This window comes from Roseibium aestuarii (assembly GCF_008477545.1).
Taxonomy (GTDB): Bacteria; Pseudomonadota; Alphaproteobacteria; order Rhizobiales; family Stappiaceae; genus Roseibium; species Roseibium aestuarii.
Genome location: NZ_VORA01000001.1, coordinates 627,727 through 685,397, shown reverse-complemented (window position 1 = coordinate 685,397; position 57,671 = coordinate 627,727). Strand labels below are relative to the sequence as shown.

The following is a 57,671-nucleotide window of genomic DNA, read 5'->3' as shown; positions in this document are numbered from 1 at the left end:
GCGTGCCGCCAATGCCGCCACCGATGACTGTCTCGGAGCCCACGATCTGATCGAAGGCCCCCGCAGGGCTCGCGATGACCAGGGCAGCCGCGGTGAGCAATGAGCGCTTCAGCGCGGCAGACGAGGAATGCTTGGTCTCGGCACAAACGATGACCGGGCGCGCGGTGCAATGGGAAGAACCGGAATGCGACGACACAAAAAGACCCATCAGAGAAAAACCCTGGACTCTCAAATCAAAAACAACGACGGCCCGCCTCCCGGATCTGATCCGCTCGGCATTCCGGAAAGTGAAGCGGGAAGGTCATCGGCTGCACGCGCGCTGGCTCGATCGCCATCCCGTACGGCACGAGCCGTGAGGTCACCGCCCGCGCGCAAGAGCCGTTCCCCCGCGCAACAGGATCGGCAGGAGGACACGTGCCGCGCGCAATGCCAGCTTCCCTCAGCATGCGCTGCGTCACTTTGCCCTGACTCGCCCGCAAAGACCACCGGGGAAATCTTCCGAAACACTCAAGATGCAAATATCATGGCGGGGCTGCGGTTGCTGCACGTCGCAGTGACGACAGGGAAACGGTGCCCCGCCTGAGGGATCCGGTCGAAGCCCGGTCCACCGGGTCGCCCCAGGTCCACTGCCAGAAATTTCGCTCCTGTCAGGTTTGGCAATAAACCATGCGCACAGTCTTTGTGCGCAGATGCGCGGAAACGCCACATTTTCCGTCGCATCGTCCATGGTGTCATGGTACGGCAATGGTCACTTGTTAGCAGGTGAACCAATGGGTCACACCTCACCACCTGCCTGAAAATTTGAACAGGATTGGACGTTTACATGCGCGTTGCAATGATTGGGACAGGCTATGTCGGACTTGTTTCCGGTGCCTGCTTTGCGGATTTCGGACACCAGGTCACCTGTATCGACAAGGATGCCTCCAAGATTGACGCCCTCAATGCGGGCAGCATTCCGATCTACGAACCGGGACTGCAGGAACTGGTGGCCAAGAACGTGGCCGAGCAGCGCCTGTCCTTCACCACCGATCCGCAGGACGCCATCCGCCAGGCGGATGCGGTCTTCATTGCCGTGGGCACCCCGACCCGTCGCGGCGATGGGCATGCGGATCTCTCCTATGTCTACGCGGCTGCCGAGGAAATCGCCGGCCTGATCGAAGGCTTCACCGTCGTCGTGACCAAGTCGACCGTTCCGGTCGGCACCGGCGACGAAGTGGAAGCGATCATCGCCCGCACGAACCCGGACGCCCAGTTCGCAGTGGTCTCCAATCCGGAGTTCCTGCGCGAAGGGGCCGCCATCAACGACTTCAAGCGCCCGGACCGGGTGGTCGTCGGCACCGAGGATGACCGCGCCGTTTCCGTCATGCGCGAGCTCTATCGCCCGCTCTATCTGAACGAGACGCCGATCATCGTCACCCGCCGCCGCACCTCCGAGCTGATCAAGTATGCGGCCAACGCCTTCCTGGCCGTGAAGATCACCTTCATCAACGAGATCGCCGATCTCTGCGAGAAGGTGGGCGCCAATGTGCAGGAAGTGTCGCGCGGCATCGGCCTCGACAACCGCATCGGCTCCAAGTTCCTCCATGCCGGCCCCGGCTATGGCGGTTCCTGCTTCCCGAAGGACACGCTGGCCCTGTCGAAGATCGGACATGACGCGGGCGCGACGCTGAAGATCGTCGACAGCGTCATCGAGGTGAATGCGGAGCGCAAGAAGAAGATGGCCGACAAGGTCATCGCGGCCATGGGGGGCTCCGTCAAGGGCAAGACCATTGCCCTGCTGGGACTTGCCTTCAAGCCCAACACCGATGACATGCGCGAGGCACCGGCCATCGACATCGTGGCCAAGCTGAAGGAGGCAGGCGCCAACCTGCGCGCCTATGATCCGGCCTCCATGCATGAAGCCAGCAAGATCATGCCGGATCTGATGTTCTGCGACGGCCCCTATCACGCCATCGAGAATGCGGATGCGGTGGTGATCATCACCGAGTGGGATCAGTTCCGTGCGCTGGATCTGGACCGGGTGAAGAGCCTGGTGAAGGCACCGAAGGTGATCGACCTGCGCAACATCTACAAGCCCGACTACATGTCCGAGCGCGGCTTCGACTATGTGAGCGTCGGCCGGGCCTACTGAGGCCGCCGCCCCGCTGTGGGGCACCGGCTCGCCGTAGCCACTGAAATGCGAAAAACCCGGGTCACTGGCCCGGGTTTTTTCATGCCATCAGGGCGGCTCCGGCGGCTGGGACGCGGGTTCCTAGACAGCGCCGCGCGGAGAGCCGAGCAAGGCGCGCAGGCGGTCGCCGTTGTGAAGGATGTCGCGCAGTGAAATGTTCCGCAGTTCTTCGAAGAAGGCATCGAGCGCCTTCTTCAGGGCGGGACGCAGCAGGCATTCCGCATAGAGGGAACACTGTCCGCTGCGGGAGGCCTGAAAACATTGGGCCAGACAGAGATCCGTCTCCATCAGGGTGACCACGGAACCCAGATCGATCTCCTCCGGCTCCCTCGCCAGCCAGATGCCGCCGGACCGTCCCGCAGAGCTTTCGATATAGCCCGCCTTGCGCAGCACCTGGACGGCCGCCACCACCTGCGACCGATGGGCCTTGCAGCGCTCGACGACGTCGTCGATGGCGCAGCGGGTGCCGCGATGAAGACCCAGGTACATCAAGATCCTGAAGGCAGTATCCGTCCTCTCCGTCAGGCGCATCTCTTCCTCTTTCATACTTGCGCCGGCGCAGGCAAATGCGCCCTGCCGCGGCGCAAACTTTCAGAATGAATATAATATAATCAATATGTTATATTTGAATATCGATATTGTTGCTAAGCCATGGAAACCGGAAACGCAAGAAGGAAACCGGCCCGTGATACGCAATGCAACCCTTGGTCTTGAAGTGTCTCTTGAACACCTGGAGATCGGACCCGTCGATCTTCTCAATGGGCGGGAAGCCTGGACCATTCTCGCGCCGGAGATGCGCCCGCTGCTGGAGGACTTCTATCGCACGAAGCCCCTCGTCCGCCTCTTCACGATGCACCGGGACTTCGATCTGAACCGGCTGATCGATCGGCAGATCGACCATTGGCACGAACTCTTCGTCAAAGGGCCGGACAAGCAATATCTGGAGGGCGTGCGGCGTCTGGGGCTGATGCACCACAGGCTGGAAATCAGCATGCGCGACTTCCTGCTGGCCTATGGCTGGCTGGCCGACCGGTTCACCACGCTGATTTGCGCATCGAACCTGCCGGCAGGCCAGACGGAAAGGCTCACGCGCTCCGTTACCCGCCTCGTCCACCTGGACATGGCTCTCGCCGCCAGCGCCTATTACCTCGTCTACGTGGACTGACGGGCACCTGCCCGGCCTTTCCGGCCCAGGCCGCCTAGCTGGCGGCCACCTTCTGCAGGAAGCTCGCGGAGACCTCCTGCAGGCGACGGGCCTGACCGGACAGTCCTGACATTCCCTCGCGCACCTTGCCGGCTTCCGCAAAGGTCCGCCTTGCGCCCTCGCCAATCGCCAGGATTGCCGAAGATGCCTCTCCTGCTCCGTTGGCAGCCAGCTGGATGTTCGAGCTGATTTCGCGCGTCGCCGCACCCTGCTGGTCGACCGCGTCGTTGATCACGGCCGCGATCTCGTTGAGGCGGCGAATGGTCGCATGCACCTCTTCCAAGGCGGTCGCGGAGGAGGCCGTGACGGTCTGGATCTCTTCCACCTGGGCGGCGATTTCCGCCGTGGCGCGGGCGGTCTGATCCGCCAGATCCTTCACCTCGGTGGCGACAACCGCGAAACCTCGCCCGGCCTCGCCGGCACGTGCGGCCTCGATCGTCGCATTCAGCGCCAGCAGGTTGGTCTTTGCCGCAATGTCGTTGATCAGGCTGATGATCTCGCCCACACGCCCGGCCGCCTGTGTCAGCTGGCTCATGGTCTCGATGGCCTGAGTGCTGGTGGAGGTCGCCTCCTCGGCGATGGCATAGGACTGCTGAACCTGACGGCCGATTTCGCCCACGGAACTGGTCAGCTCTTCGGAGGCAACCGCAACGGTGTTGATGTTCTCCGCCGTGGCATTTGAACCGCGCTCCGCCAGCCCAAGCCCCTGTTCGGTGCTGCTCGACACGTCGATGAGACACTCGGCAGAGTTCGTCAGCCCGCGCGCCATGGTTTCCAGCTCGTCAGAGACCGCGCCGATGGATTGACGGAAGAGATCACCGAGCTCCGCAAGCGCGCGCGTTCGATCCTTCTGGCCGGCCTCGGTGTAGACGGCAATCACCTGGCTCATGTCGAACACGGCGAGCGCGATCAGGCGTTCCAGCGCCTGCGCCGTTGCTGCCTGCTTGCGCCGGGTGAAGAAGCGTCGCGACCCCGGGGCGGACAGGTCCTTCACCAACCGGCTGAGGATAAAGCCATAGGCCTCGAGATAGAGGGACGTGTCGAGCCCGAGGCGATTATGCACTTCACCGATGCGGCGGGCGGAAGCGAAATAGTCCTCGTCGAGACGCCCTTCGAGAAGCAGGGTCCAGTGACGGATCTGCATCTCCGCCGCGTGGTCCATCACCGAAGCATCGGAAAAGAAGCGCCGCGCCTCTGGCGTCACGCGCACATGATCGTAGAAGGCGGTCAGGACGATCCGCAGCCGTTCAAGCGCCTGCTTGCGGAACTCTGGCGAAAACCCCGCGTCCTTCCCCGTTCCCATCCAGGTCCAGACGGATGATGTTCCGCCAGCAACTTCCTTACCGCCTGCGCCCTGCGCCCCAATCTTCCCGGATTTCATGAGAATAACCCCTTTGGATTTTTCTCATTGTATTAATTAACCATATTAATGGATATTTAATCCAGATTACTTGTATGAATTCGCAGGTTTGACGCTCTGAATATAGAGAAATTACTTATACCACAGAACGCGATACTGATACCCCGTACACGCGAACCGCAAGCGGGGGCTTTCGATCTTGCGTCTGGAAAGGCTGGACAGCGTGGCCGCCTTGCTGGCAAGACTGGCAACCGGATTGGAGACCGCCCCCGGATGCCCTCGCCTGACCCTTCGCCCATGTCCACCGGACGTTCCCCGCAGATGGGGGCCCCTGTCGTCCCCTCGCCGGGGTTGCGCGGGATGCGGGTGCTTGATGTGGCGCTCTCGCTTGCCGCACTGACCCTTCTGGCGCCGCTCTTTGCGATTGTCGCCCTGGGGATCAAGGCCAACAGCGTCGGTCCGGTCTTCTGGCGCCAGCCCAGACTGAGCCGCGACCAGCGGCCGTTCGACCTCTATTCGTTCCGCACCACCCATGTTGAGCTGCTCCCGGAAATGGAGCTGGACGAGGCGGAGGAGGCCCATACGGCACGGCCCGGCACCGTGACCGGTTTCGGCACTTTTCTGCGGCGGGCGGGATTTCACCGGTTGCCGCATCTGGTCAATATCCTGAAGGGGGATCTCTCGCTCGTGGGGCCGCGGCCCCATGCGCCGGGCGAGCGGGTCTCGGGCATCCTGTGGGCCGACATCGACCCGCGTTACGAGGCGCGCTTTGCGGTACGTCCCGGGCTGATCGGCGTCGGACGGCTGCGCAGCCGCTCGGGCCGGCCGGCCTCTCTGGACGAGGCCCGCGCCTGTCTGGAAACGGAACTCGCCTTCATCCGGACCGGAACGCTCGGCGACGTGATCGCCTATATGGCAGACCGGATGAAGGTCTGGCTGTTTTCGCCGCGTTAGGCGGCGCCCACCAGATGCATCACGCGGCGCAGGGCCAGCTCGTAACCCTGGATGCCGCACCCGGCAATCACCCCGTCTGCCCGCAGGGAGACATAGGAGTGATGGCGGAAGCTCTCGCGCTTGTGCACGTTGGAGATATGCACCTCGAAGACGGGAAACTCGCAGGTGTTCAGCGCGTCGAGAATCGCGACCGAGGTGTGGGTGTAGGCGGCCGGGTTGATCACCAGAGCGCAGGCCGTGGTGCGGGCCTCATGGATCCAGTCGATCAGCTGATACTCGGCATTGCTCTGATGGAAGCGCAGTTCATAGCCTTCCGGTTCGACCAGGGCACGGCAGTTGGCCTCCACGTCGGCGAGGGTCTCGCGGCCGTAGATTTCCGGCTGGCGAGCGCCAAGGAGATTGAGGTTCGGGCCGTTGAGAACGAAAATGGTCTTCACGATCAATCCTGTATCTGAGGCTGCGCGCATTTCGCGCTGGCCGGCCGACGCTGCGAGGGTTATCGGACGGGCACGCAGTGCTGTCAATTCCTGCGAGACAGCTGGCACTGAAGAAGCAAAGGGAAGCAGCCTGAAAACCGCCAGCCGGACCGGATCAGCCGACGGCCGTCGTCGCGTTCGGATCGCCTTCGCCACCCGGAGAGCCCTGCCAGATCTTCTGGCGGTTGCGGATTTCCCGCGGGGCCGGGCCGAAATAGCTGGAGGTCTTGATGAAGTCGCGCGGGTGCAGGATCACGCTGGAAATGCGCTGGTAGAGCGCCTTGGCGGAGATCGGCTTGGACAGGAGTTCATGCACGCCCAGACGCCGGGCTTCCACGATCCGGCTGCGCTCCGTATGAGCGGTGACCATGATGATCGGGATATAGGCGAAGGGATTGTTGGGGGTGCGGATCATGCGCACCATGTCGGCGCCGTCGAGGATCGGCATCACCCAGTCGAGGATGAGAATGTCCGGATTGGCACGGTCCATCGCCTCGAGGCCGGAGGCCCCGTCTTCCGCTTCCACAATCCGTCGCGCACCGAAGCCCTGAAGCATCGTGCGGATGATCGTCCGCATATAGGCACTGTCCTCGACCAGCAGGAAGGTCAGGGAAGCAAGGTCCAGACTCACACCAAAATCTCCAATGTCGTCAGACAGTCGTGCCAGAAAATCCTGAAGAGAGCGTTAGTGGCTGCCCTTCAGGTCCGGCCGGACCGGCTGCGCCTCGCTGTCCCCTGCCCTGCCAGAGCGGAAGGGCTTGCAAGCCTGCCATGCGGCGGGATGACAACAAATAAGTTCAGAAAGGCTCTAAACTGCGATATTAATTCAGTGCGTTTGCGATTGGTCAATCCGCAGGCGGTGACACTGCCATATGATGGCTGACATGTCGGCACTCCCGGACAGGACGGACGCGAGGGAGGCCGGATGACCCTGTGGGGCTGGCTGGAGGGAGCTGCCCGCACCGTGACCCGGTGCCTTTTGGTCCTTCCCGCGTCAAATTGCCCTTCGACTTTGCCCGAGCGGTTCCCTAGGCTCCGCCGGAAAACGCCAGGACAACAAGGTTCAAGCAATGAACTATCAAGAGACCTTCGAAAACGCGATTGAAGCCCTGCGGGACGAAAAGCGTTATCGGGTTTTTGCCGACCTCGAGCGTATCGCCGGTTCCTTTCCCAAGGCCATCTGGCGCGCCGAGAACGGCCTGGAGCGCGAGATCACGGTCTGGTGTTCGAACGACTATCTCGGCATGGGCCAGAACAAGTCGGTGATTTCGGCACTGACCAGCACGGCCGAAGCCATGGGTGCGGGTGCGGGGGGCACGCGCAACATCTCCGGAACGAACCATCCGCTGGTTCAGCTGGAGCGGGAGCTGGCCGACCTTCACCAGAAGGAAGCCGCCCTCGTCTTTACCTCGGGCTTCGTCTCCAACGAGGCGGCCATCTCCACCATCGCCAAGCTGCTGCCGGACTGCCTGATCCTGTCCGACCAGCTGAACCATGCCTCGATGATCGCCGGCGTGCGCGGATCGGGCGTTGCCAAGCAGGTCTGGCGGCACAATGATCTGGAGCATCTGGAAGACCTTCTCAAGGCCGCCGGCAACGAGCGCGCCAAGCTGATCGTCTTCGAGAGCGTCTATTCCATGGACGGTGACGTGGCACCGATCGAGCAGATCGCCGATCTCGCCGACAAGTACAATGCCATGACCTACATCGACGAAGTTCATGCGGTGGGCATGTACGGCGAACGCGGCGCAGGGATCTGCGAACGCGACGGTGTGATGGACCGGATCGATGTGATCGAAGGCACGATGGCCAAAGCCTTCGGCGTCATGGGCGGTTACATCACCTCCAGCCAGGCCATCGTGGACGCTGTGCGCTCCTATGCGCCGGGCTTCATCTTCACCACCGCCCTTCCGCCCAGCCTCGCGGCTGCCGCCTGCACCTCGATCCGTCATCTCAAGACGTCGCAGATCGAGCGTGACATGCAGCAGCGTCAGGCGCAGCAGACCAAGGAAAAGCTGGCAGCTGCCGGTCTTCCGGTCATGCCGTCGCAGACCCACATCGTGCCGGTGCTGGTGGCCGATCCGGACCTTTGCAAGAAGGCCTCGGACATGCTGCTGGAAAAGCATGGCATCTACATCCAGCCGATCAACTATCCGACCGTTCCCCGCGGCACCGAGCGCCTGCGCATCACGCCGACCCCGCTGCATGACGACGGGCTGATCGACGGGCTCTGCGACGCTCTGGTGGATGTCTGGGAAACCCTGGGCCTGACCAAGGGGACAGTCGATGCCAACTGCCGGATCGTTGCCGAAGAAGGCCGTCCGCAGGCGGCGCTCTATCCGGCAGCAGGCGGCTGATAATCATCTGACTTATAAGTGCTTTTACGGGCTGGGGGCGTTTTCGCCCCCGGCTTTTTTCATGCCCGTGTCAACTTGTTTCGACCGGATATCCCTGCATTCCGTTGCGTCATCCGTTACCGCCCGCTTTCACCGGTCCGGTTAACCTGCTCTTCAGGGCTGCCTGCGCTTATGGATCCACCGCAAGCGTCGTCCCAACCGACGCGGTGCCAGAGTGGCCGCGGCGCGAGGTTGGCCGAAGCGAGAGAGCGTCATGTCCGTGCAATTCATGCCTGAACCGCAAGACGAGACCCCTGTGCCCCCGGCATGCCGCTGGTCGCCGACCCAGGGTCAGGCAGAAACCGCCACCGTTCCCCCTTCCCGCACGCTGCGCGACAATGTCCTGCTGGTTTCAGGCGTCGGGCTTCTGGCCCTGGCCGTCGTGATGGTGCTGAGCGCCTATCTGGGCTGAACGCCCGTCGGCCGCGTGAACACCCTCTCAGGATGACAGGCGGTCGGAAGGCTCGCCCGGCGCGGGAAGGTCATCATCATCCAGAATGCGCCACTTGGCGCCCTCCAGATCCTCGTATTGTCCGGTCTTCAGCGACCAGAGGAAGCCCACGAGCCCGGCAAGGCCGAGGCCGATGGCGATGGGAATGAGAAAAATCAGCACGTCCATGACGCGATCCTAGGCCGATTGTGAGATTGGCGGTAGTGGCGAGGCTGCACGATCCCCCGCCTTCGCAGGGTCGGTGTCGATGGCCGGTCCGCCGAGACGCAGGCGCAGGGCATTCGCCGTGACGATGAGCGACGAGCCGGACATGGCGAGTGCGGCCAGAAGCGGTGTCACGAAGCCCGCAACGGCAATCGGCACAGCAATGGCGTTATAGATCACCGAGATCCAAAGGTTCTGCTCCATGGCGCGACGGGCCCGTCGCGACAGCGCGAGGGCTTCTGCCACAGGGCGCAGGCGCTCGCCGAGAAACACCGCGTCGGCTGCTGCCTGGGACAGGTGAACCGCCGTCACCGGCGACAGGGACACATGGGCTGCGGCCAGGGCGGGCGCATCGTTCAGGCCATCGCCGACCATCAGCACGTTGGCACCTTCGGCCTTGAGGGCCTCCAGCCGGGCGATCTTGTCGGCCGGGGTCAGTTCCGCGGCCCATCGGGACACGGGCAGGACACTGGCGATCTCCTCCACCGCACCCTTGCGGTCGCCGGAGAGGATTTCCAGGCGATATCCCTGACGCGCCAGATGATCCAGCACCTCACGCGCATCGCTGCGCAGCCCCTGATGAAGGGCCAGCAGACGCACCGGCTCGCCGTCGAGTGCGACCGCGATGAGGGAGGCGCCTGGCCAGCGTGACAGGATAGAGGCCACCTCTTGCCCGTCTGCGCCGCAGAAGGCGGGGCTGCCGAGACGCAGGGTCTTGCCATTCCAGAGCGTTTCCACCCCCTGCCCTGCCGTCTCCGTGGTGGCGGCGAAGGGTTCGCGCACGCCGGCAGCCCGGGCAAGCGCTATGGCAAGCGGATGGCGGCTGGAGAGCGCCAGCCTTGCGCCAAGCCGCACCAGTTCATCGGAAAGAAGCTCGGGTTCGGCCAGCTCCGGTTCGGCCCTCGTCAGGGTGCCGGTCTTGTCGAAGACGATGGTGTCGGCTGCGGCCAGCCGCTCGATGGCATCGCCGGAATTGAGCAGAACCCCGGCGCGGAAGAGCTGGCCGGAGGCCACCACCTGCACCGCCGGCACGGCCAGTCCGAGCGCACAGGGACAGGTGATGATGAGCACGGAAATGGAAATGACGAGCGACGGTTGCCAGCCGATGCCCCAGACCAGCCAGAACAGGAAGGTCAGGGCAGAGGCCGCATGAACCACGGGCGCGTAAAGCTGTGCGGCCCGGTCGGCGATGCGCACATAGGCCGAGCGCCCCTGCGCTGCCGTTTCGAGCAGGCGGTTCACGTCGTCCAGGAAGGTGCCGCTGGAGGCAGCCGTGACCTTGAGGGTGAGACTTCCCGAACCGTTCAGGGTCCCCGCATAGACCGTCTCGCCCACCCCGACCGGAACCAGGCGGGTCTCGCCGGTGATCAGGCTCTGGTCCAGCTCGGACGTGCCGAACTCGACGACCCCGTCGACGGGAATGCGTTCGCCGGCGGCGACAAGAACAAGGTCGCCGGGCTGGATGCGTGACAGGGGCGTTTCCCGCACCGAGCCATCCGGAGCGATGCGGCCTGCGACCTCAGCCCTGAGCGCTGCCATGTTTTCCGCAAAGGATTGGGTGCGACCGCGCATGTTGTGGTCGAGATAGCGCCCGACCAGCAGGAAGAAGAGCAGCATCACGGCAGATTCGAAATAGGCGTGATGCTGGTGCTGGATCGTCTGCACGAGGGAGAGCGCCACCGCGAGCGAAACGCCGATGGCGATCGGAACGTCCATATTGAGACGGCGCGCGCGGATCGCCGTCCAGGCGCTGCGGAAGAAGGGCATGCCCGAGTAGGCCACCGTCGGAAGCGCGATGAGGGCCGAGAGCCAGTGGAAGAAGTCGCGGGTCTCGTCCGTGATGTCCGTGGCATTGCCGGACCAGACGGAGACCGAGAGCAACATGATGTTCATGCCGGAGAAGCCGGCCACGGCCAGCGCCCGCAAGAGACGCTTTCCGGTCTCGTCCTTCTGCTGGCGTGCCCGCGCCGGGTCGAAGGGATGGGCCGTGTAGCCTAGCCGGTTGAGGGCTGCCAGAATGTCTTCGGGCGGGGTCTCGGCGTCATCCCAGTCCACCGCCAGCCGATGGCTGGTCAGGTTGACCCGGGCCTTGCGCATGCCCGGCAGACGGGCCAGCCCCCGCTCGATGTCCCCCATGCAGGCTGCACAGGTAATCCCGTCGACGGCCAGATCCATATGGACAGACCCGTCCTCCGCCCTCGTCATGAAGGCATCCCAGTCGCGCTGATGCACGGTCACGGCCTTGGTTCCTACTGCGCCAGGAAGACCCGGTTCTGCGAGCGGAACAGGCGTTCTTCGCCCTGACGGGCCTCGATCACCAGTTCCCAGTTGCCGCTGGTCAGACCTTCCGCACTGCCTTCATAGACACCGCTCTGGGTCTCCTGCAAGTCCAGGGTCAGGTCCTGGCCCTGATGGGCGGGATGCTCGAGGCTGGCGGTCAGGGTCAGGCCGGTCAGCACCAGGCCTTCCTTGTCGCGCGGCTCGATGCGCAGGCGCGCCTGGTCATTCTCGCCCCGCTCCAGGCTGGCGGTGACCGTCCAGCCCCGCTCGGCCTGGGCACGCGCGGTGGCGAGTTCCTTATTGTAGGCCTGGCTGGCCTTATAGGAACTGTCCACCACCACGCCCGGGAAGGACCCGAGCGCGAGGTAGATGAAGACGCCATTGGCGGCGAAGATGACGGCAAAGAAGCCGATCACCCACATAAGCACACCGCGTCCGGTGAGAGGTTTGCCGCCCGCAGGCGTCTGTTGCCGTTCAACCATGGTCATGAGCCCCTCCTCAGGGTGCCTTGAAGTAATCGTCCGCGGTCACCACTTCGCCCATCACGCTTTCGGTCAGGCGGAAGGTGACGTCCGTGCTTTCCGGCAGCTTGGCACCGGCGGGCACGGTGACGAGAACGCGCAGTTCCCGCGTCCGGTCCGGACCGATGTCGATGACCGGCCGGTCCGCGAAGGTCCGTTCGATCCCGACCGCCGACACGCTGGTCTCGGCCGGAAGGCCTTCGACGTGGAGCATGAAGAACCGCTCGTAGTTGCGCTTGTTCAGCACGCGCACGGTGTAGCCGTTGCGAATGCTGCCGTCCGACAGGCGCACGAAGATGGGGTTCCGGTCATGCAGGACGCTGATCCCGGCGAAATCGCGGGTCAGCAGGGCACCGAGCATAATCGCGCCGACCAGCGCGATGAACCCGGCATAGATCACCGTACGCGGACGCACGATCTTGTAGACACTGTCCTTGCCTTCGACACGGCGCTGGATGTTCTCGTCCGTGTCATAGGCGATCAGCCCCGTGGGCTTGCCGACCTTGAGCATCACCGTGTCACAGGCATCGATGCACAGGCCGCACTGGATGCAGTCGAGCTGGGCGCCCTTGCGGATGTCGACCCCGGTCGGGCAGGCATGGAAGCACTGATGGCAGTCGACACAATCGCCGGCGGGCAGGCCCTGACGCTCCAGCGCCTTGTTCTGCTTCAGCGATCCGCGCGGCTCGCCCCGGTCCCAGCGGTAGGTGACATTCAGGGCGTTCTCGTCGGTCAGCGCCGCCTGGATGCGTGGCCAGGGGCACATGTAGATGCAGACCTGCTCGCGCATGTGACCGGCCAGAAGATAGGTCGTCGCGGTCAGGATCCCGATCCAGGCATAGGCCACGAAGGGCGCTTGCAGGGTCGCCAGATCATGAACCAGTGTCGGGGCGTCGGAGAAATAGAGGACCCAGGCGCCGCCGGTCCACCAGGCGACCAGAAGCCAGAGCACATGCTTCAGCGCGCGCTTTCCGACCTTTTCGGCCGTCCAGGGTGCCCTGTCGAGCGCCATGCGCTCGCGGCGGTCACCCTCGACCTTACGCTCGATGAAGAGGAAGAGGTCCGTCCAGACGGTTTGCGGGCAGAGGTAGCCGCACCACAGGCGGCCGGCGACCGCGTTCATGAGGAAGAGCGTGATGGCCGCGATGATCAGCAGGCCGGTGATGTAATACACCTCCTGCGGCCATATCTCGATGAAGAAGAAATAGGCGCGCCGGCCCTCGAGGTCGACAAGCACGGCCTGTCCGGGCGCATTCGGCCCGCGGTCCCATCGGATGAAGGGCAGGAAATAATACACACCCAGGGTGAGGAGAAGCAGCGCCCACTTGATCTTGCGGAAGGTGCCATGCACCGCCATCGGATAGATCTTCTTGGCCGACGCGAACCATTCCTGGTCGTCGCCTGGCGCTGCGCGTTCAGTATCGGCGCTCATGCCGTTCCGTCCTTCGTGTCGTTTCGAACTGGAAGGTCCGGCCTGCCCCGGGCCGGCTTCCGGGCTGGCGCATCGGGCACTCATCTCCGACGCGCGTGGCTTCTAGTTAAGACCTCTCCCCCCTGAAAGCTTTGCGCCGGATCAAATCCTCTCGGATTTGCCCGGCGCAGTTTGTCGCAGCTTGTCAGGTCAGACAGGTGCCTGCCGCTTACTGACCGCCCCCGAAGGAGTGGACGTAGACGGCGAGCGACTTGATGGTCGCTTCGTCCAGACGGCCGGTCCAGGCCGGCATGACGCCGTTGCGCGGGTTGGTGACCTGCGCCTTGATGGCTGCGACCGACTTTCCATAAAGGTAGTTGGCCGACATCAGGCTCGGGGCACCGACTTCCTGCATGCCGGTCAGGTCTTCACCGTGACAGGCGGCGCAGTTGTCCGCATAGAGGGTCTCGCCAGCGGCAAGATCCGCACCGGCTTCCGGCTCCAGACCCGTCTTGGACGCCACGAAGTTCGCCACCTGGGTGATTTCCTCGCGGCTCAGCAGCTCATCGCGACCGAAGGCCGGCATCTCGCCCACACGCGCCTCGTCATGGCCCGAACGGATGCCATAGAGAAGGGTCGTGTGGATGTCTTCCAGCGTGCCGCCCCAGATCCAGGTGTCATCCTGAAGGTTGGGGAAGCCTTCCGCACCGGTGGCACCGGAGCCGTGGCAGGGTGCGCAGTTGTCGCCGAAGGCGGCTGCACCGTTGGCCTGAGCGAACTCCAGAAGGGTCGGCGTGGATTCGATCTCGGAGAGATCGGCAGCGACGATCTTGTCCGCAAACTCGGCACGGGCAGCAATGCCCTCCTCATAGGCGGCGCGGGCATCCGCACGCTGGCTGTAGCCCATCACGCCGGAGGTGTAACCGGAGATGAGCGGCCAGGAGGGATAGATCACCCAGTAGCCGACGGCCCAGAGGATGCAGAGATAGAAGACATTCAGCCACCACTTCGGCAGCGGATTGTTCAGTTCCTTCAGGCCATCCCATTCGTGGCCGGTGGTCTCGACCCCGGAAATGTGGTCGACGTCTTTCTTGTGATTGTCCGACATGGATCAGTCCTCCCGGAACGGGATCTGTGCGGCATCGTCGAAAGTCTTGCGGTTCTTGGGCCACGCGACATAGGCGACGACGATTGCGAAGATGACGACGAAGTAGACAAGGCCCCAGGTCTGAGCGAAGCCCGCTACCGCGGTGTAGGATTCGGTCATGACATCACCTCAGGTTGGCCTTCTCGTCGTAGATCGAGAAGTCGACAAGGGTGCCGAGCATCTGGAGATAGGCGACAAGGGCGTCCATCTCGGTGACTTCGGCGGGGTTGCCGTCATAGTCGCGCACGACGGCGGTCGGGTAGCGTTCCAGGAAGGCTTCCGCCTCGTCGCTGTCCGGCTTGGCCTGGGCCAGGATGTCGGACTTTGCGGCTTCGACCTGCTCTTCGGTGTAGGGAACGCCCACGTAGGTGTTGACCTTCAGGTGATCGGAGATCCCGTAAGGGTCAAGCGGCGTTTCCGCGAGGAACGGATAGCCCGGCATGATCGAGGCCGGCACCACGGACCGGGGGTCCTTGAGGTGAGCCACGTGCCAGTCGTCGGAGTACTTGTTGCCGACGCGGGCAAGGTCCGGACCGGTGCGCTTGGAGCCCCACTGGAACGGATGGTCATACATGCTTTCCGCAGCCAGAGAGTAAGGGCCGTAGCGCTCCAGTTCGTCGCGCATCGGACGCACCATCTGGGAGTGGCAGAGGTAGCAGCCCTCGCGCACATAGATGTTGCGGCCCGCCAGCTCGAGCGGCGTGTAGGGACGCATCCCTTCCGTCTTCTCGATGGTGCTCTTCAGGTAGAAGAGCGGGGCGATTTCCACCAGGCCGCCGATCGAGATCATCACGAGGATGCCGATCACCAGGATGATGGAGTTCTTCTCAAAGATTTCGTGCTTGTGCCAAACAGACATTTCTTCCTCTCCCCCTTATTCGGCAGCGGCAAGGGTGCCGGTTGCGGGAGCTTCCGCTTCAGCCGGCTCGCCAGCCTTCACGGTCATCCAGAGGTTGTAGGCCATGATCAGCGCTCCGAGGAGGAACAGGCCACCGCCCAGCGCACGGATCACGTAGAAGGGGAACATGGCTTCCACGGTTTCGATGAAGGAGTACTCAAGGAAGCCGAGGCTGTCGTAGGCACGCCACATCAGACCCTGCATGATGCCGGACACCCACATGGCGGTGATGTAGAGCACGATGCCGATGGTGGAGACCCAGAAGTGCAGGTTCACCAGCTTCAGGGAGTAGAGGCTCTTCTTGTTCCACAGCCAGGGAACCAGGCAGTAGAGAGCACCGAAGGAGATGTAGCCGACCCAGCCGAGAGCGCCCGAATGCACGTGACCGATGGTCCAGTCCGTGTAGTGCGAGAGCGAGTTGACCGCGCGGACCGACATCAGCGGACCTTCGAAGGTGGACATGCCGTAGAAGGCCACGGACACGACCAGCATGCGCAGGACCGGGTCGGTGCGCAGCTTGTCCCAGGCGCCCGAGAGCGTCATCAGGCCGTTGATCATGCCACCCCAGGACGGCATCCACAGGATGACCGAGAAGGTTGCGCCCAGGGTCGAGGCCCACTGCGGCAGAGCCGTGTAGTGCAGGTGGTGCGGACCGGCCCAGATGTAGATGAAGATCAGAGCCCAGAAGTGCACGATCGACAGGCGGTAGGAATAGACCGGACGCTCTGCACGCTTCGGAACGAAGTAGTACATGATGGCCAGGAAGCCGGCGGTCAGGAAGAAGCCCACCGCGTTATGGCCGTACCACCACTGAACCATCGCATCCTGCACGCCAGACCAGACGATGTAAGACTTCAGGCCGAAGACGGACACCGGGATGGTCAGGTTGTTGGTGATGTGCAGCACCGCGATCGTCACGATGAAGGCGAGGTAGAACCAGTTGGCCACGTAGATGTGGGGTTCCTTGCGCTTCCAGAGCGTGCCGAGGAAGGTCAGCAGATAGAAGACCCAGACGATGGTCAGCCACAGGTCGGCATACCATTCCGGCTCGGCGTATTCCTTGCCCTGGGTGGCGCCGAGCAGATAGCCCGTGCCGGCAATGACGATGAACACGTTGTAGCCCAGCATGACGAACCAGGGCATCACCTTGCCCGGCAGGCGGGCGCGGCAGGTGCGCTGGACGACATAGAAGGACGTCGCCAGCAGCACGTTGCCGCCGAAGGCGAAGATCACCGCGGAGGTGTGCAGCGGACGCAGACGGCCGAAGTTGGTCCAGGGAAGATCGAAGTTCAGCGCCGGGAAGGCCAGCTGAAGCGCGATGATCAGACCGACGAGGAAGCCGGCGATGCCCCAGAACATGGCAGCCACGGTGCCGAACTTGACCGGCCCCATGTTGTAGTTCGGCTTGCCGTCGATTTCCTGCGGGACAGGTCCGGACGTGTCGCTGTTGAAATAGGAGTTGAAGATCATGAACACGCCCGCACCGGCGGCAAGCGCCCCGATGAGTGCGTGGAAGGTCATGACACCTTCATGGGTTTTGCCCGCCACGATCAGGCAGGCGAAGGTCAGAAGCGCAAGGAAACCTGCAAAGAGGCCTTCCTCGAGCGTGACCAATCTGGCTTTTCCAGTTGCCATATTTTGCGCGCCCCAGTCTTGAAATGACACTCGGGTGCCTGGAACAGACACTCTTATGCCTAGGATGGACCGGTTATGCGCTGAGTCCGGAAGAGGAGCGTTGATTCAAATCAACGTGGCGGAAACCACTTGAAATTCCGCCATTCCGCCCCATCGGGCCTCCGGTGCCCCGGCAGGGTTCCGCCCTCCCCTTCCGCCGTTCCGGATCACGCCGGATCGGGCGAAAAGGCCTCCACGCTGAGGATCGTGGGCAGATGACGGGCAATTTCCTGCCAGCTGTCGCCCTCGTCGGCGCTGGCGAAGACGGAGCCCGAATTGGTGCCGAAATAGAGGCCCGCCGGGGCGAGCGTGTCGCCGCCCATGGCCTGGCGCAGGACGGTGAAATAGCACGCCTCCTGCGGCAGCCCCTCGCGCAGGTCCTGCCAGGTTTCGCCACCATCGCGCGAACGCCAGACGGCAGCCTTCGCTTCGGGGGGATAGCGGCCCTGGCTGTCCCCGTTGAGGGGCAGCGTCCAGATCGTGTTGCCATCGGCCGGGTGCACCCGGATGGGGAACCCGAAGGTGGAGGGCAGGCCCGGCGTGCGATCGTCCCAGCTGCGTCCGCCATCGACCGACTTCCAGACCCCATGGTGATTCTGCTGATAGAGCACGTCGCCCTCTCCGGGCGCGCGCATCATGTTGTGCACGCAGTGGCCAACCTCCCCATGGGCGGGGCCGGCCGGATGATCGTGACCCTCGCAGGCGCCCTCATTGGAAAGGCGGTTGCGCCGTTCCCAGGTCTGGCCGCCATCTTCGGTGGCAAAGACCCCGGCGGCCGAGATGCCGATCCAGATCTTCTCCGGCCTGCGCGGATCCGCGACGATCGTGTGCAGCACAAGCCCTGCCCCGCCGGGGGTCCAGCTGCCGGCAGAAGGATGATCGCTCAGGCCCTGCACTGTCTGGAAGGTCTCACCGCCATCCGTGCTGCGCAGCAGCCGGGCCGGCTTGGTTCCCGCCAGCAGCGCACCGCCCGCCAGCCCGAGGGACCAGATCTGGCTGAAGGCCGTATCGAAGGGGGCCGCACCTCCGGCGCAGCGCATCATGCGGGCGAAGTCCGGATCCCTGTCGGCCCAGTCGTCCATCGTGCCCCGCGTCAGCTTGGCGAGCGACCAGTTGCGACCGCCGTCCTGTGAGCGCCAGACACCTGCACCTGTCCAGTCTCCGCCCCCTCCAGCCCAGATCCTTCCCGTTTCCGGGTCACCGATGACGTGGTTGATGGCCCAGCCATCGCAATAGGGACCGCGCACGCTCCAGCGCGCACGATCAGCGTCTCCGTCGATGATGAAGACACCCTTCGTGGTGCCCAGAAGGATCATGAGTGGCGATAGCGGCATGGGGCCCTCCCTCGTGGAGAGAGCCTATCATGACGCTAGGTCATTTACTCGTGAATTCTAGCGAGTTCGCCCAAGAAGCACCGCGGTCACCAGCGGCAGAAGCAGCACCATGCCAATGTAGCGCACCAGCTGATGGGCGGCCACGAAGGCCGGGTCCAGATCGAGCATGAAGGCCATGAGCGTCATGACCTCCAGGCCACCGGGCGCATAGGCAAGGATCAGCTGACCGAGCGGGAGATCCAGCATCACAGCCAGCACCCAGGCAAAGCCCACCGATACCGCCAGCCCGACGATGACCGCGCCCATGCCGACGGCGATCAGCCGCACGAAGGCCGACAACGTGGTCTGGGTGAAGCGGGAGCCGATGAAACAGCCCAGGCCGATGAAGCAGGGAATGAGCACCGGCTCAGGAAGCGCCACGGGAATGGTGCCGGTGGCATTGAGGGCAGAGCTCATGAAGAAGGCGCCCGTGAGCCAGCCACCGGGAAGCCCGACACGTGCCGCTAGGGCACTGGCCGCCAGACAGAGAATGCCGAGAATGGCGAGCTCGGTCAGGCTTGGCAGGACACGCCCCTCGAACCCGTGCGGCGCGTGTCCGGCCGTGGAGGAGATGACCAGCGGCAGCACGCAGACCAGCACCAGAAGCCGGATGGACTGGGAAGCCGCGATCTTCGGCAGGTTCACGTCCCGCTCGGAGGCCAGCGCCATGACGTAGGACAGGGCCCCCGGCAGAGCGCCGAAATAGGCAGAGGCCGGATCCCATTTCATCAGGTGGCGCAGATAGACGTAGGTCGCCGCGGTGACGAGGGCCACGACCGCGACGAGCCCCGCCATGGTCGCGGGCCACTGGCCGATGCGCTCGACCACTTCCGGCGTGACTCCCGCGCCCATCGACAAGCCAAGCACGACGAAAAGCGCGTCGCGCAGCCGTGGCGGCAGGGCAACCGGCAGGCGCGCAAGGGCGGCGGCGGCCACCAGAACCATGGCTCCCGACATCCAGCCTGCCGGAATGCCGAGCGCCATGAAGAGCGCGCCCCCCAGCGCTCCGATGGCGCCGGTCAGCGCGGTGCGCGCCAAGGTGGTCCAGAGGGTGCTGCGCGCATCGGGAGCCGGATCGAGAAAGGGCATGGAGCAACGCCTTGGGACTGGCCGGCGTGACAGGCGCCGGTGCAACGGGGAGCGGGCCGGATCTGGCGGTCCGCGAGACGGAAGGGGCGGCGCGGGTCGACATCCGGTGGGATCCTGCCTTGGCGGCGGGCGCGGCAGGGGATTTCGACGTGGTGCGCCGGTGTTTGCGCAAGATCAAGGACGGCACTGCCGCCCTGCGTCAGGATCGACACATGACCGACATACCTGCAAGCTATGCGGCACGCAACGTGCCGCGCTACACCAGCTATCCCACCGCGCCGCATTTTCATGCAGGCGTCACGGCGCAGACCTATTCGGACTGGCTGGGCGCCCTGACGCGCGAGGATAGTCTTTCCCTCTATCTCCATGTGCCCTATTGCCGGGACATCTGCCACTATTGCGGCTGCCTGACCAAGGCCAGCAAGAAGGATGCTCCGCTCAAGGCCTATGGCGCGACGCTGCTGAAGGAACTTCAGCTGGTGGCGGGCAAGATTGGCAAGGCCGGGCCCGTGCGGCACATCCACTGGGGTGGCGGCACGCCGAGCCTGCTGCCGCGCGAAAGCTTCCTTGAGATCGCCGGCATGATGCGGGTGCTCTTCGATCTGGCCCCGGATGTGGAACATGCCATCGAGCTCGATCCGCGCCTGGTGACGGAAGATCTCGCCGAAACCCTACGGCAGATCGGCGTCACGCGCACGAGCCTCGGGGTACAGGATTTCGACCCGAAGGTGCAGGTTGCCATTGGCCGGGTGCAGCCGCAGGAGACCGTGGCCCGTGCCGTGCAGATCCTACAGGACGCCGGTCTTCGCGACATCAATTTCGACCTCATGTACGGGCTTCCCGGCCAGAGCGTCGCCACGGTGCTCGACACGGTCGAGAAGACCCTGGCCCTGCGGCCGAGCCGCATCTCGCTCTTCGGCTATGCCCATGTCCCCTGGATGAAGAAGCATCAGCGGCTCATCGACGAGAGCCTGCTGCCGGCGCCATCCGAGCGTGTTGCCATGGCCGCGAGCGCCCGCGATGCGCTGATTGCCGGTGGTTACTGCCAGATCGGTCTGGATCATTTCGCCCTGCCGGATGACAGCATGGCGCGGGCGCTGGAAACCGGCGAGCTGCACCGCAACTTCCAGGGTTACACCACCGATCAGGCGACCCAGCTCATCGGCCTCGGCGTGTCGTCCATCGGCAAGCTCGATGCGGGCTACGTGCAGAACATCTCCGACGTGGCGCACTGGACCCGGGCCATCGAGGCCGGTGACCTGCCGGTGGCGCGCGGCTTTGCCTTCAGCGCCGATGACCGGATGCGCGGACACATCATCGAGCGGCTGATGACGGATCATCTCTGCGATCTGGGAGCCGCCGCACAGGCACAAGGGCTGGACATGGACGCGCTGAACGATGCCCGGCAGGAGCTTGCACCCCTGCTCGCCGACGGACTGGCAACGCTGGAGGGATCGGTTCTCACCGTGACACCGCAGGGCCGCCCCTTCGTGCGCCTCGTGGCCGCGGCCTTCGATGCCTATCTGAAGGCGCCCCAGGACAACACCCGCCCGGTGCCACGCCACTCCATGGCGGTGTAAAGCCCGAGATCGAACAAAGAAAAACGCCGGACAACCGGCGTTTTCGGCCGGAGACAAAGCCCACTCTCGCCACCCCGGACGAAGGCGCAGCCTGAAGATCCGGGGCCGGTGAGCCACCGGGATTAGGGCACTTAAGAAGAGGGTGCTGTGGCTCTCCGATCCCGGGTCGCGCAATCGCTTGCCCGAAATGACGCACTATAAAACCAACGGTCTTCAGCAGCCTGAAGCGCGGCTCAGTGGATGCCGGTGATCTGGCACAGGTCGCAGACCCGGCCGAGATGAATCTTGTCCGCCTTCTCGACCCGGATCACACCGCGCTTCTTGAGATCGGAAATGACCCGGCTGACGGTCTCGATGGTGAGCCCGAGGTAATCGGCGATTTCCTGACGGGTCATGTGCAGTTCCAGATCACAGCAATCGTCGGCCGCAGCGGGGTCGGGGCCGATGCAACCGGGACCGCCACGATTGGGCACCAGATACATGAAGAAGCTGGCGACGCGCTCGGTCGCGGACTTGCGGCCCAGCAGCACCGCATGTTCATGCAGGGCGTTCATCTGGCTGATGAGGCACTTGGTCAGCTTCTGCTGCAGCTGCGCGGAGCGTTCCACCTGGTGCAGTTCGACCTCGGAGACCACGGCCTTGGTCAGGGTCTCGGCGGTGCCTTCATATTCAGTGCCTTCGGCCAGTCCGAAGATGTCGCCGACCTGAAGGACTTCCACCACCTGACGCCGCCCGTCGGGAAGCAGCTTGAACAGCATGATCGAGCCTTCGACCAGCTGATAGAGCTTCTTGACCGGATCGCCCTCGTAATAAATCACGTCATGAGCGCCATAGCTGCGCCGCGATCCGCCGAAATCCTCGAATCCGGCATGTCCGGTCACGGCTCGACGCCCGAGCGTCCCGCCAGGGGAGCTAGAGGACTGATTGTTGTGCGTATGGGAACCCGACATTTCGCCCCTCCGTCGTCACGCCATCCCCGTCCGTCCGGCGAAACGATCCTGTTCTGTGGACCCGGCCGCTCACCCGTCCGGAGCCCATGCCGATCTCTTAGAGAGTAACAGGTTCTTGTGCAAAGCGAAAAGGGCAGGCGCAAGTGAGGCGCGCCAACTTGTCGCTCGGCACGGCCATCCTGAGACAGTCCAAAGGCGCCGGAGACCATCTCCAGCGCCTTTGACAAAACCCTGTGAATAAAGACGTTTTCAGCCTCAGGCGCCGAGAACGATGCGCACCAGATCGGCCGCGTTGCGCGCGCCGAGCTTCTCCATGATGCGGGCGCGATGGACTTCAATCGTCCGCGGAGAGATGCCGAGGATCCGCCCGGCTTCCTTGTTGGAGGCGCCCTTGGTGATTTCCTGGAGCACTTCCATCTCGCGGCGGGTCAGCAGATCGGCGCCGGGGAAGGTGGGACGAGCCTCTTCCTTCTTACGCTTGCTCATGGCCGCGACACCCTCTTCCACACGTGCGACGACGCCGTCGGCGGTGAAGGGCTTCTCGATGAAGTCGAAGGCGCCGTTGCGGATCGCCTCGACGGCCATGGGAATGTCGCCCTGGCCCGAAATGATGAAGATCGGCGCCGGATACTCCTCGCCGTTCAGGGCGCGCAGGATATCCAGACCGGAGCGGCCCGGCATGTGCACGTCGAGCAGAACCACCGCCGGAAGCCCCTTGGACGCCGACTGCACGAAGGCGTCGCCGTCGGAGAAGGTTTCCACCTCATAGCCTTCCATGCCGAAGACCACGGACAGCGCATCGCGCACTGCGGGATCGTCGTCGACAATGTAGATGGCCTTGGTTTCGCTCGACATCTTCGCTTCCCTTCCAGCGTGTGCGGCACTCAACCCGGGGACAGTCGCAAAGTTCTGCCCAGTCCGGGAGCACATGCCCTCTCCCCTTCGCACTTATAACCCCGTGCACTGACATGCAAGACGCAGTCCCTGCGGGGGCTGCGCCCAAGGGTCGCGCCCAGTCCACATGGCCCGGCGCGCTCCTCCCCTGACAGTTTCAAGGATACGCGAGGTCCGTTAATGTCCGGTTGCCTGAAAAAGGGAGAAGATCGCGCTCACAACCCTGAGACAGGGTGCGACAGCGAAATGCCGCCCCCGGCCTTCGTCAGAGACGGGAGACCCATTCGACCAGCCGGGTGGCGCCGGTGGTCAGCCGCTGCGGGCTGCAGGCATAGCACAGGCGAAGATGCCCCTCGCCGGTCTCGCCGAAAGCGGAGCCGGGCGCCAGGCCGACGCCGGTCTCGCGCACCAGATCGAGGGCGAACTGGCGGCTGTCGGTCTGACCTTCCACGGAGAGGAAGAGATAGAAGGCCCCTTCCGCCTCGCTGAAGCGGATGCGCGGGCTGGCGGAGAAGGCGTCGACCAGGATCTGGCGTCCTTCGGCCGCACGGCGGATCTGCTCGTCCAGGAAGTCCCGCCCGTGGGTCAGGGCTGTCACGGCGGCCCGCTGGGTGGGCACGGCCACGCCGGAGGTGGAGAACTGGATCAGGTTTTCGATGGTCTGGCCAAGGGCCGCAGGGGCGGACAGCCAGCCCACGCGCCAGCCGGTCATGGCCCAGTTCTTGGAGAAGGTGTTCACATAGAGGACCATGTCGTCCTCCTCGGCCACGTCATAGAAGGACGGAGCCTTGTCGGAGGCGCCGTAATAGAACCGGCCATAGACCTCGTCGGCGATGATCCACAGCCCCAGCGCCCGGGCGCGCTCCAGCACCTCGCGCAGGATCTCGCGGCCTGCGACCCAGCCGGTAGGATTGCAGGGGGAGTTGATGAAGATCGCGCGGGTGCGCGGCGTCACGGCGGCGAAGAGCGCGTCGACGTCCAGGTTCCAGCGGCCATCGGAGAGGGTCATGGCCACGGGCACGGCCAGGGCGCCGGTCAGGTTGACAGCGGCGGGAAGGTTGGGCCAGGCCGGAGACGGATAGATCACCTCATCGCCCGCACCTGCCACGCATTTCACCGCGATCTGGATCGCCTGCATGCCCGATCCGGTGACGAAGAAGCGCTCCGCCGAGAAGGGGCGGCCATAAAGCTCGCCGTGATAATCGGCCAGCGCCTGACGCAGCTCGGGGATCCCGCGCTGATAGGTGTAGAAGGTCTCGCCCCGATCGAACGAGGCCTTGGCGGCGTCGCAGATGAAGGACGGCGTCGGCAGATCCCCCTCGCCCACCCACAGCGGCACCAGGTCGCCGCGCTCGCGGCCCGCATTGACCACTTCAACGATGCCGGATTCCGGGGCACCGCGTGCCTCGCGGCTCAGACGGCCGAGGAGATCCGGCTGGAGGGACGGTGCGGAGGTGCCAGCGGCAAGGGCAGAGATCGTCATGGGGTGGTCTGATCGGTCCAGATGGAAGGGGAGCGAGAGGCAGAAAGCTGCCGTATCTTCTCGGCATCCTAGACGGAAAATCCCATCAGGTGGAATGACATTTCGTGTCCGATCCATCACGCCAGATGATGAATTCACCTGCCCGCCTGGCACCGCGCAGGACCTTCCGCGAAAACGCGGCGCAACCGGTTCGGGCCCACGTGACTGTGGTTCCACCGGGGCTGCTGCTCAAGTTCAATAGACAGGCTCCCCATGCCTGTGATGAAGTCGGCGGAGAGGTTTTTCATCAAGCAACTCAATTGCTTGCCGGACCGGACTATACCGCAGTGCAGCAATCCGGATTGCGTGACGGCCCGTCGAGAGGGCCGACGCGAAAAACCTCCGGGAGGGACGAAAGACAATGGTTCAGGCCTGGCTCGTCATCTTCGCGGCAGTGGCCTACATCCTGCTGCTGTTCGCGATCGCCAGTTATGGCGACCGGAAGTCCCGCCGCGTGGGCCTGAGCGCTCGCGGCCGGCCGGTCATCTATGCCCTGTCCCTATCCGTGTATTGTACCTCGTGGACCTTCTACGGCTCCGTCGGCAACTCCACCCGTACAGGGCTGGAGTTCCTGACGATCTATCTCGGCCCGATGCTGGTCTTCGCCTTCGGCTACCCGCTGGTGCGGCGGGTGGTGCGCATCGCCAAGGCCGAACGCATCACATCGATCGCGGATTTCATCGGCGCGCGCTATGGCAAGAGCCAGTCCGTCTCGGCCATCGCCACCATGATCGCGGTCATCGGCATCGTGCCCTATATCGCCCTGCAGCTGAAGGCGGTCTCCCAGTCCCTGACCACGATGATCGGTCCGGTGGATGCGGGCGCGCTTGCCTCCCTCAGCCTGCCTTACGTGGACATTGCGCTCATCACCGCCATCGGCATGGCCGTCTTTTCCTGGCTTTTCGGCACACGGCACATCGATGCCACGGAGCATCAGGAAGGGCTGATGCTCGCCATCGCGGCAGAGGCCATCGTCAAGCTCGTGGCCTTTCTCGCCATCGGCATCTGGGTCTGCTACGGGCTCTATGACGGGCCCGGTGACCTGACCCGGCGGATCACCGAGGCGCCAGAGGTGCGCGCGGTCTTCCAGCAACCGCTCGACGGTGGCAACTGGCTGATCATGACGCTGCTGTCGGCCTTCGCGGTGCTGCTGCTGCCCCGGCAATTCCACGTGACGGTCACGGAAAACAATTCCGAGCAGGAGCTGCGCCGGGCGGCCTGGCTGTTCCCGCTCTATCTGGTGGCGATCAATCTCTTCGTGGTGCCGATCGCCGCCGCCGGCCTGCTGCGCTTCGGCCAGGATGTGAACCCGGACACATTCGTGCTGGCCCTGCCGATGGATGCGGGCCAGTCGTGGCTGGCGCTCTTTGCCTTTGTCGGCGGACTGTCTGCCTCCACCGCCATGGTGATCGTGGCGACGGTGGCTCTGGCCATCATGATCTGCAACGACATCGCCGTGCCACTGATCCTGCGTCGACGCAGCGAGGACGAGATCATCGCCGGCGGCGGGCAGGACATGAGCCGGCTGTTGCTGAACACCCGGCGCATGGCGATCTTCGCGATCCTGCTGCTGGCCTATGCCTTCTATCTGACCGTGGGCGACAGTGCGGCGCTCGCCTCCATCGGCCTGCTTTCCTTTGCCGCCATTGCCCAGTTCGCCCCGGCCTTCGTCGGCGCGCTTGTGTGGCGGCGGGCCACCGCACGCGGGGCGATTGCGGGCATGTGCGTCGGCTTCGCCTTCTGGCTCTACACCCTTCTGCTGCCGAATTTCGCCAGCTCCGGGGTGCTGTCGCCCACGATCCTCGACTTCGGTCCCTTCGGCATCTCGGCCCTGCGCCCGCAGGCCCTGCTGGGCCTGGAGATCGACCCCTTCATCCACGGCAATCTCTGGGCGCTCGGCAGCAACTTCCTCTTCTTCGTGGTGTTTTCGCTGACGCGGAAGCCCGATCAGGCGGAGCGGCTGCAAAGCAATCTCTTCGTGCCGGCGGAGCTGGCCAGCACGCCGAGCCTGCGGACCGCCCGGTCCTCCGTCACGGCCGGCGACCTGCTGGCGACCATCGCCCGCTATCTGGGGGCCGAGCGCACCCAGCGTTCCTTCACCCGCTACGGGCGGGAACGGGGACTGGCGGTGGACCCGGACGAACTGGCGGATTCCAGCCTGTTGCGCTTTGCCGAACAGCTTCTGGCCAGTGCGGTCGGGGCGGCCTCGTCCCGGCTGATCCTGTCCCTGATGCTGAAGCGCAACGACCCTTCCACCCAGGAGGCGGCCAAGCTGCTCGATGATGCCTCGGCGGCGATCCAGTACAACCGCGATCTGCTGCAAACGGCACTCGACCAGGTGCGGCAGGGCATCGGCGTCTTCGACCGGGATCTGCGGCTCATCTGCTGGAACCGGCAGTTCCGGCTGCTGCTCGGCCTGCCGCCGGAATATGGCCAGGTCGGCACGCCGCTGGAGGCCGTGCTGCGCTTCAATGCGGAGCGCGGCGAATATGGCGACGGCTCGGTCGAGGAAATCATCAACGACCGCATGGAAAAGCTGGTCGTCACCCAAGCGACCTTCCAGGAACGGCTCCTCTCCTCGGGGACGGTGCTCGAAGTCCGCGTCAGCCCCATGCCCGACGGCGGCATCGTGATGACCTATACGGACATCACCGAGCGGGTAATGGCCGAAGAGGCTCTGGCGCGAGCCAACGAGACCCTCGAGCGCCGGGTGCGCGAGCGCACCGAGGAGCTGACCCACGTGAACGAACGGCTGGTTCAGGCCACCCGAGTGGCGGAGGAGGCCAATCTGGGCAAGACCCGGTTCCTGGCCGCCGCCGGCCACGACATCCTGCAGCCGCTCAATGCCGCCCGCCTCTATGCCTCGGTGCTGGTGGACCGGGTCAAGGACGGGGACACGGGCACGCTGGTGCGCAATGTGGATGCGGCGCTGGATTCAGTGGAGGACATCATCGGCGCGGTGCTCGACATCTCGCGGCTGGATACCGGCGCGCTGAAGCCGGAGCCGACCGTCTTCCGCCTCGACGAGTTTCTCTTCGGCCTGAAGCGGGAATTCGAGCCGATGGCGCGGGAAAAGGGCCTCGACCTTCGCTTCGTGCCCTGTGGGCTGTCGATCCGCTCGGACAGACGCCTGCTGCGCCGCCTGATCCAGAACCTGATCTCGAATGCCCTGAAATACACCGCCGAGGGCCGGGTCCTCATCGGCTGCCGGCGGCGCAACGGCCAGCTGATGATCGAGGTTCACGACACGGGAATGGGCATCCCGCCCTCCAAGCTGAAGCAGATCTTCGAGGAGTTCCGAAGGCTCGATGAAGGTGCGCGTGCCGCCAAGGGGCTGGGACTGGGGCTCTCCATCGTCGACCGGATCGCCCAGGTGCTGGGTCATCGGGTCGACGTGATCTCGCGGGTGGAGGAAGGCTCCTGCTTCCGGGTTACAGTCCCGGTTGCCGCGTCCGTACCCGTCGATGCTCCTGTTGCGGTTGTCCCGGCCATGGCGGCCCGCCTCGACGACATGTGCGTGCTGGTGATCGACAACGAGCCGGACATTCTCGATGGCATGAAGCTGCTGCTGGCGAGCTGGAAGTGCTGCGTCGTCACTGCCGCCGACGATGCGGCAGCGCTGAGCGAACTGACCCGGCGCGGCGTGAAGCCCGATTTGGTGCTGATCGACTATCACCTGGACAACGGCACAGGGCTCGATGCCATCGTCCGCCTGCGCTGGAAATTCGGCACGGACCTTCCGGCCATTCTGGTCACGGCAGACCGCAGCCGGGGCGTGCGGGCGGAAGCGGCGGAAAAATCCATCGAGGTGTGTCAGAAGCCGGTGAAGCCGGCGGTGCTGCGCGCCCATCTGGCCCGCTGCCGGGCAGAGCGCTACGCGGCCGAATAAGCTTCGGCCGCGTCAGGAGACGGATCTCTCAAGAAATATTCGGCGGCCGGGTCAGCGGGCTCCGGTTGCTGCGGAATCCGCTGTTTCCTCGTCACCGCCCAGCCACTGACCGTTCTCGATCTTGGAGGCCGCGATCACCGCCTGCGTCCGGCTTTCGACGCCGAGCTTCTGCAGGATGGCCGAGACATGGGCCTTGACCGTGGCTTCCGACACGGACAGCTCATAGGCGATCTGCTTGTTCAGCAGGCCTTCCGACAGCATCATCAGCACGCGGACCTGCTGCGGCGTCAGGGTGGCCAGACGCTGGACCAGATCGCCGTTGGTGTCGCCCGCCGACAGGTCGATCTCGTCGGGCACCCAGGTATCGCCGTTCATGATGGCCTGAACCGCCTGACGGATCACCTCGATGCCGCGCGACTTCGGAATGAAGCCGGACGCGCCGAAGGACATGCTGCGGCGGATCGCCTGCGGATCTTCGTTGGCCGAGACGATGACCACCGGAACCGAGGCATACTGGGCGCGCAGATACATGAGCCCGGAGAAGCCGCGAACGCCCGGCATGGACAGATCAAGCAGGATCAGGTCCACCTCCGAGTCCTGTTCCAGCGCGCCGGTCACCTCGTCGAGAGCACCGAATTCAAGGATTTCCGCCCCTGCGAACAGGGTTTCCAGCGTCTGCCGGAGCGCCCCGCGAAACAGCGGATGATCGTCTGCGATGATGAATTTGTACGTCGCTGCTGGCACGGTCGCCATCCTCCCCAGTCCTCATTCCCTCGGATCGGACCTGCGCGCCTTGCGGGCCTGAGCCCATGGCTTGCGCGTTGCCGGATCCGTCCGGGCCGCCTTGCGGCGCCCTGCATCCTTTTGTCCCCGGCGTGTCCCCCGGGCCGCTTCACCGCCTGCCACATCCACCGTCCGGCAGGTTTCGCCGGCTTTCCTCACCCGTGTGGAGAGTGGTGCGGGAAGTCAAGTTATCCCATCATGTTAGCGGATGGTCGTGGGAGACAACAACCCATCGTTTTGCCCGCATATGTGCAAAGTCTGTCTCACCCCTGCCCCACTCCGCCAAGACCTTCCGGTCGCTGCGTCAGCCTGTCCGTTTTCCATGGCGAAAATCGCCCAACTCGTGCCCGCCCCAGGTCCATTTTCGATGGGATGCTGCGCCGCCAAAACTTACCCCTGCGTCAACTCATCAACAGGAGATTGCAGAGAGCCCTTGATGTTGATCATACCAAAGTATAATCTGACTTCTACCGGATTTGCGAAGGAATTGAACGAGACCGTCGCAAGAACTGCGGTCCTTCCTTTTTGCAAGTGTGCCCCATCACCACGTGCCGGCCTCTGGTTGCCGACGCGCAACGGGAAGGACAATGCCATGAATTACTGGAGCCTCTGTCTCGCAGCGCTGATGCTCACGGGTGCCTTGATCGGTCAGACGACCGGTCCGCGCTCGGACGATGCCCTCGCGCCCTCTCTGGCTCACGCCACCATGTCCGGACTTCCGGTTCTCACCCTGCGAAGTCCCGCAACGCCCTGATCCCACACCTGTCCTGAGACCTCGGCTCCCTGAGGAAGTTCGCCCTTCCGGCGGGCGCGAGGCATGGTTCCACGAGGCTCAACGTGCTCTCAGAGCCTCTGAAGGGGCTTTCGGGGGACTTATCAGGCCCTCTGGACAAATGCTGGATCAGGCCCCGAGATAATGCAGGGTCAGGGTGCGCTGGTGCGGCTGGCGGCGATGTTCCACCAGATAGACCGCCTGCCAGGTGCCCAGATCCAGTCGGCCGTTGACCACGGGGATCTGCTGGCTGACGCCCATCAGGACAGCCTTGATATGGGCGGGCATGTCGTCGGCGCCCTCCAGATGATGGCGATAGCCACCGCCTTCCGGGGCAAGCCGGCCGAAGGCGTCCAGAAGATCGGCCTGAACATCCGGGTCGGTGTTCTCCTGAATGGTCAGCGAGGCGGAGGTGTGGCGCAGAAACAGGGTCAGGAGACCGTCGAGCGCCCCGTTGTTGCGCAGCCAGGAGTTGATGTCGCCCGTGATCGGACAGAACCCCGCTCCCGGCGAGGCGACGACCAGACGCCCCATGATCTGGCGCAAGGGGCGCGCGTCCTCGTCGAACGTCCATGCTCCGATGGGATGCTTGTTCATCCTGCTCTCCCCAATCTGAGGCCCCGTGCCTGGCGCGCTTGCCCGCTGCTGCTCACGCAGTATGGCAAAGCTTCATGACAGGTCAATTCTGCCGGAGCTGTTGAGCCTGGGAGGCAGTTGGGTTGGAGAGACGCGCTCGGCCGCGGCCAGTCGGCTCAAGGTCAGATCTGGTCAGGTGACAAGAGGCTTATCCGGGCGGACCGGATTTCAGCCCGCCTTCTCAGCGCCCCCCGTTTCTCAGCCAGCGTTCTCACCCCCCGTTCTGGCCGAGTTCCTTCTGCATGTCCTGGATCAGCCCGAAGAACCGGCGCATGAGCGTGTCGGAGAATTGCATCATCCGTTCGATCTCGGCCGGATCCTCGCTTTCGGGGGCCGCAGCGCCGGGGCCGGCCTTTGGCTGGGGCACCTGTTCCGATCCCTCCAGTCGCTGGACCTGAGCTTTCAGCTCCGTGATCTCCGCCGACAGGGTCGCAATCTCGCTTTCATAGGCCTGCCGCGCTTCCGGCACGGGCACGCAGCGCCAGAGATCCTCGGCCGGACGGCAGATATCGAGGGTGCCCTTTTCCAGATCCAGCCGGGCAAGTCCGCCTTCGACCGCCGAAAGGGCAAAGCGATGGGGCGCGTCCGCGACAAGTGCGGCAGGGTCGGGATGCGCGGGAACGCTCTCGACCGGCGCTGTCACCGGCGTCTTCGGCGCCTCGGGTGCGCTCACGCTTCCGGTGGAGAGCGTCTCGTCATTCTCGCCGGAGGCGGCAAGGCGGACCGGTGCGTCGAGATTGCGTAAGGGGGCCTTGGCCAGACCGGGCACCACGAGCCTTGGCAAGCCGGCCGCCGTCGCGGCACTGGCCGTCCGTGCGGGCTGTCCTTCCCGCAGGGGCGCAAGCGCCAGATGGCGCCGCGGCTCGAGCTCCTGCAGGGAGGCAGATGCCAGGATCGGCTTGAGGGCGACGGGCTGCACCGGAGCGGCAACAGGCCGAAGATCCGCTGCCATGGCTTCCGTCCCGGTCATCAGATTGATCGCACCGGTCAGAAGGGTCGCGGCAAGAAGGGTTTGAACGCGCAGGGACAGACCCGGCGCCTTGCGAAAGGCTTCGTTCGAAATCTGACGGACGGTCGTCGTCACTTGCATTTTGCGTCACCTTAACCCTTCATTCACCATGCCATATTGGCAGGAAAGAACGGAAAGGGAGAGGTTTTTCTGCTCCGCACGCCGGGCTGATCCCCAGAGACTTTGCCACCGCAGCCCCGCATCAGCGCCCGGTCGCGCCACCCGGCCCTCGCGCGAAGGATCGCGAGAGGGCCGAGGGAAACCCCAGAGTGATGCCCCAATCAGACCGGACGATAGGGCGCGCGACCGCTCACCAGCGCCGCTTCGAGCAGGTCCAGCCGGTCCTGCCCCCAGAAGGGTTCGCCGTTGAAAATATAGGTAGGTGAGCCGATCAGGCCTTGCGCAATCGCATCGGCCTGATTGGCCGCATAGTCTGCCTGCACGGCCTCGCTGGCCGCGCTTTCCAGGAGTGCCGCGGCATCCAGTCCAAGCTCCTGCAGGATCCCGGTCAGCACGGCGGGGTCGGCGATGTCCTGATCCTTCACCCACACGGCCTCGAACAGGCGCGCCGTGAGATCAAGCACCGGCCCACCGGCGCGGGCCACCGCGATGGCCAGGCAATCGGCAAGGCGCGGCGGCGTCGGGAAATGCTTCGGCTTCAGGGTCAGAGGAAGGCCGCGGAAGGCGCTCCAGCGCTGCATCTCGACGAAGCGATAGGCCTGTCGCGCCGGATGGCGCTTGGCGAGCGGCAGGCCGCCGGTGGATTCAAACAGGCCCGGCAGATCGACCGGACGGGGACGGATCGACACGCCATGCCGCTTTGCCAGATCCACGAAGGCCGCGTGCCCCAGATAGGCCCAGGGCGAAATATGGGTGTAGAAATAGTCGATGGTGACGGACATGGCGGGATCCCTGTTCGAATTGCAGAGTGCGACAATGCCGCATCTTCTGCCCCGAGGTAAATGACGTTGTCGCGAGGATCAGTCCTCGCGAAGGAGCAGCTTCAGGGTCTCGAGCCGGTCTGCCTCGCCCGCCGGCTTGTCCCAGCGCAGGCGCGAGATCCGGGGAAAGCGCATGGCGACGCCCGACTTGTGGCGGGGCGAGCGGGCCAGCCCCTCGAAGGCGACTTCCAGCACCAGTCCGGCATCCGGGGACTGGACCACCTCCCGCACCGGCCCGAAGCGGTTGACGGTGTTGTTGCGCACGAAGTGGTCGATGTCCTTCAGCTCGTCGTCGGTGAAGCCGAAATAGGCCTTGCCGACCGGCACGAGCCTCGACGCGCCATCCTCGCCCTCTGCGCCGTCCCAGACGCCGAAGGTGTAGTCCGAGTAGAAGGACGAGCGCCTGCCGTGGCCTCGCTGGGCATACATCAGCACCGCATCGATCAGATGCGGGTCCTTCTTCCACTTGAACCAGGGCCCCTTGGGCCGCCCCGCCAGATAGGTACTGTCGAGACGCTTCAGCATCAGGCCCTCGACGGCCGCCGCATCATCGGCGTCCAGATGGGCGTCCGGTTGCGAGCGGGCAGCGGCCAGGGCCTCCCGGTCGGCCACGTCGAGCACCGGCGACAGGTCGATGCGGGGAGAGGCCGTCTGAGCGACGAGCTCGGCCAGCCGGGCACGGCGCAGGCTCAGCGGCTGATCGCGCTGGTCGTCTCCGGCAAGGCTCAGGAGGTCATAGGCGCGAAGCCCCACCGGATGCTCGCGCAGGAGTTTCGGGCCGACGGTCTTGCGGTTCAACCGCTTCTGCAGATCGGCAAAGGGCGCCACGATCCCGTCGCGCACCACCAGCAGTTCGCCGTCAATGGCTGCGTCGAAGGTAAGTTCAGGCAGAAGGTCCGGGAAGGCCGCGGAGATATCCTCGCCGGTGCGCGTGTAGAGACGGGCCACCCGCGTGCCGGAGGCGTCCAGACCAGCGACGGCCTGCACGCGGATGCCGTCCCATTTCCATTCCACCTGCCAGTCGCGCAGATCCAGCCCCTCGCCATCCTTCTCCGGGTCGAAGGGATGGGCCAGCATGGCGGGGCGGAAGGGGGCGGGGTCACGATAGCTCAGACGTCCGGCCCGCCCCTCGGCCCAGTCGAAGAGTGGCTGGTAGGGCGGGGTCAGGCCGTGCCAGACCTCTTCCACCTCGGCGGGATCCAGGTCCCCCAGCCGGGCCACGGCCACCTTGGCGGAACGCGCCGACACCCCGACCCGAAGGCCACCGGTGACAAGCTTCAGAAGCGCCCAGCGCCCGACCTCGTCCAGCCGGTCGAGCCAGGCTTCCAGCAAGGCACCGACATCGGACCGGGCCGCATTGGCGAGTGCCTCGACGATGACGGCGAGCGCAGGCGGAGGCTGGTTGTGGCCGAGCGAGGGCGCCTCGGGCTCGGGCCACATGAGGGCAATGGTCTCCGACAGGTCGCCGACGAAATCATAGGAGAGTTCGAAGAGATGGGGATCCGTGCGCTCGGCAGCCAGCTGGCGCAGCAGGGCAGGTTTCGCGTGGGAAAAGGACAGGTCGCCGGCGAGTGCCGCAAGCGCATAGCCCCGATCCGGATCCGGCGTCCGCCGCAGATAGTCGACGAGCAGGTCCTCCTTCACCGAACGTCGGGGTTCGAAGGACAGGCGGTCGAGAAGGGCGGCGAAGGCCTGCATTGCGGGGTCCGGACACTCGAGACGGAAGGCGCGGTCAATGCCTTTCCATTTCGGGTGCCGGTGGGGGAAGTCAAGGGCATGCCGCGCCGTTCCCCTCGTCTCTCCTCCCCCGGCCAGTCACGACCCTGCGCCGCAACCGGACCGTGAAGGTCAGCTCGCCTCCAGAAGTGCCAGACCCTCGCGGCGGGCGTTCACGTCGCCCTGCATCTCGCCGAGGAAGTCTTCCAGCGAGCCGGCAAGGTGATCGACCACATGTTTCAGGTCATGTGCGAGACGATCGACCGAGCCTGCCTCCGTCGCCGTGCTGTCGATGGACTCTTCCATGCGGATGGCGCTGTCTTCCGCCAGCTTCGCCCCATCCGAGGCCAGGGTGATCGACTGGGATATTTCCCGCGTCGCCTGGCTCTGCTCGCCCACGGCTGCCGTGATCGCTGTCGTCACATCCTGGATGTTGCCGATGGCGGCCGAGATGCGCTGGATCGAGGACACGGCGCCATCGGTCAGGCCCTGGACCGCATCGATCTGGGACGTGATTTCCTCGGTCGCCTTGGCTGTCTGGGTGGCCAGCTCCTTCACTTCCGCCGCCACGACGGCGAAGCCCTTGCCCGCCTCGCCGGCACGCGCCGCCTCGATCGTGGCGTTCAGGGCGAGAAGGTTCGTCTGTTCCGCAATGGCCCGGATCATCTCCACCACCGTGCCGATGCGCGAGGCGGCTTCCGCAAGGCTCGTGACATTGCCGTCGGTTTCGCGGGCGATGTCGGTCGCCTCGGTGATGATGCCGGCGGCTCGTCCGGACTGGGACAGGATCTCGTCGATGGCGCTGGACATTTCTTCGGCCGCCGCCGCCACGGTCTGCACATTATTGGCCGCGGTGACGGAGGAATCGCGCGAGTTTCCGGCGAGGGTACGGGCGGAGGCGGCGATGCCATTCACCCGTGACGAGACATCGGAGAGGGAGGACGTCCCGTTTTCCACTTCGCCAAGCGCCCCCTCAAGCACACCACGGAAGCGGTTGATGATGCTTTCCACGTGGTCCTGGCGCTGCCGCTCGCGGGAACGTTCCTCTGCGGCTGTGCGCTCAAGCCGGTCTCGGGCCCGGGCGTTGTCCTGGAAGGTGGTTCCGGCCCGGGCCAGATCGCCGATCACGTCGGAACGATGGGTCATGGGCATCTCGAAGTCGGTTTCGCCCGTTGCAATCCGCCCGAGGCTGCGCCGGATTTCGGCAAGAGCACGGGTGACGCTGACGACCTGCCACGCTGCCAGAGCGGCCGTCAGCAAGAGAACGACGGCCAGCTGCACGCCCTGCCACACGAGATGACTGGTGGCCTGCTGGTCCAGTTGGCCCACACGCGTCGTCGCCTTGCCCAGGAAGTCCCGCGAGGCGGCGCGGATCATGTTGAGACGCTCGGTCGCCTTCGCGAACCAGACACCCCCCTCGATCCCCTGGCCGTCCTTCGTCTGCGGAAGCTCGGCCAGAATGGCGCGCCAGGCCTCAACCTGCGCGGCCACCTGAGGGTCCAGATGCCCGGAAAGGATGGCCTTCTCCGCATCGGAGGCCTGGCTGTCGAACTTGGCGAGCCATGCCTTTTCAACCGAGAGCCGGTCCCAGTAGGCCTTGAACACGGGGAAGCGCACCTCGCCGTCCTTTGCGACCGTCGCGAAAAGCTGTCCGCCCAGGGCCCGCTCCAGCCCGCCCGCCTCCTTGGCCTCGGTCAGGAAGGAGAAGGCGAGCATCTGGGAGGAATAGATCGGATCGGGATGGGCGCGCATGGCCTCGTCGATCAGATTGAGCAGGCGCCGGATGCGCGCGGAATAGAAGGCCAGATTGTCGGGTCCCTTTGCCAGCCGCTGGTCAATGGCCACCCGGTGGCCGTTCACCTCTGCCAGGGAGGCAGCCGCCGCGCGCAGGCTTTGCGCATGTTCGGGGATCTCGTCTGTTGCGCTTCCGAGAAGAGACTGAAACGCCGAAAGGGCCGTGTCCGTGACTGCGCGCTGATCGGTGACCGCCTTCTTTGCGCCGTCCGCATAGTCGGACGCGAGCATGACAGCGGTCAGGCCGCGTTCCTTCTGCAACTCATTCAGCACCGTCTCGGCACCGTCGGCCACCTGCACGAGCGGCGCGAGCGCCCGGATGTCATCCAGATCACCAAAGTCGGTTACAATCGTGCGGACATTGAAATAGACAAAGGCAAGCAAGGGCACGACAGCCAGAAGAACGATCTGCACTCGAATATTGCTCAGCATGGACAACGCCTTTCGAGGGAATATTTGCGAGCAAAGTACAACTTAAAACTTTATCTATGTATTAATGCGTGTATTTATCAAATCTCTTAATTTATTCATGCATAAAACGACATTGCTATTTGATACAGTGCCGAAATACGCTTGTTAACTTGATCCAAGATCATGAACGGAACAGAGTGGACGCAGGCGCAACAAACGCTTATACAGTGCGCCAGATATGTTCGCGCCTCCGGCCTCATGTTCCTTGCCACGCGCACAGAACTCCCATCGAAAGACCTAAATGACCGAATTTGCAAACGTCGTTCCGGCGTTGGCTAAAGCCTTGGAAAAAAAGGGCTATAGCACTCTTACTCCTGTTCAGACCTGTGTTCTCGACGATGCGCCGCACGATGCGGACCTGCTTGTCTCGGCCCAGACCGGCTCTGGCAAGACCGTGGCCTTCGGCCTGGCGCTCGCTCCCAACCTGCTTGGCGACGATGATCGGCTGCCGCCTCCGGGCGCCCCGCTGGCGCTGGCAATTGCCCCCACCCGTGAACTCGCCCTGCAGGTGAAGGACGAACTGTCCTGGCTTTATGGCGAGACCGGTGCCCAGACCGCGTCCTGCGTCGGCGGCATGGATCCGCGCACCGAGCGCCGCAACCTGGAACGCGGCGTGCACATCGTCGTCGGCACCCCGGGCCGTCTGCGCGACCATCTGGAGCGCGGCGCGCTCGACCTGTCCCAGCTGAAGGCCGTCGTGCTCGACGAAGCCGACGAGATGCTCGACATGGGCTTCCGCGAAGACCTGGAGTTCATCCTGGGCTCGGCGCCGGAAGACCGCCGCACCCTGATGTTCTCGGCCACCGTGTCGAAGCCGATCGCCCAACTGGCCGAACGCTTCCAGCGCGACGCCGTGCGCCTGTCGACGATCAACGCCCGCGAACAGCACGGCGACATCGAGTATTTCGCCCATCCGGTGGCAGCCCATGAGCGCGAGAACGCGATCATCAACGTGCTGCGCATGCATGAGGCGGAAAAGGCCATCCTGTTCTGCTCCACCCGTGAAGCGGTGAAGCGCCTGACCAGCCGTCTGGCGAACCGTGGCTTTGCCATCGTCTCGCTGTCGGGTGAACTCAGCCAGGCCGAGCGCTCCAACGCTCTGGCCGCCATGAAGGACGGTCGTGCCCGGGTCTGCGTGGCGACCGACGTTGCTGCGCGCGGCATCGATCTGCCGAACCTGGACCTGGTAATCCACGCCGACCTGCCGACCGGCAAGGAAGCCCTTCTGCACCGCTCCGGCCGTACGGGCCGCGCGGGCCGCAAGGGCTCCTGCGTGCTCATGGTCCCCTTCCCCCGCCGCCGCTCGGCCGAGCGCCTGCTGCAGTGGGCCGGCATCAAGGTGACCTGGACCGGCGCACCGACCGCCGATGACATCCGGGCGCAGGACAAGGCCCGCATGATGGCCGATCCGGTCTTCACCGCGGAAAACGACGAAGAGATCCTGGAAACCGCCCGCGAACTGCTGGCGACCCATGACGCCGAGACCATTGCTGCGGCCTTCGTCAAGCTGCACCAGTCGCGGCTTCCGGCTCCGGAAGAAATCACGGCTGCCAATGCGGACAGCCTCGCCGGTCGCGGCGCGGGCGAACGTGGCGGCCGGGTGGCCGAAATCCGCGGCAAGTTCGAAAGCGGCACCTGGTACCGCCTGTCGCTCGGTCACAAGCACCGGGCCGACCCGAAGTGGCTGCTGCCGCTGATCTGCAAGGCCGGCAACGTCACCAAGAAGGACGTTGGCGCCATCAAGATCTACGGCTCGGAAACCCATTTCGAGATCGCGGGCTCCGAGGCCAACGCCTATACGGACAACATGCGCGAGAATGGCACCGGCGAACGCAATGCCACCATCGAAGTGATCGACCTGAAGGGCGCCAAGACCCCGACGCCGCCGGAAGACACCGGCCGCGGCGGTTTCGGTGACCGGGGCGGTTATGGCGATCGCGGCGGTGACCGTGGTGGTGATCGCGGTGGCCGTTTCGACAAGCGCAAGCGCGGCTTCGACTATGAGGACAGCGGCCGGGAAGACCGCATGGACGGGGAACGCCCCCGTCGCGGTCCGAAATTCGGCGACAAGCCCTTCGGCGATCGCGGCGGCAACGACCGCTTCGGTGGCGGCGCGAAGTTCGGCGGCCCGAAGGGACGCAAGCGTCGCGACGACGACGATGCAACCCCGCATCATCCGGCCTATGCACCGCTGAGCCGGGGCGATCTGGACGGCGGCCGCCCGGACCGGGCGAAGCCCGAAGGTGGCCGCGACTATGCCGGCAAGGACTTCAAGCCGCGTGGCGGCGACTTCGACGGTGATGCCCGCAAGCCGCGCAAGGCCGCAGCTCCCAAGGCCGCTCCGAAGAAGAAGGCCAAGGACAAGCCCTCCCGCGCAGAGCGCAAGGCGACCAAGGCCAGCAAGTAATCAGCGCCTCGCGCCTGACATGAAAAGACCCCGCGGATCGGCCGATCCGCGGGGTCTTTGCTTTTTGGGATGCGTTCCGGCGCGCCGGAGGCCGATCTCAGAGGAAGCGGCCGCCGCGCTGCAGCACCTCGATCTTGTAACCATCCGGATCGGACAGGAAGAAGAAGCGGGCGAAGGGCTTGCCCTCGAAGGGCATGTCCTTGACGTCGCCGACCGTGAGGCCGGCAGCCTTCAGGCGGGCATGCTCAGCATCGATGTCATCGACGGAAAAGGCCATATGGCCATAGCCCGTGCCGAGATCGTAAGGACCGGACGCGGAGGCATTGACGGTGAGCTCCAGTTCGAAGCCGGTCTCCCGGTTCGACATGTAGATCAGGGTGAAGCCGTCGAAGGCATAGCGCCCGGCGACGGTCAGGCCGAAGGCCTGTTCGTAGAAGGCAACCGAGCGGGCTTCGTCGGTCACCCGGATCATGGAATGGATCATCTTGGCCATGGGGCTAAGCTCCTGAAACGGTCTTCGGGACAGTCCCTGAACGCAGGCAGGGGAACCGCCAGCAGAGACCGGGAAAACGGGATTTGCGACGCACAGCCGCGGGAGGAGAGCGCGCGTCGCGCCTGCGCCTCATGCCGCAGCAGCGGACGCGGCGCAAGGGGCCCGTGCGGCAATTTCCAGACGCCCGCCCGCAGCTGGCTTCACGCCTATTCGTTGACGATGCTCGCGATCATCCAGTCATCTCCGTCAAGAATGAGATGATAGTGGCAAGTGAATTCGAGCGCGCTCTCGCCGTCGGAGGTCTCCTGCACCCAGTCCAGGGTGACGAGTGCGGCCGACCCGCTCACGTGGCTGGAGACCACGTGGAACTCGGAGTTGACCACCCCTTCCCGGTCAAGGGCGTCGAGCAGGGCCTCGATGTTTTCCAGCAGCTCGTCCTCATCGGCGAAGACATGCCCCTTCTCGTGCTGCCAGATCGTGGCCGGCAGGGCGAAGCAGTCGGCGATGCGCTCCTCGTCGGCATCGTTGAAACCGGCGAGATAGTCCTCGAACAAGGCATTGATCTTCTCGACCGCCTCGCTGGTGGCGGCGAGCTCTGCCTCGTCCTGATCGTGGGAGGGGCACTCGATGCTCATGATGTTTCCACTCCAGAAGATCCGGATTCCTCCGGGGAGGATGCCGTATCGACAGCCTCTTCGCCGTCATCATAGCCGATCATGTGCAAGGGGCGTGCACCGATCCCGGCTTGTTCACACCAATGCACGAGGGCTTCCTCCGCGCCATGCGTCACCCAGACCTCGCGCGCGCCGGTCTCGCGGATCGTGCGCCGCAGGTCATCCCAGTCACAGTGATCCGAGATGACCAGAGGCAGCTCGGCCCCGCGCTGGCGGGCACGCGCCCGCACCCGCATCCAGCCCGAGGCGACGGCCGTGACCGGATCGCCGAAGCGCCGGGACCAGCGGTCGGCCAGCTGGCCGGGCGGGCACAGCACGATCTCTCCGGCCAGCTCCTTGCCCCGGCGGCCGACAGGCTCAAGGGGACCGAGCGGGACGGATCGGGAGAGATAATATTCGCTGAGATTGACCAGCGCGCCGTGGAGATAGATCGGGCGGTCATAGCCGGCCGCGCGCAGTTCGGCGATCACCCGCTGGGCCTTGCCCAGGGCATAGGCGCCGACAAGATGGGTGCGGTCGGGCACCAGCCGCAGGGAATCGAGGAGCTTTGCCACTTCCTTCGCCGCCGGAGGATGGCGGAAGACCGGCAGGCCAAAGGTCGCCTCGGTAACGAAGGTATCGCAGGGCACCAGTTCGAAGGGCGCGCAGGTCGGATCGGACTGGCGCTTGTAGTCGCCCGAAACCACAGCCCGCTCCCCCGCCCCTTCCAAGAGGATCTGCGCGGAGCCGAGCACATGGCCAGCCGGATGAAGGCTCACCTCCACCTCCCCGATGCGCAGGCGCTCGCCATAGGCCGCCGCCTGCCGGGTGCCGCAGAAGTCGCGGCCATAGCGGATGGCCATGATCTCCAGGGTTTCCGGTGTGGCGAGCACCGACCCGTGGCCGGAGCGGGCATGGTCCGCATGGCCATGGGTGATGATGGCGCGCTCCACCGGTCTCACCGGATCGATATGCGCGCCGATCTGCGGACAGTAGAGCCCTTCGGGCGTCAGGGTCAGAAGCTCGGACATGTCAGGGCAAGTAGGTCGCCTCGCGGAAAATACCAGTGACCCGCCTTCAACTGGCCGGCGTCCGGTGCCCTTTTCTTTCCGCAGCGAAGCACCCTACATAGGGAGCATGGACGCAAGGCCCCTCCCTCCCCGTTTCGAGACCTGGTTCGCCTCCCGGGGCTGGCGCCCGCGCGCCCATCAGCTGGCGCTGGTGGACAAGTTGTCCCAGGGGCACTCGACCCTGCTGATCGCGCCGACGGGTGCGGGCAAGACGCTCGCCGGGTTCCTGCCGACGCTGGTGGAGCTGGAGGCGCGGGAACGACCCGCACCGGGATCCGCAGGCGCTGCCGCATACCGCGGGGTTCATACGCTTTACATCTCCCCGCTCAAGGCACTTGCCGTCGACATTGCCCGCAATCTCGAGGCCCCGGTCAGCGAGATGGGGCTGGACCTGCGGCTGGAGACAAGGACCGGCGACACGCCGACCCACAAGCGGCAGCGGCAGAAGACCAATCCGCCCGACATCCTGCTGACCACGCCGGAACAGATCGCCCTGCTTCTGTCGGATCCGCAGGCGCAGGCGCTGTTTTCCGGCCTGCGCACGGTGATCCTGGACGAGCTGCATGCGCTCGTCACCTCGAAGCGCGGCGACCTTCTGGCGCTCGGCCTGGCGCGTCTGCGCCGGCTGGCGCCGGGCCTGCGCACCATCGGCCTGTCGGCGACAGTCGCCAACCCGGAGGAGTTGCGCGCCTATCTGGTCGACCAGCCGGATCCGGAGACCCGCGCCCTTGCCGATCTGGTGGAGATCACCGGCGGTGCGGAACCGGACATAACCATCCTTCATTCCCGCGACCGCATTCCCTGGGCGGGGCATTCGGCCCGCTATGCGCTGCAGGACATGTACGACCTGATCAAGGCGCATCGGGTGACGCTGCTCTTTGTGAACACCCGCTCCCAGGCGGAAGCGGTGTTCCAGGACCTGTGGCGGATCAACGAGGATACGTTGCCGATTGCCCTGCATCACGGCTCCCTCGACGTGGGCCAGCGCCGCAGGGTGGAAGCCGCCATGGCCGCCGGTCAGCTGCGGGCCGTGGTCGCGACCTCCTCCCTCGACATGGGCATCGACTGGGGTGACATCGATCTGGTGGTGAACATCGGCGCGCCAAAGGGGGCGAGCCGGCTGGCCCAGCGCATCGGCCGCGCCAACCACCGGATGGACGAGCCGTCCAAGGCGGTGCTTGTCCCTGCCAACCGGTTCGAGGTGCTGGAATGCCAGGCCGCCCTCGCCGCCTCGCGGCAGGGCGATCAGGACACGCCGCCCTTGCGCAAGGGGGCGCTCGACGTGCTGGCCCAGCATATCCTGGGTCTTGCCTGCGGCGCGCCGCTGGATCCGGACGAGACCTTTGCGGAGATCCGCGCCACCCAGACCTATCGGCACCTGACGCGGGAGACCTTCGACCGGGTGCTCGATTTCGTGGCAACCGGCGGCTATGCCCTGCGGTCCTATGACCGCTACGCCAAGCTGAAGGCAGGACCGGACGGTTTGCTGCGCATTTCCCACCCGAAGATCGCCCAGCAGTACCGTCTGAATGTCGGCACCATCGTCGAGGCTCCGATGCTGAAGGTGCGGCTCGTGCGATCACGGGCCGCCGGGCGCAAGGCGCCGCTTGGGCGGGGCGGGCGGGTGCTAGGCGAGATCGAGGAATGGTTCATCGAACAGCTGAACCACGGAGACACGTTCCTCTTCGGCGGCGAAGTGGTGCGTTTCGAGGCCCTCCTCGAAAACGAGGCCTATGTGTCGCGAACCGCCTCGGACACGCCGATGATCCCCTCCTACATGGGGGGCAAGTTTCCGCTCTCCACCTATCTGGCGAAAAGCGTGCGTCACATGCTGGCCACCCGCAGCCTCTGGTCCAGCCTGCCGGATCAGGTGCGCGAATGGCTGGAACTGCAAGAGCTGAAGTCCCGGCTGCCGGAGGAAGAGGCCCTGCTGGTCGAGACCTTCCCGCGCGCCGGCAAGCATTACATGGTCTGCTATCCCTTCGAGGGACGGCTCGCCCATCAGACGCTGGGAATGCTGCTGACCAAGCGGCTGGAGCGGCTCGGCATGCGGCCGCTGGGCTTCGTCGCGAATGACTACGCGCTCGCTATCTGGGGATTGAGCGATCTTAGCCTTGCTATTTCTGACAATCGTGTATCGCTCAATGCATTATTTGACGAGGACATTCTTGGCGATGATCTGGACGCCTGGCTGGCGGATTCGAGCCTGTTAAAAAGGACATTCCGTAATTGTGCGGTGATCTCGGGACTGATCGAGCGCCGCCACCCGGGCCAGGAAAAGAACGGGCGCCAAGTGACTGTTTCTTCTGATCTCATCTATGATGTGTTGAGATCTCATCAGCCCGATCACATCCTCCTGGAAGCAACCTGGAACGATGCCGCAGAAGGACTTCTGGATATCTCCCGGTTGAGCCAACTTCTCGCACGGATCAGAGGTCGAATCACGCATACTGGTTTACCAAGAGTTTCGCCCCTCTCGGTTCCGGTTCTTCTTGAGATCGGACGGGAACCGGTGTACGGCGAGGCCCTCGACAGTCTGCTTGCGGACGCTTCTGACGACCTCGTGATGGAGGCCCTGGGACAATGAACCTGCTGCCCGCGCACATGAAGGAATTCATGGTTGTTCCGGTCTGCCATGACATCCAGATCAATGGGCGCACCATCGGGCTGCACGACAGCGGTGTCCTGTGGTGGTCGGAAGAGTCCACGCTGATCGTCGCCGACCTGCATCTGGAGAAGGGATCGTCCTTCGCCCGCCGTGGCCAGATGCTGCCGCCCTATGACACCGTCGCGACCCTGGAGAAGCTGGCCGCCGTGATCGCCGCCTTCGAGCCGGCGCGGGTGATCTGCCTGGGCGACAGTTTCCACGATGCTGCCGGGTCCGACCGCCTGCCGGTCACCTATCGCGCCATGCTGGCGACCCTTCAGCTCAACCGGGAATGGATCTGGATCACCGGCAATCACGATCCGGTCGCCCCGGTTCGTCTGTGCGGCGAATGCCTGTCCGAATATCGCCTCGGCGGCCTGGTCTTCCGGCACGAGCCCTCCAATGATCCGCAGGACAGTCTCGGCGAGATCTGCGGTCATCTGCATCCGGCAGCCCGGGTGCGCCGCTATGGCCGTTCCATCCGCCGGTCCTGCTTCGTCACCGATGGCGCGCGGCTTGTGGCCCCGGCCTTCGGCGCGCTGACGGGTGGACTGAACGTCATGGATGCGGCCTTCGGGCCCCTCTTCGACCGGAAGCGCTTCTCGGCCTTCCTGCTCGGCGACAATCGGCTCTATCCCTTCACCGCAGCCCGCCTCGTCGCGGACTGACGCCGGTCAGCCGGACAGGCGACCGCGAGCCCTCTGTCAGGCCGTTCGGGACTGCCCCTCAATCCTTGCGGAAGATCAGACCTGCCAGCCAGCCGGTGATGCCGGCGAGGATCACCGCGAGCAGGCCATAGACCGCCGGGTGGTTCTGGGCGAGGTTGAAGGTCACCTGCTCGAAGCCGGACTTCGCGACCGCCAGCTCCTGCTCGGTCCGCGCCAGCATCACCCCGTCCTGGATCAGATAGCCCTGCACCGAATACTTGCCGATCGGAATGTTCGCCGGCAGCGGAATGGTGGTGCGGAACATGGTGTTGGTCAGGAATTCGATGGATTCCGGCCGCTCCGAATAAAGCCCCTGATCGGCCCTCAGGCGCAGGAAGGCCTGACGGAAATCGTCGCGCTCCGACAGGGGCACGTCCGAATGGCCGCTGATGGCCAGATTGAGATGATTGAGGCCGAGCCCGTGAGCGTCCAGCAGCTCCCGGTCCCCCAGCTCGCCGACGCGGGCGGTGCTGGCGAGGGAATAGAAGCTCGGCACCTCCACGAAGGTCTCGTAGTCCCGGTTCACCCAGACGCCGAGGAACCGCCCCTTGCGCCGGGTGGTGATCTGCTGGGCCGGCCCCTCCACCTTGACGATCAGGTCATAGCGCCCCGGGCGGGGCACCGTCTTCACGTCAACGCCGATCTGCCCGAAGACCACGATTTCCGTGCCGGTGAAGTTCGACTGGATGGAGACCACGTCGGCGGAGAGCGCGGTCACCAGCTCCTCTGCCCGGGACGGGCCGCCGCCGAGCAGTGCCAGACTTGTGACAACGGTTGCGGCCAGCGTCCGGAGCCTGTGCGGGAGAGGCCTCATGCGCCGGCTCCCCCCATGATGGCGATGGAGTAGAGATCCTCCGGCGTGAGCAGGAGATCGACCGCGAAACGCAGCCCGACGAGCAGCACCAGCAGGGCCAGCAGCAGGCGAAGCTGTTCGCCGCGCAGGTTCTGCCCCATGCGCGCGCCGAACTGGGCGCCAATCACGCCCCCGATCATCAGGGCCAGCGCCAGAACGATGTCGACGGTCTGGGTCTGCATGGCATGGAGAACGGTGGCGGTCGCCATGGTGAAGAGGATCTGCAGCAGGGAGGTGCCGATCACCACATTCGTCGGCACCCGCAGCAGATAGATCAGCGCCGGCACCATCATGAAGCCACCGCCGATGCCGAGGATCGTTCCGAGGAAGCCGATGGTCGCCCCCAGCGTGATCACCGGAATGACGCTGACATAGAGCCTGGACTGGCGGAAGCGCATCTTGAAGGGCAGACCGTGGATCCAGTTGTGCTGGCCGGGTCGCTTGACCCGCACCACCTGGCCACTGCGCCGGCGGCGCATCGCGCGCACGGATTCCACCAGCATCAGACTGCCGATCGTGCCGAGGAAGGTGACATAGGACAGGGAGATGACCAGATCCAGCTGGCCAAGCTTCTGCAGGACCTCGAAGAGGAAGACCCCGATGATCGACCCCATGACGCCGCCGACGAGCAGCATCGTCCCCAGCTTGAAGTCGATGGCCTTGCGCCGCCAGTAGGTGAGCACCGCGGAGGTGGACGAGGCCGTCACCTGGGTGGTCACGGTGGCCACCGCCACGGCGGGGGGAATGCCGGAAAAGATGAGAAGCGGGGTCAGCAGGAAGCCGCCGCCGATGCCGAAGAGCCCGGAGAGAAAGCCCACGGCTCCGCCCATGCCAAAGATCATGAAGATGTTGACGGGGATTTCGGCAATGGGCAGGTACAGTTGCACGGCAGTCAGCAGGCCTTGGAAGGGAACTCAGGGGCGCATTCCGATGCGACCCGGTTAAAGCTCATGTACCCGAAAGGGTCAACGCGAAGTTGGCCTGCACTGCGTCCGGTTGCGGGAAAGTGCGGGGCACTCTCCCGAAACCGCCGGTTCACACATCCTGACGCGACAGCGCCTTGAGAAGATCCGCATCCACCTCGCCGCTTTCGGACACGCCCAGCTTGCGCTGGAAGGCCCGAATGGCGCTGCGGGTCCGCGGGCCCATTTCCCCATCCGCAGTGCCGACGCCGTAGCCGAGACGGTTCAGCTGTTCCTGAACGTCACGGACGAGGGAGGCATAGGAGACCGTATCGCCGGCCAGACCGCTGGCATCAGTGGAGAAGCCCGGACCTTCGGCCCAGGACGGATCCGGCACGACCCGGTTGGCGGCAGCATCCAGCGGCTCGGACTTGAAGCTTTCGACCGCCAGACGCGCCTGGGCAAGCCCGGCCTGATCCAGCAGGTTGGCAACCTCGTCGCGCTTGCGGGCGGCGTCCTGATCTCCCTGATCCGCAGCAATGGCGAACCACTTGTAGCTGGCGACCAGATCCTTATCGACGCCCAGACCGCGAGCATAAAGGATGCCCAGATTGAACAGGCTGTCCTTGATGCCGTGGTTGGCGGCGGCCTCGAACCACTTGGCAGCTTCGATGAAGTCCGGCGTGCCTTCGATGCCCTCGGCGTAGAGGACCGCGAGGTTGTGCATGGACTTGGCGTTGCCCGCTTCGGCCGCGCGCACATACCAGTCGCGCGCCTTGCCGCGATCCCGGGCGACGCCGCGGCCCTTTTCATAGAGGCTGGCCAGGCGATACTGGGCCGGAGCGAGGCCCTGTTCAGCGGCCTGCTGATACCACTTGGCGGCTTCTCCCAGATCGGCGGTGACGCCCTGACCTTCGGTGTATTTCACACCGACGAGGAAGGCGGCAATGGCGTCGCCACGGGCAGCTGCTGTGCGCAGGGCCATGGAGCCGACTTCCGCCGGAGGCATGGGCATGGTCAGGCTGGCAGGCGCGCTGTCTTGGGTCGCGCCGGAGAAGCCAGTGGCGGGGACGGGTTCCGCCTCGCCGATCACCTGCGGGGCGACAGGGGCGGCAAAGGCCAGATCCGTATCGGGTGTTGCACTCTGGGGCAAAGCCGCGACGTCCGCGTCAGCTTCCTGGGCGGCTTCTGGGGCGGCTTCCATAACCGTTTCCGGGGCAACGGGCGGCGTCCCGACGGCGGATTCGGCGGCCTCAGGGGTCTGCGTCAGACCTTCGAGGGCAACCTGAACCGTCACCTTGCCTGCGGGGGCAAGGGTCGCTGTGTCGGTTGCCGGCGCCCCGAGCATCGGAACCTGCGGGATCTGACCCAGGTCGTCCACGCCGGGCGTTTCCAGCCCGGCCAGATCCGATCCGGCAAGCTCGGGCGAATTGGGTGTGACCATGCGCACGACCTGCAGGGTGCCGAGCGCAAGCACCACGGCGGCGGCCGTGAACATCAGCATGCGGCGGCGGCCCTTGCCGCCTTCTTCCGCGTCGTCTTCGGTCGCACTGTCAGCGCCGGCCGCCGGACGGATCTCGCCGCGCAGGGCAGACGGTGCCGGAGCATCCGGGGTCCGCGCAGGCGCGGTCTCTGCCGCTGCCGCCTCGGCGGAACGTTCGGCAGAGCGGGTACGGCGCAGGGTATTGCGGAACCAGCCGGCGCGGCTGTCGTCGCTGCTTGCCTCCTGAGCATCGGCGGGCGCGGCCTCTGCGGGAGCAGCAACGTCCTTGCGGGCGGTAGCCGGACCGGCGGCTGCCGGGGCGACCGACGCGCTCATCGGCGTAGTGGTGCGCCCGGGACGGGCTTCCTCGGGTTGGACGCGCGGTGCGGCGGCCGCAGTCCGGCGGGACTGCTGCTCCAGAAGGGCAGCCTCCTCGGAGGCCGCCTGGGCGGCGCGGCGCGCGGCGGCAATGAAATCGGCCTTGCGATCGCGAATGCGTTCGACCGGACGTTCGGCGGTGTCCTCGGCCGGATCTTCCTGCGGATCGCGACGCAGGAGCGCGCCCATGCGGCTTCCCGCGCGCAGGCCACTGGTGTCGCGGCGGTTGGCCTTCTCAAGCTGTTCGAGTCGATCCGTCAGGGCTGAGAGGATCGACTGCACCCCTTCGAAGGTGCTGCGCGTGCGTTCCTCGGAGCCTTGAGCGGCATCCAGAAGCGCCCGCAGATCTCCTTGCAGGCCGGCAATGGCACCGTCCACATCCTGACCGGCGCCGGAGGCCCTGTTGGCCACCAGTTCCTCGGCGACTTCGCGGGCGGCCTGACGGGCCAGACCCTTCACGTCGTCGCGGCTTGTCTTGAGGTTTTCCTCGATGCGAGCCAGCGCGGAGGCGATCCGTGCGGTTTCATCATCGCGAGACGTGGAGGTTTCGAGCTGGCTGGCGAGGCGGGCGACCTTTTCGCCCAGCTGGTCCAGCCGGTCATCGTCGAGTGCGCCACGGCTGCCGGACAGGGTTTCGGCCAGTTCGGAAATGCGCTGCTCCAGGGCATCGGTCTTCTGGGGCGCGACAATGGCCGCCCGCATCTCCGAGATTTCCCGGCGCAGCAGATCCAGATCGCTCGTGGTCACCGTTTCGGCGGGACGGGCAAGCTGATCGGACATTTCCGCGATGCGCTTCTGCAGATCGCCGAGCAGCCGGTTGCTTTCCTCCGTCAGGCCGTCCTTGCGAGCGCCTGCATCCAGAACCGGGACCGGCCGGCTGGCGCGCTTTTCAATGATGTCGATCTTGACCGCAATGGCCTCGAGCTTGTCCTCGAGGACGGAGAGGGCCTCGTTGCGCTCGCCATCGGGCGCATTGCGTTCCATGCGCTCCAGACGGCCGGCGATCTCGTCGAGACGCGGATCCTCGACCGGTCCGCGGTCATCGGACAGCATGCCGACGATGTCTTCGAGGCGGCCGTGAAGCCGCTGCATCATGTCCGCATCCGGAAGCCGCTCTTCCATGGCGGCGATGCGGGTATCGAGACCCTGCTGAGCCCTGGCCAGATGTTCCAGTTCGTCCAGACGGCTGGAGACGAAACGCAGGCGATCGTCGATGCTTTCCACCACCTCGGTGAAATCGATGCGGGCAACCACCTCGCGCAGCTCTCGCAGTTCCTCGCGCAAGGGCTCGACATCCACGGGCACGTGGCTCTCGATCAGATCCTCGACCCGCTCGGACACATCGCCCAGACGGCTTTCCAGAACCTGCATCTGGTCAGCGCGGGGCAAGGTGGAGAAGGCATCCTCGATCTCGTCGAGGCGCGTGGTGATGGTGCGCAGGACGCGCGGATCAATGGCGCCCCGGTTCAGTTCGTCCAGGCGCTGCAGGATGTGGGCATAGCCGTGTTCCAGCGTCTTCAGCGCGCCATCGACGTTGCTGCGGCCCAGCTGGGCCTTCAGCTCGGCGACGTCCTTCTGCATGTCGCGCAGCGGCGCATCGTCGATGCGCTCTGCACGCAGGCGTTCGACCATGTCGGCCAGATGCCGCAGCTCGGCCGCGTGACGGGAGGAGCGCTCGCGATTGCCGGCCGCATAACCGGAGATGGCCTCGCGCAGGGAGCCGAGTCCCTCGCGCACGGTGCGAATGGTTTCTTCCTGCGGCTTGCGCAGGGCATCGATGCGGCGTCCCAGCTCGCGATAGGCGGACATGGACAAGCCACCGGATTCGGGATCTGCTTCCGGGTCGGCATCGCGATAGGCAAAGCGGCCGGGCCGCTCTTCGCGCGTCGGGGTTTCGGCAACCGGATCTTCGCGCAACGGGCTGCGCCCACCGGCTGCGTCAAAGGCGGTCATGTCGCGGGACAGATCCTCGACCTCGTCCTGCTGGCGGCGAGACAGGGTCGCGACCTTTTCGTCGAGCCTTTCTAGGGCACCGAGCACATCGTCCAAGCGACGGGAGCCGCTCTGGGCTGGCGTCGGCGCATTGCTCTGGGAACCAAACATCTGGGCACCGGAGCGTACGCCCGCGCGCGATGCAGGCGTGGGAGCGGAGACCACCGTCGGACGCACCGAGGCCGGAACCTGTCGCAGGCTGACACCGCGACGCTCATTGCCCCGCTCACTGCGATCCGAAAGGCGCGGGTCGACAGAGGTCTGGGAACGGGCCGTCTCGGTCCGGCCGACGACACGCTGAGCGGTTGCGGCGGCTTCCTCGCGTTCGCGCAGGAGCCGGTCCAGCTCGTCGGCCACGGCCTCGAGTTCGTGTTCGGGATCTTCGCGCAGGGCGTCGAAATCGCCCTGCAGGGCGGAGGCAGTGCGGGTCAGGCGCTCGATGCGTTGCTGGGCCAGGGCCCGCATCTCATCCTCGGGCGTCATCCTCTCGCGCTCGGACATGAACCGGTCATCCTCATACTCACCGGCAGAAGTTCCCCGGAACGAGTGTCCACCGCGGCCTTCTGCATCACGGATTTTCCAAGCAGACATGAGCTGTCCCTGCGCTGGCGATCTTCTGATCGCTTCGAGTTCATGCGCTGCCCAGCTTCCCCACAGTAAAGTCGCCCACGGCAGCAGTTGCGAAATCTTTGTCCCTTTAGGGTAAACAGCGCGTTAATCGCCATTGCGAGCTGCGATTCGGGTAACCACCTGTCAGGCATGTTGCCGCCGCGACAGTGCTCGGCCGCACCACCGGGCGACTTGTCAGAAACCTCAAGAGATCCGCGAGTTAACGCTGATTTTCACTGGTGGTTTACGTGACTGGACCTTGACGTGAACGTAAGCTAAAAGGTTGACATAAATATTTGCGACCAGCCCGGAGCGACGCCCCCTTGCGGTGTCCGAAGCAGCGTTGCGAGGTGGTGGATACTCCTTCCGGTTCCCCTCCCCCGCTTCGACCGCCCGGCTGTCGTCTCAAGCAGCAAGACCGCCGGCAGCACGGCTGCGGGCTGCAGGACTGAAAGACAAGACATGAGTGAAGCGCTCTCCATCCTCAATGAGGACGACCTGGCCGATGTGGCCGATTTTCGCGGCGATGGCAGCCGCAAGCCGTATTTCACCATCGGCGAACTGGCCAAGGAATTCGATTGCACCCTTCGCACCCTGCGCTTCTACGAAGACAAGGGCCTGATCAATCCGAAGCGCGACGGCATGAACCGGGTGTATTCCCGCCGTGACCGCGCCCGCCTGAAGCTGGTGCTCATGGGCAAGCGCGTCGGCTTCTCGCTGACCGAAATCCGCGACATGCTCGACCTCTATGACCTGAAGGACGGTCAGGTGACCCAGCTTCGCGTCGCCCTCAACCGCTTCAACGGGCAGATCTCCGTGCTGGAAAAGCAGCGCGACGACATCGAGCAGGCCATTGCCGAACTGTCGCGCACGGTGGCGGTGGTCGCCGGTCTGCTGCGTCAGAAGGAAGCCGAGGAAGCCGAGAGCGAAGGTCTCCTGAGCGCAGCCAGCGCCCTCGACTGAGCCGACCGGCACACCGACTGCAGACATTCGAAGGCGGGGCGAAAGCTCCGCCTTTCTTGTTTTCTGCGCGTCGCAGGCGTCCCGGAACGCGCAATGCGTGCCTAACCGGCCAGATGCACGCAAAATGACAAAACTGTCATTTTGCGGCAAAAATGCCTGAACCGACGCGCGAAATTTCCGTTCGGTCAGCCGTTTTGAGGCGTATTTTCACGAAATCGGCATAATTTTCCGTTCAGCTTCCCCAAGGACACCACTTGTCTGCCCTCTGGCAGGGGCGTATATAGCAGTCAACGTGACGTTTACGGAAACGTCATGCATGAATGACAGCGGCACTTCTGGGAGGATTCCATGCCGAGCTACCGCGCCCCCGTTGAAGACACCCTCTTCCTGCTCAACGACGTTCTCGATTACGCCAGCCACGCCGAACTGCCGGGCTTCGAGGAAGCGACCCCGGATCTGGTCGAGGCGATCCTCACCGAAGGCGGCAAGTTCGCTGCCGAAATCGCCCAGCCGCTGAACCTGTCCGGCGACCAGGAAGGCTGCAAGCGTTCCGAAGACGGCACCGTGACCCCGCCGAAGGGCTTCAAGGCCGCCTATGACGCCTTCTGCGAAGGTGGCTGGGGCACTCTGTCGGCTGATCCGGAATATGGCGGGCAGGGCCTGCCGCACACGCTGGCGACCGCCTTCAACGAATATCTCTCCTCCGCCAACATGGCCTTTGCCATGTATCCGGGCCTGACGGCCGGCGCCATCGCCGCCATCACCCTGCATGGTTCGGACGAGCAGAAGGCCCTCTATCTGCCGAAGATGATCGCCGGCACCTGGACCGGCACCATGAACCTGACCGAGCCCCATTGCGGCACGGATCTGGGTCTGCTGCGCACCAAGGCCGTGCCCCAGGCAGATGGCTCCTACAAGATTTCCGGCACGAAGATCTTCATCTCCGCCGGCGAACACGACATGTCGGAGAACATCGTCCACCTGGTGATCGCCCGCATCGAAGGCGCTCCGGCCGGCACCAAGGGCATCTCGCTCTTCGTCGTTCCGAAGTTCCTGCCGGATGCCGACGGCAACCCGGGTGAGCGCAACGGCGTGTCCTGCGGCGCGCTGGAGCACAAGATGGGCATCCACGGCAACGCGACCTGCGTCATGAACTATGACGGCGCCACCGGCTGGCTGGTCGGCGAGGAGAACAAGGGCCTGCGCGCCATGTTCACCATGATGAACGAAGCCCGCCTCGGCGTGGCCGTTCAGGGTCTGGCCCAGTCGGAAGTCGCCTATCAGAACGCCGTCGCCTATGCCAAGGACCGTCTGCAGGGCCGCGCCCTGACCGGCACCAAGGAAGCCGACAAGGCCGCCGATCCGATCATCGTCCACCCGGACATCCGCCGCATCCTGATGCAGATCCGCTCCTTCAACATCGGCGCCCGCGCGCTGGTGCTGTGGACCGCCCTGCATGGCGACAAGGCGCACCGTTCGCCGGACGAAAAGGCACGTCAGCACTCCGAGGACATGATGGGCCTGATGACCCCGGTCCTGAAGGGCGTGCTCACCGACACCGGCTTCGCCAATGCGGTGAATGCCCAGCAGGTCTTCGGTGGCCACGGCTACATCGCCGAGTGGGGCATGGACCAGTTCGTGCGCGATGCCCGCATCGCCATGATCTACGAAGGCGCCAACGGCATCCAGGCCCTCGATCTGGTCGGCCGCAAGCTGCCGGCCAACGGTGGCCGCGCGGTCATGGCCCTCTTCAACGAGGTCAAGGAATTCGGCAAGGCCAACAAGGATGACGACGCCCTCAAGGCCTTCATCCAGCCGCTGAAGACCGGTGTGGACCACCTGCAGCAGGCCACCATGTGGTTCATGCAGAACGGCATGAAGAACCCGGACAACGCGGGTGCCGGTTCCACCGACTACATGCACCTCTTCGGTCTGGTCGCCATCGGCTACATGTGGGCCAAGATCGCCAAGGTGATCAACGCCAAGCTGGCAGACGGCTCTGCCTCCAACGAAGCGGAACTGAAGGCCATGCTCGCCTTCGGCACCTTCTACATGGAGCGTCTGATGCCGGAAACCGCCGCTCACCTCGCCCGCATCAGCAGCGGCTGCGAGACCATGATGAGCGTCGAAGCCGACCTGTTCTGAGCCTCGCACCGGCGCGCTCCCCTTCGCGGGAGCGCGCCCTCAAGCGCCCAGCCCTTTCCGGCAACGGGAGAATTCCGACCCATGAGCGAGTACACACTGCATTGCTTCGCCCAGTCCGGGAACGCCTACAAGGTAGCCCTGATGCTGGAGCTTTCCGGTGCCGACTGGACGCCGCAGTGGGTCGATTTCTTCAACGGCGCGACGCGGACCCCCGAGTTCCGCGCCGACGTCAACGAGATGGGCGAGATCCCGGTTCTCGACCATGCCGGCCGCAAGCTCAGCCAGTCGGGTGTCATCCTCGACTATCTGGTCGAGCGTCTCGGCACCTTCGGCTGGACCAATGACGACGACCGGCGCGAGATCCTGCGCTGGGTCCTCTTCGACAATCACAAGCTGACGAGCTACATCGCCACCCTGCGTTTCCTGCGCTTCATCATGAAGAGCGGCGAGACAGAGGTGACGAAATGGCTCGAGGGCCGGGCCCGCGCCGCACTGGCCGTGCTCGATGCCCATCTGGACGGCCGGAGCTTCGTCGTCGGCGAGACGCCGACGATCGCCGACCTGTCCCTGTGCGGTTACCTGTTCTGGCCCGACGAGATCGGCATCGAACTCAACCGCTATCCCCACATTGTCCGCTGGCTGGACCGCCTGAAGGCGCTTCCCGGCTGGCGCCACCCGTACGACCTCATGCCCGGGCATCCGCTGCCGGCCGCATGAGCATCCGAACAACTGGAGGAGACACAAATGCCTGAAGCCTTTATCTATGATCACGTCCGGACCCCGCGCGGTCGCGGCAAGAAGGACGGCTCCCTGCACGAAGTGCCGAGCGTTCGCCTGGCCGCCACGGCCCTGGAAGCCATCCGTGACCGCAACGGTCTGGACACCGGCCTCGTCGATGACGTGATCCTGGGCTGCGTGGACCCGGTCGGCGAAGCCGGCAGCGACATCGCCCGTTCCGCCGTCTTTGCCGCCGGCTACAACACCTCCGTTCCGGGCATGCAGATCAACCGTTTCTGCGCCTCGGGCCTCGACGCGGTGAATACCGCCTCGGCCCAGGTGATGGCCGGCCAGCACAAGCTGGTGATCGCAGGCGGCGTGGAAAGCATGAGCCGCGTCGGTCTGGGTGCATCGGGCGGCGCATGGCCGATCGAGCCGCAGGTTGCGCTTCCCGCCTATTTCATGCCGCAGGGCGTGTCCGCCGACCTGATCGCGACGAAGTACGGCTTCACCCGCGACATGTGCGACGCCTATGCAGTGGAAAGCCAGAAACGTGCCGCCAAGTCCTGGGCTGATGGCCGCTTCAAGAACTCCGTTGTTCCGGTCAAGGACATCAGCGGCATCACCATTCTGGACCGCGACGAGCACATGCGCCCGGAAACGGACATGCAGTCCCTGGCCTCCCTGAACCCGTCGTTCGCCATGATGGGCGCCATGGGCGGCTTTGACGGTGTTGCCATCCAGGCCCATCCGGAACTGGAAACCATCACCCACGTGCACCATGCCGGCAACTCGTCGGGCATCGTCGACGGCGCAGCCGCCGTGCTGATCGGATCCCGCCAGGCCGGCAAAGCCGCAGGCCTGAAGCCGCGTGCCCGCATCAAGGCCTTCGCCAACATCGGCTCCGAGCCGGCCCTGATGCTGACCGGCCCGGTCGACGTGACCGAGAAGCTGCTGAAGAACGCCCGCATGGAAATGAAGGACATCGATCTCATCGAGATCAACGAAGCCTTCGCTTCCGTGGTGCTGCGCTACCAGCAGGCCTTCGACCTGGATCCGCAGACCGTCAACGTCAACGGCGGAGCCATCGCGCTCGGCCACCCGCTGGGCGCCACCGGTGCCATGATCCTGGGCACCGTTCTCGACGAACTGGAACGCCGTGACCTCAACACCGCGCTGGTCACCCTGTGCATCGGTGCGGGCATGGGCACCGCCACCATCATCGAACGGGTCTGAGCGAGCAGCGGAGGAGACACGAAAAATGACCTACAAGAACTTCCAAATCGAAACCGACGCTGACGGCATCGCCACCATCACCTGGGACATGCCGGGCAAGTCCATGAACGTGATCGACCTGTCGGTCATGGAAGACCTGGACAAGATCGTTGATCAGGTCGTGGCCGATGACGCCATCAAGGGCGCGGTCATCACCTCCGGCAAGTCCGCCTTCTCCGGCGGCGCCGATCTGACCATGCTGGAGGGCCTGCTCAAGGACTTCCAGAAGAGCCGCAGCTCCGATCCGGAAGCCGCTGCCAAGGCCCTGTTCGACGGCTCGCGCAAGCTGTCGCTGATCTACCGGAAGCTGGAAACCTGCGGCAAGCCCTTCGTGGCGACCCTCACCGGCGCCTGCATGGGCGGTGGCACCGAGCTGGCGCTCGCCTGCCACTACCGCCTGGCCTCCAATGACGGCAGCCTGAAGATCGCCCTGCCGGAAACCAAAGTCGGCCTGTTCCCGGGCGCTGGCGGCACCCAGCGCGTCATGCGCATGTGCGACGGTCAGGAAGGCATGCAGTTCCTGCTGCAGGGCCGCACCCTGGACGCCGCCAAGGCCGTCAAGATGAGGCTGGTGGACGATGTCGCCGCGCCGAAGAAGCTGGTCGAGACCGCCAAGAAGCTGCTGAAGTCCGGTGCTGTCGACGCGGTCAAGCCGTGGGACAAGAAGGGCTTCAAGCTGCCGAACGGCAACGTCTATTCCCCGGCGGGCTTCCAGTTCTGGCCGGCCGCCAATGCCATCTACCGCCGCGAGACCTATGACAACTACCCCGGCCCGCGCTACATGCTGCACGCCGTGGTGGAAGGCCTCCAGCTGCCGATGGATCTGGCTCTCCAGGTGGAAAGCCGCTACTTCGCCAAGGTTCTGCAGAGCCCCGAAGCCGGCAACATGATCCGCTCCCTGTTCGTCTCCATGCAGGAGCTGAACAAGCTGGCCCGCCGTCCGGCCGACCAGCGCCCGAACAAGATCAAGAAGATCGGCGTTCTGGGTGCGGGCTTCATGGGCGCAGGCATTGCCTATGTCTCGGCAAAGGCCGGCATCCAGGTGGTGCTGATCGACCGGGAGCAGGCTGCGGCCGACAAGGGCAAGGCCCATTCCGCCGATCTGCTGGACAAGGCCATCAAGCGCGGCAAGTCCACGGAAGAGGACAAGGCCAAGCTGCTGGAGAAGATCACCGCCACCACCGACTATGCGGAACTGGGTGACTGCGACCTGGTGATCGAGGCCGTGTTCGAGGACCGCGAGATCAAGCGTCAGGTGACCGAACAGGCGGAAGCCGTGATGAAGCCGCGCGCCATCTACGCCTCCAACACCTCGACCCTGCCGATCACCTCGCTCGCCCAGGCGTCTTCCCGTCCGAAGAACTTCGTCGGCATCCACTTCTTCTCGCCCGTCGACAAGATGATGCTGGTGGAAGTGATCGTCGGCAAGAAGACCTCCGACCGGGCGCTCGCCATGGCGCTGGACTACATCAAGGCCATCAAGAAGACCCCGATCGTCGTCAACGACTCGCGCGGCTTCTACACCTCGCGCGTGGTGATGACCTACATCCGCGAAGGCCTGATGATGCTGGCCGACGGCGTGCCGGCAGCGATGGTCGAGAACGCAGGCAAGATGGCCGGCATGCCGGTTGGTCCCCTGTCGCTCGGTGATGAAGTGGCACTCGACCTGGCCTGGAAGATCGTGTCCGCGACCCGCAAGGATCTCGGCGTGAAGTATGTGGAAGGCCCGCTCGACAACATCCTTGAAAAGATGGTGGTCAAGCAGGAACGCTTCGGCCGCAAGAACGGCAAGGGCTTCTACGACTACAAGGG

The 57,671-nt window shown here is 64.8% G+C and carries 46 protein-coding genes (2 of these 46 only partly in view); 16 read left to right on the top strand and 30 right to left on the bottom strand.

Annotated elements, in window-relative coordinates; genetic code table 11:
- On the bottom strand, positions 1–208 hold the start of the coding sequence (locus FR728_RS02970) for an autotransporter outer membrane beta-barrel domain-containing protein (protein ID WP_149891148.1). 2,954 nt of this gene lie to the left of the window's left edge; only the first 208 of its 3,162 coding nucleotides appear in the window; it begins with the start codon at positions 206–208; its stop codon lies beyond the left edge, outside the window.
- A gap of 615 nt (positions 209–823) precedes the next feature.
- Between FR728_RS02970 and FR728_RS02965 the strand changes: the two genes are divergently transcribed.
- Positions 824–2,131, top strand: a complete 1,308-nt coding sequence (locus FR728_RS02965) for a UDP-glucose dehydrogenase family protein (protein WP_149891147.1) — start codon at positions 824–826, stop codon at positions 2,129–2,131.
- Positions 2,132–2,251: 120 nt separating this feature from the next.
- On the opposite strand, the gene FR728_RS02960 is transcribed toward FR728_RS02965, so the two are convergent.
- Positions 2,252–2,701 (bottom strand): RrF2 family transcriptional regulator, encoded by a 450-nt coding sequence (locus FR728_RS02960; protein WP_280115321.1) that lies wholly within the window; start codon positions 2,699–2,701, stop codon positions 2,252–2,254.
- 154 nt (positions 2,702–2,855) lie between these two features.
- Between FR728_RS02960 and FR728_RS02955 the strand changes: the two genes are divergently transcribed.
- Positions 2,856–3,335: a protoglobin domain-containing protein gene (locus FR728_RS02955; protein WP_188318768.1), complete on the top strand. Its 480-nt coding sequence runs from the start codon at positions 2,856–2,858 to the stop codon at positions 3,333–3,335.
- Positions 3,336–3,369: 34 nt separating this feature from the next.
- Here FR728_RS02955 and FR728_RS02950 read toward each other — a convergent pair whose 3' ends face one another.
- Positions 3,370–4,755 (bottom strand): globin-coupled sensor protein, encoded by a 1,386-nt coding sequence (locus tag FR728_RS02950; RefSeq protein WP_149891144.1) that lies wholly within the window; start codon positions 4,753–4,755, stop codon positions 3,370–3,372.
- A 276-nt stretch (positions 4,756–5,031) separates the two neighbouring features.
- On the opposite strand from FR728_RS02950, the gene FR728_RS02945 reads away from it, so the two are divergent.
- A complete protein-coding gene (locus FR728_RS02945) occupies positions 5,032–5,688 on the top strand; it encodes a sugar transferase (protein WP_188318767.1) in 657 nt (218 codons plus the stop codon).
- Here FR728_RS02945 and aroQ read toward each other — a convergent pair.
- On the bottom strand, positions 5,685–6,125 hold the full coding sequence (aroQ, locus tag FR728_RS02940) for a type II 3-dehydroquinate dehydratase (RefSeq protein WP_149891142.1): 441 nt from the start codon (positions 6,123–6,125) through the stop codon (positions 5,685–5,687). The genes FR728_RS02945 and aroQ overlap by 4 nt on opposite strands.
- A gap of 154 nt (positions 6,126–6,279) precedes the next feature.
- Positions 6,280–6,795 (bottom strand): response regulator, encoded by a 516-nt coding sequence (locus tag FR728_RS02935; RefSeq protein ID WP_149891141.1) that lies wholly within the window; start codon positions 6,793–6,795, stop codon positions 6,280–6,282.
- Between the two features lie 439 nt (positions 6,796–7,234).
- Here FR728_RS02935 and hemA point away from each other — a divergent pair, with 439 nt between their 5' ends.
- Entirely contained in the window at positions 7,235–8,521 is a 1,287-nt protein-coding gene (hemA, locus tag FR728_RS02930; RefSeq protein WP_149891140.1) for a 5-aminolevulinate synthase, read from the top strand.
- A 253-nt stretch (positions 8,522–8,774) separates the two neighbouring features.
- On the top strand, positions 8,775–8,972 hold the full coding sequence (locus tag FR728_RS02925) for a hypothetical protein (protein WP_149891139.1): 198 nt from the start codon (positions 8,775–8,777) through the stop codon (positions 8,970–8,972).
- 27 nt (positions 8,973–8,999) lie between these two features.
- Here the strand turns inward: FR728_RS02925 and ccoS are convergent, their stop codons facing one another.
- The 10 genes from ccoS to FR728_RS02875 form a co-directional block, all read right to left on the bottom strand.
- Positions 9,000–9,179 (bottom strand): cbb3-type cytochrome oxidase assembly protein CcoS, encoded by a 180-nt coding sequence (gene ccoS, locus FR728_RS02920; protein ID WP_149891138.1) that lies wholly within the window; start codon positions 9,177–9,179, stop codon positions 9,000–9,002.
- Between the two features lie 9 nt (positions 9,180–9,188).
- On the bottom strand, positions 9,189–11,453 hold the full coding sequence (locus tag FR728_RS02915; protein WP_149891137.1) for a heavy metal translocating P-type ATPase: 2,265 nt from the start codon (positions 11,451–11,453) through the stop codon (positions 9,189–9,191).
- An 11-nt stretch (positions 11,454–11,464) separates the two neighbouring features.
- Positions 11,465–11,983 carry a FixH family protein gene (locus tag FR728_RS02910; RefSeq protein WP_208998632.1) on the bottom strand — a complete coding sequence of 173 codons (519 nt, stop codon included), beginning with the start codon at positions 11,981–11,983 and terminating at the stop codon, positions 11,465–11,467.
- A gap of 10 nt (positions 11,984–11,993) precedes the next feature.
- Entirely contained in the window at positions 11,994–13,448 is a 1,455-nt protein-coding gene (gene ccoG, locus FR728_RS02905; RefSeq protein WP_208998631.1) for a cytochrome c oxidase accessory protein CcoG, read from the bottom strand.
- A gap of 208 nt (positions 13,449–13,656) precedes the next feature.
- Positions 13,657–14,535: a cytochrome-c oxidase, cbb3-type subunit III gene (gene ccoP / locus FR728_RS02900; protein ID WP_149891136.1), complete on the bottom strand. Its 879-nt coding sequence runs from the start codon at positions 14,533–14,535 to the stop codon at positions 13,657–13,659.
- A 3-nt stretch (positions 14,536–14,538) separates the two neighbouring features.
- Positions 14,539–14,694, bottom strand: coding sequence for a cbb3-type cytochrome c oxidase subunit 3 (locus tag FR728_RS02895; RefSeq protein ID WP_149891135.1), 156 nt, complete (start codon positions 14,692–14,694; stop codon positions 14,539–14,541).
- A 4-nt stretch (positions 14,695–14,698) separates the two neighbouring features.
- Positions 14,699–15,433, bottom strand: a complete 735-nt coding sequence (gene ccoO / locus FR728_RS02890; protein ID WP_149891134.1) for a cytochrome-c oxidase, cbb3-type subunit II — start codon at positions 15,431–15,433, stop codon at positions 14,699–14,701.
- Between the two features lie 15 nt (positions 15,434–15,448).
- On the bottom strand, positions 15,449–17,107 hold the full coding sequence (gene ccoN, locus FR728_RS02885) for a cytochrome-c oxidase, cbb3-type subunit I (RefSeq protein ID WP_149891133.1): 1,659 nt from the start codon (positions 17,105–17,107) through the stop codon (positions 15,449–15,451).
- Positions 17,108–17,313: 206 nt separating this feature from the next.
- Positions 17,314–18,480 carry a WD40/YVTN/BNR-like repeat-containing protein gene (locus FR728_RS02880; RefSeq protein WP_149891132.1) on the bottom strand — a complete coding sequence of 389 codons (1,167 nt, stop codon included), beginning with the start codon at positions 18,478–18,480 and terminating at the stop codon, positions 17,314–17,316.
- A 57-nt stretch (positions 18,481–18,537) separates the two neighbouring features.
- Entirely contained in the window at positions 18,538–19,608 is a 1,071-nt protein-coding gene (locus FR728_RS02875; protein ID WP_149891131.1) for an AbrB family transcriptional regulator, read from the bottom strand.
- Between the two features lie 11 nt (positions 19,609–19,619).
- On the opposite strand from FR728_RS02875, the gene hemN reads away from it, so the two are divergent.
- Positions 19,620–21,188 (top strand): oxygen-independent coproporphyrinogen III oxidase, encoded by a 1,569-nt coding sequence (hemN, locus tag FR728_RS02870; protein ID WP_341872923.1) that lies wholly within the window; start codon positions 19,620–19,622, stop codon positions 21,186–21,188.
- Between the two features lie 233 nt (positions 21,189–21,421).
- Here the strand turns inward: hemN and FR728_RS02865 are convergent, their stop codons facing one another.
- The 3 genes from FR728_RS02865 to FR728_RS02855 form a co-directional block, all read right to left on the bottom strand.
- Positions 21,422–22,069, bottom strand: coding sequence for a Crp/Fnr family transcriptional regulator (locus FR728_RS02865; RefSeq protein WP_208998630.1), 648 nt, complete (start codon positions 22,067–22,069; stop codon positions 21,422–21,424).
- A 324-nt stretch (positions 22,070–22,393) separates the two neighbouring features.
- Positions 22,394–22,993 carry a response regulator transcription factor gene (locus FR728_RS02860; protein ID WP_149891129.1) on the bottom strand — a complete coding sequence of 200 codons (600 nt, stop codon included), beginning with the start codon at positions 22,991–22,993 and terminating at the stop codon, positions 22,394–22,396.
- Positions 22,994–23,297: 304 nt separating this feature from the next.
- Positions 23,298–24,515 carry a pyridoxal phosphate-dependent aminotransferase gene (locus FR728_RS02855; RefSeq protein ID WP_149891128.1) on the bottom strand — a complete coding sequence of 406 codons (1,218 nt, stop codon included), beginning with the start codon at positions 24,513–24,515 and terminating at the stop codon, positions 23,298–23,300.
- A 400-nt stretch (positions 24,516–24,915) separates the two neighbouring features.
- On the opposite strand from FR728_RS02855, the gene FR728_RS02850 reads away from it, so the two are divergent.
- Positions 24,916–28,443, top strand: a complete 3,528-nt coding sequence (locus FR728_RS02850) for a PAS domain-containing hybrid sensor histidine kinase/response regulator (protein WP_149891127.1) — start codon at positions 24,916–24,918, stop codon at positions 28,441–28,443.
- A 51-nt stretch (positions 28,444–28,494) separates the two neighbouring features.
- Here the strand turns inward: FR728_RS02850 and FR728_RS02845 are convergent, their stop codons facing one another.
- Positions 28,495–29,196, bottom strand: a complete 702-nt coding sequence (locus FR728_RS02845; protein ID WP_149891126.1) for a response regulator transcription factor — start codon at positions 29,194–29,196, stop codon at positions 28,495–28,497.
- 622 nt (positions 29,197–29,818) lie between these two features.
- Here FR728_RS02845 and FR728_RS19290 point away from each other — a divergent pair.
- Entirely contained in the window at positions 29,819–29,980 is a 162-nt protein-coding gene (locus FR728_RS19290) for a hypothetical protein (RefSeq protein WP_188318766.1), read from the top strand.
- A gap of 147 nt (positions 29,981–30,127) precedes the next feature.
- On the opposite strand, the gene FR728_RS02840 is transcribed toward FR728_RS19290, so the two are convergent.
- The 5 genes from FR728_RS02840 to FR728_RS02820 form a co-directional block, all read right to left on the bottom strand.
- The gene (locus FR728_RS02840) at positions 30,128–30,595 is read right to left on the bottom strand and encodes a secondary thiamine-phosphate synthase enzyme YjbQ (protein ID WP_208998629.1); all 468 of its coding nucleotides are present in this window, start codon (positions 30,593–30,595) and stop codon (positions 30,128–30,130) included.
- Between the two features lie 250 nt (positions 30,596–30,845).
- Positions 30,846–31,724 (bottom strand): hypothetical protein, encoded by an 879-nt coding sequence (locus tag FR728_RS02835; protein WP_149891125.1) that lies wholly within the window; start codon positions 31,722–31,724, stop codon positions 30,846–30,848.
- A 200-nt stretch (positions 31,725–31,924) separates the two neighbouring features.
- Positions 31,925–32,545, bottom strand: coding sequence for a 2-hydroxychromene-2-carboxylate isomerase (locus FR728_RS02830; RefSeq protein WP_149891124.1), 621 nt, complete (start codon positions 32,543–32,545; stop codon positions 31,925–31,927).
- 78 nt (positions 32,546–32,623) lie between these two features.
- Positions 32,624–34,282: a cisplatin damage response ATP-dependent DNA ligase gene (locus FR728_RS02825; protein ID WP_149891123.1), complete on the bottom strand. Its 1,659-nt coding sequence runs from the start codon at positions 34,280–34,282 to the stop codon at positions 32,624–32,626.
- 150 nt (positions 34,283–34,432) lie between these two features.
- Positions 34,433–36,526, bottom strand: coding sequence for a methyl-accepting chemotaxis protein (locus FR728_RS02820; RefSeq protein WP_149891122.1), 2,094 nt, complete (start codon positions 36,524–36,526; stop codon positions 34,433–34,435).
- Positions 36,527–36,806: 280 nt separating this feature from the next.
- Between FR728_RS02820 and FR728_RS02815 the strand changes: the two genes are divergently transcribed.
- Entirely contained in the window at positions 36,807–38,972 is a 2,166-nt protein-coding gene (locus FR728_RS02815; RefSeq protein WP_149891121.1) for a DEAD/DEAH box helicase, read from the top strand.
- Between the two features lie 97 nt (positions 38,973–39,069).
- Here the strand turns inward: FR728_RS02815 and FR728_RS02810 are convergent, their stop codons facing one another.
- The 3 genes from FR728_RS02810 to FR728_RS02800 form a co-directional block, all read right to left on the bottom strand.
- Positions 39,070–39,465, bottom strand: coding sequence for a VOC family protein (locus FR728_RS02810; protein WP_149891120.1), 396 nt, complete (start codon positions 39,463–39,465; stop codon positions 39,070–39,072).
- 206 nt (positions 39,466–39,671) lie between these two features.
- On the bottom strand, positions 39,672–40,100 hold the full coding sequence (locus FR728_RS02805) for a DUF4440 domain-containing protein (RefSeq protein ID WP_149891119.1): 429 nt from the start codon (positions 40,098–40,100) through the stop codon (positions 39,672–39,674).
- The gene (locus FR728_RS02800; RefSeq protein WP_149891118.1) at positions 40,097–41,149 is read right to left on the bottom strand and encodes a ligase-associated DNA damage response exonuclease; all 1,053 of its coding nucleotides are present in this window, start codon (positions 41,147–41,149) and stop codon (positions 40,097–40,099) included. Before FR728_RS02800 ends, FR728_RS02805 begins: the two co-directional genes overlap by 4 nt.
- Positions 41,150–41,255: 106 nt before the next feature.
- Here FR728_RS02800 and FR728_RS02795 point away from each other — a divergent pair, with 106 nt between their 5' ends.
- Positions 41,256–43,775, top strand: coding sequence for a ligase-associated DNA damage response DEXH box helicase (locus tag FR728_RS02795; protein WP_149891117.1), 2,520 nt, complete (start codon positions 41,256–41,258; stop codon positions 43,773–43,775).
- Positions 43,772–44,503: a ligase-associated DNA damage response endonuclease PdeM gene (gene pdeM, locus FR728_RS02790; protein WP_149891116.1), complete on the top strand. Its 732-nt coding sequence runs from the start codon at positions 43,772–43,774 to the stop codon at positions 44,501–44,503. The genes FR728_RS02795 and pdeM overlap by 4 nt, the downstream gene beginning before the upstream one ends.
- A 58-nt stretch (positions 44,504–44,561) precedes the next feature.
- On the opposite strand, the gene FR728_RS02785 is transcribed toward pdeM, so the two are convergent.
- From FR728_RS02785 to FR728_RS02775, 3 genes are all read right to left on the bottom strand, one after another.
- Complete coding sequence (locus FR728_RS02785; protein ID WP_149891115.1) at positions 44,562–45,356, bottom strand: TIGR02186 family protein; 795 nt, start codon at positions 45,354–45,356, stop codon at positions 44,562–44,564.
- Positions 45,353–46,282, bottom strand: a complete 930-nt coding sequence (locus FR728_RS02780; RefSeq protein ID WP_149891114.1) for a sulfite exporter TauE/SafE family protein — start codon at positions 46,280–46,282, stop codon at positions 45,353–45,355. The genes FR728_RS02785 and FR728_RS02780 overlap by 4 nt, the downstream gene beginning before the upstream one ends.
- A gap of 148 nt (positions 46,283–46,430) precedes the next feature.
- Positions 46,431–50,651, bottom strand: coding sequence for a peptidoglycan-binding protein (locus tag FR728_RS02775; protein WP_188318765.1), 4,221 nt, complete (start codon positions 50,649–50,651; stop codon positions 46,431–46,433).
- 570 nt (positions 50,652–51,221) lie between these two features.
- Here FR728_RS02775 and FR728_RS02770 point away from each other — a divergent pair.
- From FR728_RS02770 to FR728_RS02750, 5 genes are all read left to right on the top strand, one after another.
- Positions 51,222–51,722 (top strand): MerR family transcriptional regulator, encoded by a 501-nt coding sequence (locus tag FR728_RS02770; RefSeq protein ID WP_149891112.1) that lies wholly within the window; start codon positions 51,222–51,224, stop codon positions 51,720–51,722.
- 348 nt (positions 51,723–52,070) lie between these two features.
- Positions 52,071–53,867 carry an acyl-CoA dehydrogenase C-terminal domain-containing protein gene (locus FR728_RS02765; RefSeq protein ID WP_149891111.1) on the top strand — a complete coding sequence of 599 codons (1,797 nt, stop codon included), beginning with the start codon at positions 52,071–52,073 and terminating at the stop codon, positions 53,865–53,867.
- An 81-nt stretch (positions 53,868–53,948) separates the two neighbouring features.
- Entirely contained in the window at positions 53,949–54,584 is a 636-nt protein-coding gene (locus FR728_RS02760; protein ID WP_149891110.1) for a glutathione S-transferase family protein, read from the top strand.
- A 27-nt stretch (positions 54,585–54,611) separates the two neighbouring features.
- Positions 54,612–55,820 (top strand): acetyl-CoA C-acetyltransferase, encoded by a 1,209-nt coding sequence (locus tag FR728_RS02755; protein ID WP_149891109.1) that lies wholly within the window; start codon positions 54,612–54,614, stop codon positions 55,818–55,820.
- A 25-nt stretch (positions 55,821–55,845) separates the two neighbouring features.
- Positions 55,846–57,671: the 5' portion of a 3-hydroxyacyl-CoA dehydrogenase NAD-binding domain-containing protein gene (locus FR728_RS02750; protein ID WP_149891108.1), read on the top strand. 406 nt of this gene lie beyond the right edge of the window; 1,826 of the gene's 2,232 nt are visible here — the first part of the coding sequence; the start codon lies at positions 55,846–55,848; its stop codon lies off the right edge, out of view.

Coding starts and splice junctions, on each gene's coding strand:
- FR728_RS02850 (WP_149891127.1), top strand. CDS start 24,916: ATGGTTCAGGCCTGGCTCGTCATCTTCGCGGCAGTGGCCTACATCCTG.
- ccoS (WP_149891138.1), bottom strand. CDS start 9,179: ATGGACGTGCTGATTTTTCTCATTCCCATCGCCATCGGCCTCGGCCTT.
- FR728_RS02815 (WP_149891121.1), top strand. CDS start 36,807: ATGACCGAATTTGCAAACGTCGTTCCGGCGTTGGCTAAAGCCTTGGAA.
- FR728_RS02845 (WP_149891126.1), bottom strand. CDS start 29,196: ATGGCGACCGTGCCAGCAGCGACGTACAAATTCATCATCGCAGACGAT.
- FR728_RS02840 (WP_208998629.1), bottom strand. CDS start 30,595: ATGAACAAGCATCCCATCGGAGCATGGACGTTCGACGAGGACGCGCGC.
- ccoG (WP_208998631.1), bottom strand. CDS start 13,448: ATGAGCGCCGATACTGAACGCGCAGCGCCAGGCGACGACCAGGAATGG.
- FR728_RS02775 (WP_188318765.1), bottom strand. CDS start 50,651: ATGTCCGAGCGCGAGAGGATGACGCCCGAGGATGAGATGCGGGCCCTG.
- FR728_RS02945 (WP_188318767.1), top strand. CDS start 5,032: ATGTCCACCGGACGTTCCCCGCAGATGGGGGCCCCTGTCGTCCCCTCG.
- FR728_RS02830 (WP_149891124.1), bottom strand. CDS start 32,545: ATGTCCGTCACCATCGACTATTTCTACACCCATATTTCGCCCTGGGCC.
- FR728_RS02760 (WP_149891110.1), top strand. CDS start 53,949: ATGAGCGAGTACACACTGCATTGCTTCGCCCAGTCCGGGAACGCCTAC.
- FR728_RS02765 (WP_149891111.1), top strand. CDS start 52,071: ATGCCGAGCTACCGCGCCCCCGTTGAAGACACCCTCTTCCTGCTCAAC.
- FR728_RS02875 (WP_149891131.1), bottom strand. CDS start 19,608: ATGCCCTTTCTCGATCCGGCTCCCGATGCGCGCAGCACCCTCTGGACC.
- FR728_RS02965 (WP_149891147.1), top strand. CDS start 824: ATGCGCGTTGCAATGATTGGGACAGGCTATGTCGGACTTGTTTCCGGT.
- FR728_RS02755 (WP_149891109.1), top strand. CDS start 54,612: ATGCCTGAAGCCTTTATCTATGATCACGTCCGGACCCCGCGCGGTCGC.
- FR728_RS02855 (WP_149891128.1), bottom strand. CDS start 24,515: ATGACGATCTCTGCCCTTGCCGCTGGCACCTCCGCACCGTCCCTCCAG.
- ccoO (WP_149891134.1), bottom strand. CDS start 15,433: ATGTCTGTTTGGCACAAGCACGAAATCTTTGAGAAGAACTCCATCATC.
- pdeM (WP_149891116.1), top strand. CDS start 43,772: ATGAACCTGCTGCCCGCGCACATGAAGGAATTCATGGTTGTTCCGGTC.
- hemA (WP_149891140.1), top strand. CDS start 7,235: ATGAACTATCAAGAGACCTTCGAAAACGCGATTGAAGCCCTGCGGGAC.
- FR728_RS02825 (WP_149891123.1), bottom strand. CDS start 34,282: ATGCAGGCCTTCGCCGCCCTTCTCGACCGCCTGTCCTTCGAACCCCGA.
- FR728_RS02785 (WP_149891115.1), bottom strand. CDS start 45,356: ATGAGGCCTCTCCCGCACAGGCTCCGGACGCTGGCCGCAACCGTTGTC.
- FR728_RS02880 (WP_149891132.1), bottom strand. CDS start 18,480: ATGCCGCTATCGCCACTCATGATCCTTCTGGGCACCACGAAGGGTGTC.
- FR728_RS02770 (WP_149891112.1), top strand. CDS start 51,222: ATGAGTGAAGCGCTCTCCATCCTCAATGAGGACGACCTGGCCGATGTG.
- FR728_RS02805 (WP_149891119.1), bottom strand. CDS start 40,100: ATGAGCATCGAGTGCCCCTCCCACGATCAGGACGAGGCAGAGCTCGCC.
- FR728_RS02820 (WP_149891122.1), bottom strand. CDS start 36,526: ATGCTGAGCAATATTCGAGTGCAGATCGTTCTTCTGGCTGTCGTGCCC.
- FR728_RS02860 (WP_149891129.1), bottom strand. CDS start 22,993: ATGTCGAGCGAAACCAAGGCCATCTACATTGTCGACGACGATCCCGCA.
- FR728_RS02810 (WP_149891120.1), bottom strand. CDS start 39,465: ATGGCCAAGATGATCCATTCCATGATCCGGGTGACCGACGAAGCCCGC.
- FR728_RS02795 (WP_149891117.1), top strand. CDS start 41,256: ATGGACGCAAGGCCCCTCCCTCCCCGTTTCGAGACCTGGTTCGCCTCC.
- FR728_RS02950 (WP_149891144.1), bottom strand. CDS start 4,755: ATGAAATCCGGGAAGATTGGGGCGCAGGGCGCAGGCGGTAAGGAAGTT.
- FR728_RS02895 (WP_149891135.1), bottom strand. CDS start 14,694: ATGACCGAATCCTACACCGCGGTAGCGGGCTTCGCTCAGACCTGGGGC.
- ccoN (WP_149891133.1), bottom strand. CDS start 17,107: ATGGCAACTGGAAAAGCCAGATTGGTCACGCTCGAGGAAGGCCTCTTT.
- FR728_RS02925 (WP_149891139.1), top strand. CDS start 8,775: ATGTCCGTGCAATTCATGCCTGAACCGCAAGACGAGACCCCTGTGCCC.
- FR728_RS02960 (WP_280115321.1), bottom strand. CDS start 2,701: ATGCGCCTGACGGAGAGGACGGATACTGCCTTCAGGATCTTGATGTAC.
- FR728_RS02800 (WP_149891118.1), bottom strand. CDS start 41,149: ATGTCCGAGCTTCTGACCCTGACGCCCGAAGGGCTCTACTGTCCGCAG.
- ccoP (WP_149891136.1), bottom strand. CDS start 14,535: ATGTCGGACAATCACAAGAAAGACGTCGACCACATTTCCGGGGTCGAG.
- FR728_RS19290 (WP_188318766.1), top strand. CDS start 29,819: ATGAATTACTGGAGCCTCTGTCTCGCAGCGCTGATGCTCACGGGTGCC.
- FR728_RS02835 (WP_149891125.1), bottom strand. CDS start 31,724: ATGCAAGTGACGACGACCGTCCGTCAGATTTCGAACGAAGCCTTTCGC.
- FR728_RS02910 (WP_208998632.1), bottom strand. CDS start 11,983: ATGACCATGGTTGAACGGCAACAGACGCCTGCGGGCGGCAAACCTCTC.